The following is a 57501-nucleotide window of genomic DNA, read 5'->3' as shown; positions in this document are numbered from 1 at the left end:
TTGCTGTTCTGGGATATTAGCTAATCGAATGTAAACGAGCATATCCCCGTAAGCCGCTTCATTTTCCTCCGCCAATAATTTGCGTTTTTTATTATTCAGCTCAATTAAATCTTTCGCTTTCATCAATCTCACTCTCCCTGCAATAAATTATTTACCGTTGTCGAAACCATCCCCCAGCTCTTCTTAAACTCTTCTAGCTGTTCGAACCCTTTATCGGTTACATGATAATATTTTCGCTTTGGCCCAAGGCTAGAAGCTTTTAATGTACCAGCAATGAGTTTTTCTTTTTGCATTCGTAGCAAAAGGGGATAGATACTACCTTCACTTACGAATGTAAAGCCATGTTGGTTTAATTTCGTACTCAGTTCATATCCATACACTTCTTCTTGCGAAATGATATATAAAATACATCCTTCGAGCACACCTTTTAACATTTGACTATGCAATTACGTCACCGCCTTCAAGTAACTTGTTGTGCAAGGTAGTTGTTATCTGAATTATAACATTCGGTAACTTGCAACGCAAGTTACTGAAGTGGAAAATTTTAAACAGCGCTGTCAGCATGCGTTTGCTCATACTAAAATGAGGGAGGGAATCATATGAAGCCATTTATACCAAAGCTTGTTTATTTTGAACCGGGTACCACAACATTTGAGGATCGAATTGAAGCAGCCCGTAAAGTAGCGGGAGCAAATTTTCCACTTGGTTTTATTGTTGCTCCAATTTATATGCATGAAGGTTGGGAAGACGGGTATCGTGAATTATTTGAACGACTTTTTGATGCGTTAAAAGACTTAACCCTACTAAATTTATCATTCGAATTGATTCAACATCGCTTTACTAAGCCAGCGAAAAAGGTAATACAACAACGTTATCCCAATATGAAACTCGAAATGGATGAGGAGAAACGAAAATATAAATGAGGACGATATGGCATCGGAAAATATGTATATCAGAAAGATGATGCAGTGAGGTTAGAGGAAACGATAAGAAGATATATTTACGAATATTTTCCGAATGCTGAAATTCAATATTTCACATAAAAGAATCTGTATATACATGCAGATTCTTTTATGTTTCATAGCTTTTGGTCTGTTTCCACCCTTGTCATGATACCCTTTCTGGTGTATCATTTTATTGATTGCTTAGTGCGGAAAACACAAAATAAAATTGGATGGAGGAAGCCGATGCCTACCCCTAGTATGGAAGATTATATTGAACAAATTTATTTGTTAATTGATGAAAAGGGATATGCCCGCGTATCTGATATTGCTGAAGCGCTTAGTGTACATCCATCCTCTGTAACGAAAATGGTACAAAAGTTAGATAAAGATGAGTATCTAATTTATGAAAAATATAGAGGGCTTGTATTAACATCAAAAGGGAAAAAAATCGGGGAGCGTCTTGTATATCGTCATGAGTTACTAGAACAATTTATGCGTATCATCGGTGTGGATGAAAGTAAGATTTATAATGATGTAGAAGGAATTGAGCATCATTTAAGTTGGGAAGCTATTGACCGCATTGGTGATTTAGTACAATATTTTGAGCAAGATGAACTTCGAATTGAAACACTTCGCGGTGTTCAAAAAGCAAATGAAGAGCAGGGGAAGTAAAGGGAACGAGAGGCGTTTCCTTTTTTGTTTAGAAGAGGAATTTACTTTATTTAAGTTGAATGTATAGAGATGTGAAAAATTGTTTTGTAAAAGGCGGGATCGGAATGAAAGCAATTATTTTTGACTTTGATGGATTAATTGTAGATACAGAAACAATTTGGTTCCAAGCTTTTCAGGAAGTAATTCGCGAATATGGTGGAGATTTACCTCTAGAAGAGTTTGCAAAATGTATTGGAACAACAGATGAAGTGCTTTATACATATATTGAACAACAATTGAAAGAGCAATTTAATAAGAACTTGCTAAAAGAAAAAGTTTCGGCTTTACATCAAGAGAAAATGAAAATACCAGTAGCTCGTGATGGTGTGAAAGAATACTTAGAAGAAGCAAAAGGTCTTGGAGTAAAAATTGGTTTAGCTTCTAGTTCTTCAAGAGAATGGGTTATTGGGTTTTTAGAAGATTTAGGGATTCGGGAGTATTTTGAAGTAATTAAAACGAAAGAAGATGTGGAGAAAGTAAAACCAGATCCAGCACTGTATAAAGCGGCTATTGAAGAACTGAAAATTGATTCTTCAGAAGCTGTTGTGTTTGAGGATTCAGTAAATGGATTGAAAGCAGCGATTGCGGCAGGATTAAAATGTGTCGTTGTTCCAAATGAAGTTACAAAGGCTTTGCAGTTTGAAAATCACCATCTTCGCTTAGGAAGTATGAAAGAAAAAAGCTTAACAGAAGTACTTCAATATGTGAGGGAGCATAAATAAAAGAAAGACCGCATTTCCTAAAAGGAAGCGCGGTCTTTCTTTTTATTTTTTTTACCTTCAATCACGGTTAAATGAGATTGTTTTCGTTTCCTTTTTAACAATGATGAATTGCCTTTCTTAACTTTGTCATCAGAAGCATTTCGTTTTAATAAAGAATTGCTTAGGGGTGCTACGTTTTGTTTTCCGTATTTTCGGTTCGATTGTTTCGCAGCACGCTTATAAGAGTTTTGCGAATTGGCGGAACCGCTGGAACTTGTAAACATTTTATATAATAAATAAAAGACACCAACAACAAGTAACATGATGACAATGTTTTTAACCATTCCGTATGGATCTGTAATTGCAGATGATACGAGACCGAATGTTGCTAACCCAATAATAAGCACGAATAAAGCGAACGTAAACGAACGACCGTTCATAGGGAACACCTCCTAAATAACATATATTAAAATTAGTATATTAGCGACAAGGAAAGGAGTTGAGTACCATTTTTAAAAAATTATTAGTGTTTTTCTTCTAAACGTAATAATTCTTCAAAGGATGCAATTGCAACTTCAACTTGATCATCTTCTGGTTCTTTTGTTGTTAATAGTTGAAGCCATAACCCTGGGTATCCTAATGCGCGCAAGACCGGAATATCTCGTAATCGATTCGTAAATTGCAAGACTTCAAAAGAAATCCCTAGAACAACTGGAATTAATAAAATTCGATTTACCACTCTGACCCAAAGGGGATCAGTTGGAACAAGAAAGTAGACAAACATTCCGATAATGACTGTAAATATAATAAAACTACTACCGCAACGATAATGGAGACGAGTTTGTTTTTGTACATTTGCTACTGTCAGCGAAAGATTGTTTTCGTAAGCATTAATGACCTTATGTTCCGCACCGTGATATTGAAACACACGCTTAATGAGCGGAGTTAGTGACACAATATATATATAGCTCAGTAAAAGGATAAGCTTAATGATGCTTTCGACAATAATTTGCCCAGTGTGAGATGGGAAAATCGGTCGTGTCAATTCCGCTAAAAGTGCGGGGACTGCTGTGAAAATGACTTTGCCGAATATGAACGATAAGACTCCGACTGCGGCTACTCCTAATACCATCGTTAATTTTGACTGCTCTTCTTTCTTGTGTGTAAGTTGTTCATCGTCTTCAGGATGAACGTCAAATCGTTCCGAAGCAAAGTTTAAATGTTTTGCTCCATTGGCACTTGCGTCAACGATAGCGGCGATACCACGTAGAAATGGAACTTTCTTTAGCATAGATAATACTTTATTCCGCACGCGTGGTAATCGATAAAATTCGATTGATTTATCTTTGCGACGAACCGCTGTAACAGTATATTCTCTACCACCAAACATAACTCCTTCTATGACCGCTTGCCCACCGTATATTTGTTTTGTCTCCTCTGCCATGTTAACACCAACCTGTATTTGTTTCTCTCTTATGTAGAAAAGAGGCAATTGTCACACTTGGTTCTGTCATTGTGAGATTTGACAATCACCGAGTTTCCTTTATTTTATCGACAAACACAAGCTGCTGACAAGGAAAATTGTTACGGAAGCCAGACATTTCTTATTCTTTTTATAGACAAATTTCGCATGATTTAAACATGCTTCAAAATAGTTTCGGACATACTAGTAAGCGGAGGTGTCGATGTGAAGCAAGAACAATCAATAACAAAAAACATTGTACGGATTGGTTTATTTGGTGGTGTTTTTTGGGGATGTATATGGTATTTTCTTCATATTTTTTCATTTACAGAAGCCGGACCAAACTATTTGCTTTTACCATTTGCGTTTGGATCGTGGAAAGAAGGAGTTTGGGGAAATGTATTGGGTATTGTTTGTATAGGGCTTCTTTCTATTTTAGTGGCATTTCTCTATAGGGCTCTTTTCAAAAGATTTGAAGGGATACTACCGGGAATACTCTATGGACTGTTTTGGTGGGGCATTTTATTTTTCGGACTGGGTTCTATTGCACCTGTTATAAAAAATGCACTTCATTTACCGAAAGAAACAATTGTCACAACAATATGTATTTTTATTTTATACGGTGTGTTTATCACATATTCTGTTTCATTTGAAGCGAACAATGCGAATCAAGGGGAAGGGTTGGAGTAGACAAACTATTCAAATAAGTGGCTCCTGTGTTAGAATGTTGTATAGACATTTTTTATATTAAGGAGTTTAAAGTATATGAAAAAAGTACTCCTCGTTAACGGTCCTAACTTAAATCGTCTCGGTGTTCGAGAAGTGAATGTATACGGGAAAGGAACGTTGGCATCATTAGAAGAAGAGATGAAGCAAGAAGCAGCGAAATTGGGAGTGGAGTTAGAATGTTTTCAATCGAATCATGAAGGTGCTCTTATTGACATCATTCATGAGGCTGATGACATATATGAAGGAATCATTCTAAATCCAGGAGCATTTACGCATTATAGCTATGCGATTCGAGATGCGATAGCGAGCATTTCGATTCCAGTTATTGAGGTACATATTTCTAACATCCACCAGCGGGAATCGTTTCGTCATGAATCTGTGACTGCAACAGTCGCGGCGGGCCAAATTGTTGGGTTTGGTTTTTATGGCTATAAGTTAGCGTTATTTGCATTATTGGAGAAACTTAGGGAGGCATAAATTGATGGAAAAGATCACGAAGTTAAGAAATGCATTTGGTGAAGCTGGTATTGATGGTATTTTATTAACGAATGAATATAGCCGTAGATATATGACGAACTTTACAGGGACAGCTGGTGTTGTACTTATTTCTAATGATCGTGCTCTGTTTATTACAGATTTCCGCTATGTAGAGCAAGCTGGTAAACAAGCTGTTGGTTATGAAATTGTGCAACATACAGGACCAATTCTGGATGAAGTTGCGAAACAAGTGAAAGAATTAGGAATTCAAAAGCTTGGCTTTGAGCAAGATACTCTTACATATAGCTCTTATACAGCACATAAAGAAGCGGTAGAAGCGGAATTTGTTCCAACTTCTGGGCTTGTAGAAAAGTTACGCTTGATTAAGACGGATTCAGAGATTAAGATATTAAAGGAAGCTGCACAGATTGCAGATGCTGCCTTTGAACATATTCTATCATTCATTCGCCCAGGCGTATCTGAAATTGAAGTGTCAAATGAACTTGAATTTTTCATGAGAAAACAAGGAGCAACATCTTCTTCGTTTGATATTATCGTTGCTTCAGGACTTCGTTCAGCATTGCCGCATGGTGTGGCATCTGAAAAAGTGATAGAAAAAGGAGATTTCGTAACATTAGACTTCGGTGCTTATTATAAAGGATATTGCTCTGATATTACGCGTACGATTGCAGTCGGCGAACCATCTGATAAATTAAAAGAAATTTATAATGTCGTTTTAGAAGCACAGCTTCGTGGTGTGAACGGCATTAAAGCTGGTTTAACTGGTCGTGAAGCTGATGCATTAACACGTGACTACATAACGGAAAAAGGATACGGTGAATATTTCGGACATTCTACTGGTCATGGAGTGGGCCTTGAAATCCATGAAGCACCGGGCTTAGCATTCCGTTCTGAAACGGTACTTGAGCCAGGAATGGCTGTGACAGTAGAACCGGGCATTTATATTCCTGGTGTTGGCGGTGTGCGTATCGAGGACGATATTATTGTAACAAGTGAAGGTAATGAAGTAATCACGAAATCTCCAAAAGAACTTATTATTTTGTAATACACAGGAGGATTTTTTGCATGATTTCAGTAAATGATTTTCGTACAGGTTTAACAATTTCAGTGGACAATGCCCTTTGGCAAGTGCTTGATTTCCAACATGTAAAGCCAGGTAAAGGTGCTGCGTTCGTTCGCTCTAAATTACGTAACCTTCGCACAGGTTCTGTTCAAGAAAAAACATTCCGTGCTGGTGAAAAAGTAGAAAAAGCGCATATCGAAAACCGTCGTATGCAATACTTATACGCGAGCGGTGAGTCTCACGTATTTATGGATAACGGAACTTATGAGCAAATCGAACTTGGCGAAAACCAAATCGAGCGCGAACTTAAATTCCTAAAAGAAAACATGGAAGTAGCAATTATGACATACCAAGGCGAAGTACTTGGTGTTGAACTTCCAAACACAGTTGAGTTAAAAGTTGTAGAAACAGAGCCTGGTATTAAAGGTGACACAGCTTCTAACGTAACAAAACCAGCTACATTAGAAACTGGCCTTGTTGTACAAGTACCAATCTTCATTAACGAAGGCGAAATGCTTATCATCAACACAGGTGAAGGTAAATACGTTTCTCGTGCATAGTTATAAAAAGCACTCGTGATGATCACGAGTGCTTTTTATATGAAGTACGGTAGATAATAAATAATGCTTATAATAAGGCTAATCACTACAAGAATGGATGTTCCAAATGTGAAAGGATTCCAATTAATCTGAAATGGCTGTATTTCTCCTGTCTCCACGCCAGTTAATCCTTTATATACGGCGTGATCCATATTGGCATTACGATTCATATTTAAAGTAGTAATCCAAGAAATTCCAAATATGCTTAGACTACCTAGAAAGAATATCTCCATAAATGACCAATCTACTATTTTAGAAAATAAAAAAATACCAAGTAATTCTAATATTATTATGTAAAGAGCACGCATAAGGTTCACTCTAATCACCTCTCTATTTTTAAAAAGTAACTTCTCCATCAGCAACAATCATTTTGTTGTAACCACCTTAAAAAACTTTTTCGAGATACGGCATGTAGTACACAAGGAACTTTTGTTTCTTTTTCTAATAAAGCGTGTTCTTTTGGGAATTTCTCCTCCATATGTAATGAAATATAAGGTAACTTTTCTTGCGCTTTTAAAGAACGAACATTCGTCGTTTTTGCACCGGAAAATACATATATAAGATCTAATTCTTCAAATTCAATTTTAAATATTTCTTTTTTAGCAGCCTCATTGTAACCTTGCCCCCAATAAGGATAACCAAGCCAACTCCCCATATGGCAATGTTTTTGTTCATGATTGATATGTTTAAGAGTTGTGATGCCTATTAATTCTTGTTTTTCGTTGAAAATGGCTCTACTTAAAGATTCCTCTTTTTTCTTCTTCGATTGCGAAATAAATAAATCTCTTTGTGTCTTCGGTTGTTTCTGCTTTTAACTCTAAAGCATTTTTTACATGTGGCTTACTTGATAATTCAAAAATGGCGTGTGGATTGTAAATCAAGCTGTATTAATGTTACATCCTTCATAGAAAGCCCCCTTTCCTTATTAAATATAACATATTAAAGTTGTAATATTCAGAAATTTACGAAATTAGGGACAAAAAATTATATTTTTACTTCTGAAATAGACAACCTCTGCATATGGTTGTACAAATATATTCTTTTTGGAATAAGAGTTTTGTTAGTGAACTGAAAAGTAATTGGTAGGAGAGAAGGTGGGAGAATGAAACAATGGCTGGCGGCAATGGAAACATCCGTGCTTGTCATGGGATTGCTTCGGTTGTTTTCAGGTAGTGCGGAGATATTCGCCGCTTTGCTTATGCTTTATGTGAATGATGCAAAAAAAGCATTGTTTATAAATGGTATGTTGGCATTTGTTGGACCGACTGTATTAATTTTAACGATGTCAATCGGTATTGCGAGTGTTGCAAATGAAATTTCTTTTTTGAAGCTCTTTTTTCTAACTCTCGGAATTGGCTGTATTTTTATTGCAGTGTTGAAATAGTAAGTCAAGTATGGTGGGGAGAAGCAGATGAAAGAAGTATTAGAGGTTTTACCAAAAGCGATGAAACAGTTTATTGAAGGCTGTGAACAATATAGCGCGTTAGAAGAAATTAGGGTTCGGATAGGAAGGCCACTTGAATGTATTGCTCGTGGAGAAGTGTTCTTTTATGACTATGTCGTTACAGCAGAGGATGCAATCTACTTATTAAATAAGCTTAGTCAATATTCTATTTATACGATGGAAGAAGAGTTAAAGCGTGGGTATGTTACTTTGCGCGGTGGTCACAGGATTGGCTTAGCTGGAAAAGTAATTACAGAGAAAAGTGCAGTGAAGATGATTCGAGATGTGTCATCATTTAATATTCGAATTGCCCGTCAAAAAATTGGGATAGCTGAGCCACTCTTATCTTATTTGTACGACTCACGTTGGTTAAACACAATGGTAATTGGCCCTCCGCAAACAGGGAAAACAACACTTCTCAGGGATGTGGCACGTTGTATGAGTCAAGGGGTTCGTTCTCATGAAATTCCTTCTTGTAAAGTAGGGATTGTTGATGAACGCTCAGAAATCGCTGGATGTGTAAAAGGGATTCCGCAATATGAATTTGGCCCGCGTGTTGATGTGTTGGATGCATGTCCAAAAGCGGAAGGAATGATGATGATGATTCGTTCCATGAGTCCGGACGTATTAATTGTTGATGAAATTGGGCGTGTGGAAGATAGTGAAGCGATTATGGAGGCGGTACATGCGGGGGTTCAGCTTTTTATAAGTGCTCACGGATTTTCTTTTGATGATGTAATGAAACGACCATCTTTAAAGGCTGTGATGGAGCTTGGTGTGTTTGATCGCTTTATTGAACTATCAAAAGCAAAGGGACCTGGAACCGTTGTTCAAGTCAAGGATAGAGATGGAAAGCCTGTTCAAAGGCGAGGAAAGGTTCAAAGCGTATGGTGAAAATATTTGGTGCGGTGTTAATTGTAGCGGTGAGCACTTTCTTTGGTTTTTCGTATGCCAAAAGATATAGTGAACGCCCGCGTCAACTTAGGCTTTTAAAAGCAGCGCTGCAATCGTTAGAAGCTGAAATCATGTATGGGCATACGCCTTTATCAGAAGCAGCAGAGCGCTTAGTAAAACAAATGCCAAAGCCTTTAAACTGGATATTTCAAAGTTTTTCAAAGCGACTAGAAAGCGGCGAACAAACAGTTAGAGAGGCTTGGCTTGAAAGTTTACAAGAAAATTGGAAACTCACTGCATTTAAACAAACTGAATATGAGATTTTGCAGCAATTTGGTGAAACATTAGGGCAGCATGACCGTGAATCGCAGCAAAAGCATATTCGCTTATGTATTACGCACCTAGAAAGAGAAGAGGGTGAAGCGAAAGCACTTCAACTTCAATATGAAAAGATGATAAAGAGTTTGGGTGTACTAGCAGGACTACTTATCGTAATTTTACTGCTATAGGGGGGAGAAAGGCGATGTCCATCGATGTTGGATTAATATTTCAAATCGCCGGAATCGGCATTGTTTTAGCTTTCATTCATACAGTACTAAAAGAGTTAAAGCGGGAGGATATTGCAAACTGGGTTATTCTTGTCGGTTTTGTCGTTATTTTATTTCATGTTGCATTTTTGATTAATACTTTGTTTGACAAGATTAAAAGTGTCTTTCTCTTCCAGTAAAGGAGGCGGTTCGAATCGAGATTTTACAAATTGTCGGATTGGGCCTCGTCGCGACATTTTTAGCAGCTGTGCTAAATCAACATAAATCTAGTATCACTTCTTTGTTTATTGTGTTCATCGCGAGTGTCATGTTTCTGCTGCTAATCGATCAAATTCATTCTATTTTAAGAATGATTGAGCGAGTTGCCAGTGAGGCGAAAGTAAGCAATGTCTATGTAGAGACACTGCTGAAAATTATTGGAATTGCTTACATTGCTGAGTTTGGGGCACAAATTACAAAAGATGCTGGTCAAGGTGCAATTGCTTCAAAAATTGAATTAGCAGGGAAAATTTTAATTCTTGTTATGGCTATTCCTATTTTAACGGTTGTAATTGAAACAATTCTTGGTTTTTTACCTACGGGATAAGGGGGAGTGAATGTTGCAAAGGTTTGGAGCTAAGCTGCTGTTTGCTTGCTTCCTTTTCTTTTCTTTACCAATTGTCGTACAAGCTTCTCCTGTAGAAAAAAACGTCGTAGATCAACAATTGGATAAACTCGGAATCGAAGATGTGAAGCAGTTTTGGGACGGGCTTGTCACAAAATATGGAGGTTATTTACCAGAGAGTCAAAAGGGAAGTTTTATGGAATTTGTAAAGGGCGAAAAGGAATTTTCTATAAAAGAATGGATGATAGGGCTATTAAAATATTTATTTCATGAGCTTGTTGCAAATGGAAAGCTACTTGGAACGCTCATTATGCTCACAATTTTCAGTGCATTATTACAATCACTACAATCTGCCTTTTCGAAGAGTAGCATAAGTAAAATTGCAGATGCCGTTGTATATATGGTGTTAATTATTTTTGCTTTAAATAGTTTTTATGTGGTCATGACGTATGCACGAGAAACGATTCAAACGATGGTAGATTTTATATTAGCTTTGCTTCCTATTCTCCTAGCACTCATAGCGACCGGAGGCGGGGTTGTATCAGTATCCTTCTTCCATCCGATTATCATTTTTTTAATGAATACAAGTGGGCTGCTTATGAACTATATTGTTCTTCCGCTCTTATTACTTGCGACCATCTTAAGCATTGTAAGTACAATGAGTGATCAATATAAAGTTACGAAATTGTCCAAGCTCCTGCAAAATGTAAGTGTTGGGATTATTGGTATCTTTCTAACAGTTTTTCTAGGCGTATTATCTGTGCAAGGGACAGCAACAGCAGTTGCTGATGGTATAGCTGTTAAAACAGCGAAGTTTGTAACGGGAAATTTTATTCCTGTGGTAGGGCGGATGTTTACAGAAGCGGCGGATACTGTTATTAGCGCCTCTGGGTTATTAAAGAATACGGTCGGGATTATCGGGCTTGTTATCTTATGTTTAATCGTTGCTTTTCCAGCGATTCAAATCTTTTGTATCGCGTTTATTTATAAATTCGCAGCGGCAGTACTACAGCCAGTTGGCGGAGGAGCTATTATTAAATGTTTAGATATTATAGGAAGGAGTATCATTTATGTATTTGCCTGCTTAGCTATCGTATCCTTTATGTTCTTTTTAAGCATTACCATTATTATTGCCGCGGGGAACATTACCCTCATGATGCGATAGGAGGTGACGAGTATGCAATTTGTTACAGAGTGGATTAGAAATATTATCGTCTTTTTGCTCTTAGCGACGATGCTGCATCTTATCCTTCCTAATTCAAATTTACAAAAGTATGTCAAATTTGTTGTGAGTTTATTGTTAGTCGTTTTAATCTTAACGCCGCTATTTAAGTTATTACAAACGGATGTAAATGAAGTGATTGCGAATTTTAATCAGGAAAAATACGTAGCGGACGGATCGATAAAAAATTCAATTGATACAAAGAAAAAAGAAATACAAGCCCTAACACGTGCATATAGTTTAGAAGAGATGGCTGTCAAAATGAAAAAAGAAGTTGGAAAAGAATTTGAGAAAAAGTATGGCGTGACAGTGTCTGAAATAAAAATAATTGCAGCAGAAACTAAGGAAGAAGTAAAAGCGGCAAAAGATATTCAATCTGTTATTGTGACGCTAAAAGAAGCTGAAGTGAAGAAAAATGATGCAATTGAAACAGTAAAGCCAGTTGAAATTAATACGAGAGCGCCTCAGAAAACTTCGGAAGAAACAAATGTAGAAATGAAACAGTTCTTTTTAAGCAGGTGGCAGCTAGAGGATAAACAAATCCAAGTTCAAATGGAAGGGGGGACAGGTAGAGTAAATGGACAATAAAGATAAAAACTCGAAATTCTCATTTTTTCGCAACTTATTGAAAGGGGACGAAAAAGATGATAGGGAGAAAGGAAAAAAAGTAACACCTAAGTTTTTGCTTGTCCTACTCATACTTGGAATGTTGCTTATGTTTTTTAGTAATTTCTTTCAACCGAAAAAAGAAGAAGTGCCTGTGTTTAAAGAAAAGACAAATCAAGATTCAGAAAAAGATGTGCCGACTTTTGGACAAAAAAAGAGCGAGAACATGTCAGCTATAGAAAAATACGAAAAAGCATATGAACAAGAATTGAAAGCAGCATTAGAAGATATAACAGGGGTTAAAGATGTGTCTATTGAAGTGAATTTGGACTCATCAGAAGAAAAAATACTTGAAAAAAATATTGTGAAACGATCGCAAACAACAGGTGAAACAGATAAAACTGGAGGAAAAAGACAAGTTGAAGATGAATCAACTGATGAAAAAACGGTGATTATACGCGAAGGTGATAAAGAAACTCCGATTGTATTGCGAACAGAGAAACCAAAAGTGAGAGGTGTCCTTGTCGTAGCAAAAGGGGTGGATAATATACAAGTAAAAGCAATGGTAAAGGAAGCGGTGACACGTATGCTTGATGTACCATCACACCGCGTAGCAGTACTACCAAAAAAGGGTTAGGGAGGAAATAAAGTGTTGAAAAAACAAACAGTTTGGTTACTAACAATGCTAAGTTTAGTTGTTGTGTTATCTGTTTATTATGTAACAACGCCTGACAAAATGAATACTGCAACACCAACAGCGGGTGAAAAGGTTGGACAAGAAAAGCAAGGTGTTGAAAAAGAAGTGACAAAAGAAACGACAAAAGAAACATCTAATAAAGAAGCTACTCCAAAAGAAACAACGAAAGAAACATCGGGCAAAGAGACAGAGAAAAAAGATGATAGTAAAAAAGAGACAAGCAAAAAAGAAGGCAATGTAACAGTTCAATCAAGTGATGAAAACTTTACAGCACTTCGTTTGAAAATGGAAGATCAACGCAGTGCAGAGAAAGAAAAATTACAAGATGTTATGAAATCAACGAAATCTTCCGCTGAAGAAATAAGTAAAGCGAAAGATGAATTAAACGCAATCGATCAGATGGAAACAAAGGAAGGGTTGCTTGAAACAGTTATTAAATCACAAGGTGGCTATAAAGATGCGCTTGTAAGGGCTGATGGAACTGATATTAAAGTAACAGTAAAAGCTACGAAGCATTCTCAAAAAGAAGCAAATAAAATTATCCAACTTGTTCGTGCTGAGGCAGGATCCAAGGATGTAGGCGTCAAGTTTGATCCAGTAAAATAAATTTTAAATATGTATTACGAGCTATGATAAGATGGAGGATTACTATTCGCGAACAGCCGGATAGAAAAAAGCTATCGTTTTCGATAGCTTTTTTCTATTTCATCTTTTTGTGCTATTTCAATGTTTTCTCCTCGGAAAGGAGAAATGCGCTGAGAGTAAAAAATTAAAGGTTCGTGGTAATGGTGGTTGCTTTTTCCGTATTTTATATGAGTGAAGACAACGATGAGCCAGATTAATACAGCTGGTAAGAACAAGATGAGCCATATCATGTTTCTGCACCTCACTATTAAGATATTTTACTTTACTTTGAACATACTATTCGTATGTGAAGGAAGGATGAACGGCTTGTAAATAAAAAAATAATATTTTGTAAAATATGTTGTTGTACATAGTTAAAATAAGCTGAGAATAATAAATCAAGAGCTCTATATTTTAAATGGAAAAAGAGAAAAAACATGTTTTTTATGAAGTGGTCTTGCCAATTTTGAGTGAAACTTGGTATTATTACTAGGTAATAAATTATTTAGTGAAATAATATTTTTTACAGGAGTTTCGATTTATCGTAAAGAAATATAAATTGGAATGTTGAAAATATTTATCGTAAGATGAGAGTAGCAAAAGTTTCTATTAGTAAATGTTATAGGAATGATTTCTCTAGTAGAATGAATCGTATCTTTACAGACAACATAGTTTACTTTTATATGTTCAGTATCTGTAAGAACGGGACAAACAAGTGTATGGGAGTGGATTTTATATGTTTAAAATTCAAGAAGTTCGTGAATTAATTAAGTTAATTGATAGCTCTAACATTGATGAATTTGAATACAAAAAAGATGGTACGACAATTAAAATGAAAAAGCGTGGGAATGAAGTTGTGTCTGTACAGACAACGCCAGTAGTGAAACAAGCATTACAAACGCAAGCGGTAGAAATGGAAACAGCCGTAGCAGCGGCGCAGGTAGAAGTACCGAAGCAGGAAGAGAAGAAAGCTGTTCAAGATGAGAATTTACATACAATCACATCACCGATGGTTGGAACATTCTATGCATCTTCTTCACCAGATACACCTGCATATGTAAGTGTCGGGGATCGCGTTTCAGAAGGTACAGTCGTTTGCATCGTTGAAGCGATGAAGCTCTTTAATGAAATTGAAGCAGAAGTAAATGGAGAGATTGTTGAAATTCTTGTGAACAACGGACAACTTGTTGAGTATGGACAACCGCTATTTCTTGTAAAAGCGTAATAAGGGAGTCTTTGTGATGATAAAAAAAGTATTGATAGCCAATCGTGGGGAAATTGCTGTGCGAATTATTCGTGCTTGCAAAGAGATGAATATTGAAACAGTAGCTATTTATTCAGAAGCGGATAAAGAATCACTTCATGTGCAAATCGCAGATGAAGCGTATTGCGTTGGGCCAACAATGTCGAAAGAAAGCTATTTAAATTTGACGAATATTATAAGCGTTGCAAAATTAACAGGTTGTGATGCAATTCACCCTGGTTATGGATTTTTAGCCGAAAATGCTGATTTTGCAGAACTATGTCGTGAATGTAACTTGATTTTTATCGGACCTAGCCCAGAAGCAATTTCAAAAATGGGTACAAAAGACGTTGCGCGTGATACAATGAAAGAAGCAGGGGTTCCGATTGTACCAGGTTCACAAGGGATTATAAAAAACACAGAAGAAGCGATGGAACTTGCAAATCAAATTGGATATCCCGTTATTATTAAAGCAACTGCAGGTGGCGGCGGAAAAGGTATTCGTGTTGCACGTCATGAAGAGGAGCTTATAAAGGGAATTCAAATTACACAGCAAGAAGCTAGTACCGCTTTTGGAAACCCTGGTGTATACTTAGAAAAGTACGTTGAAGATTTCCGCCATGTTGAGATTCAGATAATGGCAGATGCACATGGCAATGCGATTCATTTAGGAGAGCGTGATTGTACAATTCAGCGCCGTTTGCAAAAACTATTAGAAGAAAGTCCTTCTCCTGCTCTTGATGCAAATATTCGTGAGAAAATGGGTGAAGCGGCAGTAAAAGCAGCGGTAGCGGTTGATTATACAGGTGCTGGTACGGTTGAGTTTATTTATGAATATAAAACGGAAAGCTTTTACTTTATGGAAATGAACACGCGAATTCAAGTAGAACACCCGGTTACAGAGATGGTAACAGGGATGGACTTAATTAAAGAGCAAATTCGTGTTGCTTCAGGAGAAAAGCTATCGCTACAGCAAGAAGAAGTACAATTTAAAGGTTGGGCAATCGAATGTCGAATTAATGCGGAAAACCCTGCCAAAAACTTTATGCCATCTCCAGGGAAAGTGGAAATGTACTTACCACCAGGAGGATTTGGTATTCGCGTCGATTCAGCTGTTTATCCTGGTTATTCAATTCCACCTTTTTATGATTCGATGATTGCGAAATTAATTGTTCACGGAAAAACACGTGAAGAAGCAATTGCAAAAATGAAGCGAGCACTTAGTGAATTTGTCATTGAAGGCGTACATACGACAATCCCGTTCCATTTACAATTGCTAGATCATCCTGATTTTATAAAAGGGGAATTTAATACTAAATTTTTGGAAGAGCATGAACTTGTGACGCAGTGATACATTTAAAGGAGGTTTTTTTCATGGCTGAACATATGTTAGATATGGGTCAAGATACAACCCTTGGAAAAGTAGAAATTGCACCAGAAGTAATTGAGGTAATTGCAGGTATCGCAACTGCTGAAGTAGATGGCGTAGCGGCAATGCGCGGCAACTTTGCTACAGATGTTGTTGAGAAGTTAGGAAAGAAAAATCACGGTAAAGGCGTGAAGGTTGAATTAGTAAACGACGATATTATCGTTGACGTTTATGTTGTCATGTATTTTGGTGTAGCAATACCAGTTGTTGCACAAAAAATTCAAGATAATATTCGCCAAGCACTCTTTACAATGACGGGTCTTGAGCCGAAAGAAGTAAATATTCACATCGTTGGCGTAACATTCGAAACGCAAAAAACAGAAATCGAGCCAGTATAAGAATGAGAAGGTGCCTTGTCAAATAGGCACCTTTTTTCTCGTTTCATCTCTTCATGCACGAAACCTTTAAATTATTATACTATTTTAAAAATACAAAATATAAAAAGGGAATGATTCGTTTTTTCAAAAAACGTACATTGTGATAGGGTATGGAACTTGAAGTTAATCTTTTTATTATTTTTCAGCCTTGTAACTCGTGTATGAAACGATAAATTGTGTTATTATCATTGTATTATAAGGTTGAAAAATCAATGAAAACTGTAAGAGTAAGTAAATTGACGGCTTATAAATTATAATAATATAACAAAACATAAGGAAAGACTTGAAGTATAAAGGAGAGTTACAATGAAACGTAGGACGGCTAGAGAAAGAGCCATGCAAGCATTATACCAAATGGATATTACTGGAGAATTAGAGCCGGAAGTAGCGGTGGAAAATACGCTAGAAGAAGGCGAAGAAACAAATGAGTTTTTAGAATCACTTGTTGTTGGTTGTGTAGAACATAAAGAAGCAATTGATGAAGCAATTCGTCAAAATTTAAAGAAGTGGAAATTAGAACGTATTAGTATTGTAGATCGCAGTATTTTACGTCTAGCTGTGTATGAAATGAAGTACATGGAAGAAATTCCACACAATGTAACAATTAACGAAGCAATTGAAATTGCAAAAACATTTGGGGATGAGGAATCTCGTCGTTTTATAAACGGCGTTTTATCTAATATAAAAGACACACTGTAATTTCTTTAAGGGGGAATCTTAAATGGTAGCAGTAATCATCAAAGGAAATGAAGTTGCGGAGAAAAAACGAGCACAATTGAAAGAAGAAGTTGTGAAGTTGAAAGAGCAAGGGATTGTACCAGGATTAGCCGTTATTTTAGTTGGAGAAGACCCAGCATCTCGTTCTTATGTAAAAGGAAAAGAAAAGGGCTGTGAACAAGTTGGAATTTATTCAGAGTTAATTGAGTTTCCAGATACAATTACAGAAGAACGTTTGTTAGCTGAAATTGATCGCTTAAATGAAGATGACCGTATTAATGGTATATTAGTACAATTGCCTTTACCGAAACATATTGAAGAGAAAGCTATCATTGAAAGAATTTCACCTGAAAAGGATGTAGATGGGTTCCATCCAATCAGCGTTGGCCGTATGATGACAGGTCAAGATACATTTCTTCCATGTACACCACATGGCATTGTAGAATTAGTAAAAGAAACAAATCTTGATATTTCAGGAAAACACGTTGTTGTAATCGGAAGAAGTAATATCGTTGGAAAACCAGTGGGACAGCTGTTTTTAAATGAAAATGCGACTGTAACATATTGCCATTCCAAAACGGAAAATATAAAAGAATTATCAAAGTTAGCTGATATTTTAATTGTAGCTGTTGGAAGACCAAAAATGGTAACAGCTGACTATATAAAAGAAGGTGCAGTTGTAATTGATGTTGGTGTCAACCGTTTAGAGACAGGTAAGCTGTGCGGTGATGTTGACTTTGAAAATGTACTTGATATTGCGGGTTACATTACACCAGTACCAAAAGGTGTCGGCCCAATGACAATTACAATGCTCCTTCATAATACAGTAGAATCTGCAAAACGCGCAGGAGTTGTTTGTAAATAATTTGAATCGGCTATGAGGAGAGAAAGATGGAAAAGCAATATTTAACCGTTACAGCATTAACACGCTATATAAAAACAAAAATAGAGTATGACCCGCATTTGCAGTCTGTTTGGTTAAAAGGAGAAATTTCAAACTTTAAATGTCATAGCCGTGGCCATATGTATTTCACATTAAAGGATGAAAATGCAAGAATAGCAGCGGTTATGTTTGCGGGTCATAATCGCAATATAAAATTCAGACCAGAAGATGGAATGAAAGTACTTGTAAAAGGGAAAATCTCTGTTTATGAAGCAAGTGGTTCATACCAAATTTATGTTCATGATATGCAGCCTGATGGAATTGGTAATCTTCATTTAGCTTATGAGCAATTAAAGGTTCGATTAGAGGAAGAAGGGCTGTTTTCTCAAGTTTATAAACAGCCAATCCCTGCCTATGCGAAAACAATTGGTGTCATTACATCTCCAACAGGAGCTGCGATTCGGGATATTATAGCGACGATTAAACGTCGTTATCCAATTGGGAATGTGATTGTATTTCCGGTACTTGTACAAGGGGAGTCTGCGGCTCCCTCAATTGTACAAGCGATTCAAACAGCGAATGAGATGAAGGATATAGATGCTTTGATTGTCGGTCGTGGGGGCGGTTCCATTGAAGAGCTATGGGCCTTTAATGAAGAAATGGTTGCACGGGCGATTTTTGCAAGTGAAATTCCAATCATCTCGGCAGTTGGACATGAAACAGACTTTACAATTGCTGATTTTGTAGCAGATTTACGTGCACCAACTCCAACGGCAGCAGCAGAACTTGCAGCACCAAATATAATTGAATTACAAGAGAAAGTGTTACAACGAACCCTTCGCCTGCAAAGGACAATGCGAGAGATGTTACATAAAAAGCAAGAACAACTGCAAACACTTCAAAAATCGTATGCGTTTCGTTATCCAAAGCAAGTGTATGAGCAAAAAGAAGAACAGTTAGATCGTACTCTTGAACAGCTTATTTTGGTGAAAGAACGCTATGTAGAGAAAAAGGTAAATCAGTTAAAACAGCTCTCATTTTATTTGGAGAAGCATCATCCCTCTCAAAAGATTGTACAAACAAAAACAAGGGTAGAAACGTTGCAAAAGCAATTGCAACGTGAAATGCAAACATTACTGCAAACGAAAGAGTTTGCGTTTATGAGGGCGGCTCAAAAATTAGAGGCACTAAGTCCACTTAAAGTAATGATGAGAGGATATGGGCTCGTATATAGTGAAAAAAAGCAAGTGTTAAAAAGTGTGAAAGATGTCGACCTTGGTGATGTTGTTTCAGTACAATTACAAGATGGAGTGTTAGATTGTAACGTATCGGGCATAGAGGAGCGTGAATTGAACAATGGAAAATAAATTAAGCTTTGAAGAAGCAATTTCTCAGCTTGAACATCTTGTTTCTAAGCTCGAACAAGGCGATGTTCCTTTAGAAGAGGCGATTTCATATTTTAAAGAAGGTATGGAGTTGTCTAAGCTATGTGATGAGAAATTGAAAGATGTACAAGAACAAATGGCAGTTATCCTTGGAGAAGATGGAGAACTTAAACCATTTACTGCTGTAGGAGATGAAGCATAGTGGCATATGTAGCTTTTGATGCTTTTGTGAAAGAGAGTAAAACTTTCGTCGAGGAGCAGCTTGCACGCTATGCAAATCAATTACAATGTCCAAAGGTACTTCGCGAAGCGATGACATATTCATTGGAAGCAGGCGGAAAGCGTCTCCGTCCGTTACTTTTATTTGCAACGTTGCAAGCGTTTGAAAAGGAAAGAGAACTGGGCATAGGAGCAGCTTGTGCTCTTGAAATGATTCATACCTATTCGTTAATTCATGATGATTTACCATGTATGGATGACGATGATTTAAGACGGGGAAAACCAACAAACCATAAAGTGTTTGGTGAAGCGATGGCCGTTTTAGCGGGAGATGGCTTGTTAACACATGCTTTCCAAGTAGTGACAGCGTATCATCATCAAGACATTTCTACAGAAACAAAGCTAAGACTTGCGCTTGAACTTGCAAAAGCAGCTGGACCAGAAGGAATGGTTGCTGGACAGGTAGCGGATATGGAAGCGGAAGGAAAGCGGCTTGAGCTTAGTGAATTAGAATATATTCATAAGCATAAAACAGGGCGGTTATTAGAATATGCCGTGCTTGCAGGAGCGGTACTTGCAGGAGCAACACCAGAACAAGAGAAGAAACTACTTGCATTTGCAAAATATATTGGTCTGGCTTTCCAGATTCGAGATGATATTTTAGATGTAGAAGGTACGGAAGAAGAAATTGGAAAACCAATTGGTAGTGATGCTTCCAATGAAAAAAGTACATATACGACGTTATTTACTATAGATGAGGCAAAATGTATCTTAGAAGAAACAATTGTTAAAGCGAAAGATGCGATAGCATCTTTACAATTACAAGATGAGTATTTATTATCTATTTGTGATTTAATCGCAAAGCGTAATAACTAATGTAAGAACGTTTTCATTTGTTGAGTCATTTATTATTTTGTGGTATAAATGTAGAAAAAGGTTTTTCTTTTCTTGTTATTGGCAAAAATATATCTAGATTACGTTGCCGTTATCACTTTGTGTTAGCGGCTCTTTTTTCATCGGATAGAGGAGCTATGATTCATGTAGGCTTCTTACTTGAAAGGGATACTTCGTTTTCTAAGAATGTAGAGAAAGATGACGAATTGTCTGCTCAAGCAGGATAGAAAATAGGAATGATATTGAAGAATTTCTTGTGTTGTGCAAATGTTTTTTTGTAATATTTGCCATATTGACAGATTATGAAACGAAAGTGAGTGATCCATGTGGATCTAACGCAAATTCAAAACCCTAGTTTTTTGAAAGATATGTCTATCAGCGAACTAGAGGCATTGAGTGAGGATATTCGGAAGTTTTTAATTGAAGAGCTCTCTCAAACAGGTGGACATATTGCTCCTAACTTAGGTGTAGTAGAACTCACAATTGCTCTGCATAAATTATTTGACAGTCCAAAAGATAAATTTTTATGGGATGTAGGACATCAATCCTATGTGCATAAGATTTTAACAGGGCGTGCAAAAGAGTTTGGCACATTAAGACAATATAAAGGTCTATGTGGTTTCCCAAAACGTTGCGAGAGTGAGCATGATGTATGGGAAACAGGTCATAGTTCGACTTCATTATCTGCTGCAATGGGAATGGCTTTAGCACGTGATTTAAAGAAAACGAAAGAGTGTATTATACCAATTATTGGGGATGGTGCTTTGACTGGTGGAATGGCTTTAGAAGCATTAAACCATATCGGGCATGAAAAAACAGATATGATTGTTATCTTAAATGATAATGAAATGTCAATTGCTCCGAATGTTGGAGCTCTTCATAACGTTCTTGGTCGCCTGCGTACAGCTGGAAAATATCAATGGGTGAAGGATGAACTAGAGTATTTACTCAAGAAAATTCCAGCAGTTGGCGGGAAAGTTGCAGCAACCGCAGAAAAAGTAAAAGATAGCTTAAAATATTTACTTGTATCAGGTGTCTTCTTTGAAGAGTTAGGGTTTACATATTTAGGTCCTGTTGATGGGCATAGTTATGAAAACTTATTTGAAACGCTTCAATATGCAAAGAAAACAAAAGGCCCGGTACTTGTTCATGTGATTACGAAAAAAGGAAAAGGCTATAAACCAGCAGAGAGCGATGTGATTGGAACTTGGCATGGAACAGGACCATATAAAATCGAATCTGGTGATTTTGTAAAGCCAAAAGAAGTTGCACCGGCGTGGAGTGCGGTTGTAAGTGAAACAGTTCGTAAGCTTGCAAGAACTGATGAGCGTATCGTTGCGATTACACCAGCAATGCCAGTTGGTTCTAAGCTTGAAAAGTTTCATCAAGAATTTCCAGATCGTATGATTGATGTGGGAATTGCTGAGCAACATGCCACAACGATGGCCGCTGGGATGGCAACGCAAGGAATGAAGCCGTTCTTAGCGATTTATTCAACATTCTTACAACGTGCATATGACCAAGTTGTTCATGATATATGCCGTCAAAATTTAAATGTCTTCATTGGAATTGACCGTGCTGGATTGGTTGGAGCAGATGGTGAAACGCATCAAGGTGTATTTGATATCGCGTTTTTACGCCACTTGCCAAATATGGTGCTCATGATGCCGAAAGATGAAAATGAAGGGCAGCATTTAGTATATACGGCAATGCAATATGAAGATGGTCCAATTGCTCTGCGTTATGCGCGCGGAAATGGACTTGGAGTTAAAATGGATGAAGAACTCAAAGCTATTCCAATTGGTACATGGGAAACCTTAAAAGAAGGTACGCAAGCAGCAATCTTGACATTTGGTACAACGATTCCGATGGCGCTGGAAGCGGCGGAGCGTCTCGAAAAAGCTGGAGTTTCAGTGAAAGTCGTGAATGCTCGTTTTATTAAGCCGATGGATGAATCATATTTACATGAACTCCTAGGTAAGAATATGCCGATTTTAACAATTGAAGAAGCTTGTTTAATCGGTGGATTTGGTACAGGTGTAGTAGAATTTGCTACTGAGCATGGGTATCATAGTGCTTTAATCGAACGAATGGGAATTCCAGATCATTTCATTGAACACGGTAGTGTTACAAAGTTGTTAGAAGAAATTGGTTTAACGACAGATGCTGTTGTGGACCGTATTCATACAATGATTCCATCAAAACAAAAAAGGGCGTAACAAATGAGTGTAAAAAAAGAAAGAGTAGATGTACTATTAGTAGAACGAGGACTTATAGAAACGCGTGAAAAGGCAAAACGCGCTGTTATGGCGGGTCTTGTATATGCAAATGAAATGAGACTCGATAAACCAGGGGAAAAAATTCCACAAGATACACCGATTACGGTAAAAGGACAAGTTATGCCATATGTGAGCCGTGGCGGTTATAAGTTAGAGAAGGCATTAGAGACTTTTCATCTTGATTTACAAGATAAAATTATGTTAGATATTGGTTCATCAACTGGTGGCTTTACAGATTGTGCGCTGCAAAATGGTGCGAAGTTATCTTACGCTTTAGATGTAGGGTACAATCAACTTGCTTGGAAGCTTCGTCAAGATGAGCGCGTTGTTGTTATGGAACGGACGAATTTTCGTTATGTAACACCGGCTGATTTAGAGCGTGGCTTGCCGCAGTTTGCTAGCATTGATGTTTCGTTTATATCGTTAAAATTAATTCTTCCAGTCTTAAAAACGATATTGACTCCAAATGGTGATGTTGCGGCTTTAATTAAACCACAATTTGAAGCTGGAAGAGAGCAGGTCGGGAAGAAGGGCATCGTTCGTGATCGTAAAGTTCATGAAGCTGTCGTAGAAATGATTGTTGATTTCGCAATAAAAGAAGGGTATGATGTTGAAAACTTAACATTTTCTCCAATTACAGGTGGGGACGGAAATATTGAGTTTTTAGTTCATTTAAAGTGGCATGGTGAACGTGAGATTGGCGAAAAGCATTCTCTGGTTTCTGTAGAGCAAGTTGTAACAGAAGCTCATGAGGTCTTAAAACAAAAAGGGAAAGAGGAATAACGGTTGTTGTTCCTCTTTTTGTTGGAATTGTATAATGATTGTAAAAACAATTATGTACAAGTAAACGATTATAAGTTAACATAAATAAGTGAAGTATACCAATGTTTAAACTATGGTAAGAGATAGTGTGAGGTGCAAATGTATGAATAAGGGTCAGCGCCATATTAAAATCAGAGAAATTATCGCGAATAAAGAAATTGAAACGCAAGATGAACTAGTTGATATTTTACGTAATGAAGGCTTTAATGTAACGCAAGCAACTGTATCGCGTGACATTAAAGAGTTGCACTTAGTAAAAGTGCCATTGCATGATGGTCGCTATAAATATAGCTTACCAGCAGATCAACGATTTAACCCGTTGCAAAAATTAAAACGTAATCTAGTCGATTCGTTTGTAAAGTTAGACACAGCAGGACATATGCTTGTGTTAAAAACATTACCTGGTAACGCGCACGCGCTTGGAGCACTTATTGATCATTTAGAATGGGATCAGATTATTGGAACCATTTGTGGTGATGATACTTGCTTAATTATTTGCCGTACGCCTGAGGATACAGGTGTTGTATCAGATCGTTTCTTAAATATGTTGTAACAAAAGAATCTTGTTTACTCTTTTGCTAAAAGCAGAAAGTAAACAAGATATTTTTTATTCTAGGAAAAATAGATGAATGTGAAGTGAAATATGGTGTTTTTCTAGAATGAAGTTAGGAAATCGATGGATTGACCCGTAAAACGAATGTTTGGTACAATGGAGCGGGCTAGAAGAGTAATTTATACATACAATATATATGATAAACGCAGAGTGAAAAGCGCTTAGCGAAAGCCCTTTTTAGGGGATTAGTTTATAACGAGGTGAATGGGGCATTGTTATCGGAATTATCGATTAGAAACTTTGCTATTATTGAGTCATTAAATATTTCTTTTCAAAAAGGTTTAACAGTTTTAAGTGGTGAAACAGGTGCCGGAAAATCAATTATTATTGATGCAATCAGCTTACTTGTTGGTGGCCGCGGTTCAGCAGAATTTGTTAGATATGGAACAGAAAAAGCTGAAATTGAAGGTTTATTTTATATAGAGGATGATAAACATCCATGTATTACGAAAGCTGAAGAGCTGGATATTGAAATTGAAGATGGGATGATCATTTTAAAACGTGACATCGCTGCGAATGGAAAAAGTGTATGTCGTGTAAATGGTAAACTTGTTACATTGAGTATATTAAAAGAAATTGGGAAAACACTTGTTGATATTCATGGACAACATGAAACGCAAGATTTGATGAATGAGGAACGCCATTTGTTTATGCTCGATCATTTTGATGGAGATCGTATCGTGAACCAATTAGAAATATATCAGGGCGTATACGGTGAGTATGAGCAGTTAAAAAAACAACTGAAATCCTTAACAGAGAATGAACAGCAGATGGCACATCGCTTAGATTTAATTCAATTCCAGCACGAAGAAATTCGTAAAGCGGATTTGAAAGTCGATGAAGAAAATGAATTGACGGAAGAGAGATTAAAAATCTCTAATTTCGAAAAGATTTATAAAGCGCTTGGTGATGCATACCGTTCGTTAAGCGAAGATGGTAGTGGACTTGATCATGTGCGAAATGCGATGGGACAAATGGAGAGTATTACACACCTAGATGAGGCGTATCAAGAGAACCATGATTCGATTGCAAATAGCTACTACTTATTAGAAGAGGTTGCCTATCAGCTCCGTGAAAGATTAGATATAATGGAATATGATCCGAATCGTTTAGATGAAATTGAAACGCGTTTAAATGAAATTCGTATGCTAAAGAGAAAGTATGGAAATACTGTAGAAGAGATTTTAGCGTATGCTGATAAAATAGAGCAAGAAATTTTTACAATCGAAAATAAAGATGTACATATTGAAACGACGAAAAAGAAATTAAAAGAATTAGAAAGTGTAATTTTGAAGGAAGCAACAATATTGAGCAATATGCGTCATCAACTTGCAGATCGTCTTACGAACGCAATCCACCAAGAATTAAAAGAATTGTATATGGAAAAAACGAAATTTGAAGTGAGGATTAAGAAAAGAGAAGGAAGCCATGATGATCCATTCCTAGAAGGGACACCAGTGAAACTTACGGCAGATGGATACGATCATGTGGAATTTTATATTTCAACAAATCCAGGTGAACCATTAAAACAACTTTCAAAAGTAGCTTCTGGTGGAGAGTTATCTCGTATTATTTTAGCTCTGAAAAGTATCTTTTCTAAGCATCAAGGTGTTGCATCGGTCATTTTTGATGAAGTAGATACGGGAGTGAGTGGCCGAGTGGCACAAGCGATTGCGGAAAAAATTTATCGTGTATCTGTAAACTCACAAGTACTTTGTATTACGCACTTACCTCAAGTAGCATCAATGGCGGATTCACATTTATTTATCCGTAAACAAGTTGCGAATGATCGGACGATTACATCAGTTACTGTATTAAGTACAGAGGATAAGGTAACGGAGATTGCTCGAATGATTTCTGGCGTGGAAATTACCGATTTAACGACGGAACATGCGAAAGAGTTACTTACGCAAGCACATCGTTTTAAACAGACAGCAGAGGCTATCCAATAATGGATAGCTTTTTTGCTCAAATGACGATTTCTTGATTCTTCCGGTTATAAACAAAGCGTTGCAAGGAGAAATTAAAAGATGAAGTCGTTAGGCTGAATGTGGGGTAGGAGCGAGGAGAGTGAATGAATTGAAATTAGAGCAATTCCGAAAAATAATAGGTCTTTGCCTCCTTGTTTCATTAATTTTTATTGGATGTTTTAAACCGCTTCGTACGTTTATTTCATCCCCAAAGCAACTCGTTATTTTTGAGGGTCAACAATCCGAAATAGCATCATTTCCAGTTTTCCAGGCTTCATCGACAAATCATCATGTTTTTACAGTGAGTTCAAATAAAGAACAGAAATCTGGACTTGTAGTAAATTCGCATCAAAATGGTGAAGCGGATATGGTTTTTCAACTTGCTGGATTTCCAGTAAAAAAGGTAAATGTGAAAGTATTAAAAGATTTTAAAGTGATTCCAGGTGGACAATCAATTGGAGTGAAATTGAATACAAAAGGTGTACTTGTTGTTGGACATCATTTAATTCAAACAGAGAGAGGGAAAGTATCGCCTGGAGAAGTGGCTGGTGTACAAGTTGGGGATATGATTACCGAAATTAATGGAAAAACAATTGAAAGAATGAGCGATGTGGCACCTTTTATTCATGATAGCGGAAAAACAGGTGAACCGCTTAACCTCGTCTTATTACGAGATGGTAAGTATATTCATACGAAACTAACACCAGAAAAAGATAATGGTGAATCGTCTTATCGGATTGGCTTATATATTCGTGATTCAGCTGCTGGTATTGGAACGATGACTTTTGTTCATCCGGATTCGATGAAATATGGAGCGCTTGGTCATGTTATTTCTGATAATGATACGAAAAAACCAATTCAAGTAGAAGATGGACAGATTGTTCGTTCGACAGTTACTTCTATCGAACGCGGTAGTCATGGAAATCCAGGAGAAAAATTAGCAAGATTTTCACCGGATCGTGAAGTGATTGGTAATATTACAACAAATAGTCCTTTTGGTATTTTTGGTAAATTAAATACAGGTATAAAAAATGGCATAATGGATGAAGCAATGCCGATTGCATTATCTCATCAAGTGAAAGAAGGGCCAGCGAAAATATTAACAGTTATCGATCAAGATAAAGTAGAGGCATTTGATATTGAAATCGTAAGCACGGTACCACAAAAGTTCCCAGCTACAAAAGGAATGGTTGTAAAAGTTACAGACAAACGTTTGTTGGCTAAAACAGGTGGTATTGTTCAAGGGATGAGTGGTAGTCCGATTGTTCAAAATGGAAAAATGATTGGTGCTGTTACACATGTATTTGTGAATGACCCAACTTCAGGGTATGGTGTCCATATTGAATGGATGTTACATGAAGCTGGAATTAATATTTATGAGCAAGAGAAAAAAGCAAGCTGATTAACATCGGCTTGCTTTTTTTCTTGAGAAATTCGTTGAAATTTTGTAAAAGTTCCGCAAGAGCTGTTTTTTGTTGTAAAATAAAAGAAAAGAGTGAACGTTTCGTTGTAAACCTATGATGGAATGTGTAAAGAAAGAAAATAAATGAACGATAAACATATTTTTTTGTGATTTTATCGGAAATTAAGAAACTTTAAAAGGGAAATTTCACACAATTGTCGAACAATTCATGTAGCCTAGAAGCTTACACATGTCGGGAGAATCGATTCGGTAAGGGAGGAAAAGCTGTGGAGAAAATTAAAGTGTGTCTTGTGGATGATAATAAGGAACTAGTATCAATGTTAGAAAGTTATGTTGCTGCTCAAGATGATATGGAAGTAATCGGAATTGCTTATAATGGTCAAGAGTGTTTGAATTTACTGAAGGAGAAACAACCTGATGTACTTGTTTTAGATATTATTATGCCACATTTAGATGGTTTAGCGGTGCTGGAAAAAATGCGTCATATTGAACGACTAAGACAGCCGAATGTGATTATGTTAACGGCATTTGGACAAGAAGATGTGACGAAAAAAGCAGTTGATTTAGGTGCTTCTTATTTCATTTTAAAGCCATTTGATATGGAAAATTTAACGGGTCATATTCGTCAAGTAAGCGGTAAAACGAATACTACAATTAAACGTCCACTACCATCTTTCCGATCTGCAACAACAGTAGATGGAAAACCGAAGAATCTAGATGCGAGTATTACAAGCATTATTCACGAAATTGGTGTACCAGCTCATATTAAAGGATATATGTATTTGCGAGAGGCAATTTCTATGGTATATAACGATATCGAGCTTCTTGGCTCTATTACGAAAGTCTTATACCCGGATATTGCGAAAAAATATAATACGACAGCAAGCCGTGTGGAACGCGCAATCCGTCATGCGATTGAAGTAGCGTGGAGTCGTGGGAATATTGATTCAATCTCGTCCTTATTTGGTTATACTGTATCGATGTCAAAAGCAAAACCTACGAATTCCGAATTCATCGCAATGGTTGCAGATAAGTTGAGGCTTGAACATAAGGCGAGTTAATCGTTGATATAGTAATGATTTTGAATGTTTAGTGGTAATGTAAAGTTACCAACAAACTTCTTTTTGTACCAACAAATAACGTTAATAGAGTTTAACAAGCACCGTCTTTTATTGGTTTGTAAATCAAACTAATGGAAGGCGGTGTTTTTTGTTTTGACTGAATTTGAATTACAGATAGAAAATTTTATGCTGTATTGTTCAAGCAAAAACTTGTCCACTAAAACATTGAAAAGTTATGACCAGACGCTAAATTTATTTTTATTGTACATGAGAGAGACGTATCAAGTGGAGGAAGCAGGAAAGGTAAAGCCTATACATATTCGGCAGTATATTAAGTATCTACGAGAACGTGGGAAGTATACTGTTGCTTCTTCTACGATGGCTAATGAGATTAATCGTCCTCATAATCGAACTGACTATAAAAAGCCAATTAGCGATACGACAATTGCTAATTATTTACGGAATATTAAAGTGTTTTTTAATTTTCTATTTGAAGTGGAAAGGGAAATCAAAACGAATCCTGTTGAAAGTATTCAAAACATTAAACCAATACGTAAGCAAAAACCTTTGTTAACAGAAGATGAAATTATAAGGGTATTACGAGTTTTCGATATTACAACATTTCATGGTTATCGCAATTGGATTGTTACTCGATTGCTATTGGATACAGGAATGAGGATATCAGAGTGTTTAGAGTTACTTCCTGAAAAAATTGATTTTAAGCATAAAGCGATATTAATCGAGAATCCCAAAAACAAACAACAAAGATACGTCTATTTTTCATTTAAGATGGCAAATGATTTAAAACGTTGGTTGCTGTACCGTGACCGTTATTCAGATAGTGATTATATGTTTCCTACAATTCGAGGAACACAATTGGAAGTCCGTAACTTTGAAAAATCTTTACGTGAAGCAGGTAAAAAAGTAGGAGTATCAATTCACCCACATCAATTACGTAATAACTTTGCAAAATATTATCTGTTAAACGGTGGGGATTGGGTGTCTTTATCACGTATTTTAGGGCATTCAAGCGTAGAGGTAACACAAAAAGCTTATTTAGATTTTACAGATTCAGAAATAGGTAAGAAGTATCAAAAACATTCACCATTAAATCACTTGAAAGTTTAAAGCAAAGAGAAAAGCCGCCTATTGCAGTAGGCGACCAAAAGTTAAGTTTAAATTCAAATTCAAAACTAAATAACGGATATTCCGTACATTCAAAAACAATTAAATAACGGACAATCTTGTCATTCAGTACCTTCATTTTATCGAAAAAATTCGAGGAATGCAAGGCTTCTTAAGTGCTGCCATTTTTAGGTGCTGAGTTACAGGATTTCCGAAGGTGGAATTGCCTGTAAACCACGTTAAAAACTGATTGGCTTGCTATCGGTCGTGCGGAAAGTACTTAGTATGCTTTTACAAGGATAGCACCTCTCACTGGATTCCTATTCATTCGGTGAGAGTAGGTGAGAACTTACCTAGAGACGATTCTCTGAAAGGTTCGGGTGGTTATCGTTAGCATTACGGTGCTAGGGAATACATTCAGTTTGTCATTGTGGGACGATATGCAAGGGACAAGCCATTGTTAAAGGGTGTATATGATGAAAGTCATTGAGTGAATAGGGCTACGCATACGGACACTGCATAACGCAAGCCATGTATAGTACTTATCCTTTCTAGCTTTCTTAGTTATTTTTAACTTTGAAAACTAGGGGATAACTATGCTATCAGCCGTTTCTACAATCCCCGCTTCACCATGTCAAAGGGCGTTTAAAACGGTCAAGAGATTTAAAAGATTTAAAAGAATTTCTACCACTAGCGACGGATAGAGGAAAATTAAAGTAACTACAACTAACCACGGTTAGAGGAAAGAAGGACATACACGAAACATAGAGTAAGAACTATATATGATGTTTGGATAAGTTATAGATAGGAAGTGGACAATATGGCTAAGAAGAAAAAAGAAACACGTAAAGAGAGGGAAAAGAGGGCTATGAGGTTGGCAAGGGAGAAGCAAGAAAGAGGGGAATTGCTGACAGAAGAAGAGTTGAAATTAATAAAGAAATCAGATGGGATTGTTAAAGCACTTTTAAAGAATGATGGTATTTATTCGAAAGCAGAACAACAAAGAATGGGAAGAGTAAATAAAAGATATAACGATAGAGTTTGGAAAGGGTGGAGAGAAACAGATGGGGTAACTTATCCTGTCACTGGTTCAGGAGGAAAGAAGAAAACTGAAAAGGAAAAGTAGGACTGTACAAGGTGATTAGTGGTACAACTATACGTATAAACAAGGTTAATCGCCTAGAAATCGCAATCTCGGTGACTTGCTTTACTGTTTTTATAAGGGAAACCACTTGACGAAGAAGTGCTTAAGCACCCTTGCAATATGTAGTGTGATATGAGAAATTATTCTAAAATATACCTGTAAATGACATGTGTTTCGTACACATTAATATAGGGAACTTATTAGACCGCATACTTTATTGTGTGTGGTTTTTTGTTTCCTCTTAAACTCATTCTCCTTTAAGTTGTGCTTTTGGTAAGTAGCCCTTATGTCATTTGATGTAGGGGTTATTTTTTGTACTAGCAGAAGGAAGAAAGAAACTAATGAATAAAAGGGGGATTTAATAATGATTGGAAACGACTATTCAAACTTACCATACAAGCCCGAAATTAAGCCGCAGATGCTTAGATATGTTCGATTAAGTAGAAACCTTACTCAAACTTCTGTAGCTGAAAAGCTTGGTGTCAGTCAAAAGATGATTAGTGATTATGAAAACGGCAAAGTCGAGGACTTCAGTCCCAACGTATACGCCCGTGTACGTGAATTGGTTAGGGCATATCGTATAGACCGTTACGAGATTGAATCTTATAAAAAACTTATGGAAATTAAGGCTAGACGTGGTTATAAAGTATGACAAAGAAAGTAGAAAAACTATGTGCAGCTATTTTAATTAAGGGCTATAACGCTAAAGAATTGGACAGTAAAGCAAATGCCCTGTTAGATAAGCTATTTCATTTACGGACTATTGAAATGGAAACAGCCATTAGCATAAAAGAAACGAAAGTAGCTATACAAGCTGTAAAGCTTGCTAAGAAACAGCAGGCACAAATGAAGGGGGATAATATAAATGTTATTTAAGATTAATCGTGAAGAATTAGATAAAGTAATTGCAGGTTACAAACCGCATCGTCATACAAAGAAAGCTATTCAAGCGTTTCAGAAAGATATGGCTGATATTGAAAAGTATGCTGCTAGTATTGAGGAACAGAAGGCAGAAAAACAGTTACAACTAACAAAAGTACTTGTTGATATGGAAGCAACTTTTGATTTAGGTGAACGTATTTATCTCCAAAATGAACAGGCACATTTATCAAAAGAGTTACAAGGATTAGATTTCTTTTTAGAAGAAACTAAGGAACGTAAAACACAAGCACGTTTAAAACATGCCCCAGTAGTTGCACAAGCTATTGATAAAGACCGTAATGAATTAAGTAACACTTTTAAAGAAGGAATGAATGCCGCTGTACGTGTAGCACTGTCTGACGTAATGGACTGCGTTGCTGATGTTAGTAAAATGCTTGAAGCAGAACAAAAAGAATTTGAACATGACGTGTATAATTGCCTAGCTGGTGATAGTGCGGTCACTGAAGCTTACAACTTCCGAAATAAAACAATTAACATGGAAACACCGTTAGAAATTGGATATCTTCAGATTATGCCTTCACATTTTGGTGAAGCTAGAAATGGGCATAACACTGTTAAGAGTAATAGCTTTATTGTACGTAACTACTGTAAAGAAGAAGGGGGTAATGAGTAATGCAATACAGCAAAGAAATATTAGATAAAATAAAACAAGGTGATGCTAGTATTTTGCAAGGACTACCACCATTTGCCCTACTTTCATTAGGACTACAGTTAGAACAAGAAGCAAAAGACAAAGCTGAAGGTAAAACAAAATAAATATATGAAATAGTAAAGGCAGCCATTGCGGCTTGCCTTCTTTTTTTTATTAATCACATACATACGTGTCCTATTTTCAGGTTAATTCGGTACTTCATATGTATATGCCTATAAAGGCACACACAAAAGGAGGAACTAATATGACAACAATTCGAGGAACACAGAAACTAGCAAAGGGGAACATTGAGGGGAATTTTGAACACTTCCCAAAAGATTTACACGCCTATTTACAGCTGGGACTGATTAAGCATAGTGACGTTGTAATGTACATGACTTTACTGGCATACCACAATACAGAAATGGGATACGCATACCCAACTAATGTGCAGTTAGAAGTTACAACGGGATTGAGTAAAGGGACTGTGGTTACGTCTTTACAACGATTGGAAAAAGCAGACCTAATAAGCAGGAAGCGTGCAAAATACTTTTTAAACAAGAAAATTTTCTACGTATTCAAGCCACTAGTACGAGAGGAATTGTACAAGCAGTTACCAGAAGAAGCAGAGGCCTATGAGAAAGAGAAGGCAAAGAAATTAGAGGAAGCGGAACAACATAAAGCGGAGTTCCTAGCCTACAAGGAAATGCAAAAGCACAACTTACCAACCAGTTAGGGACAGGTATTAATAGTGTGATTAATAGTTTTGTTAAAACGTTCATATGACAGTATTTAGAAAGTTTATTAATCACACACATTATGTAAGTCACATGACGTATGTATGTATAAAAATTATAACGGGGTAAGTACAATTTTAATGAAAATGAAGTCCAAAATGTATACCCTATAAATACTTACATACAAAGACTTACAATATTAAGACTTATATTTGAGGGCAAGCCCTCTACTATCATAAGAACTAAAGAAATAATAATTAAAAGAATACTATGGATAAGTAATAAAGAAAAAAGATAAGACAAGATTACGCCGCCGCACCTTCATTGTGGGGGCTGTTTGGTGTGCAGTAAATAGGGGGACTAATATGTATACAGAAGTAGAAAAACAAATTAACAGTTACAAAGTAGATAGCTTTAAAACAATTGATAAAGAGGAATACCAGCAGTTATTTGATGATAAATATGAGGGTTTTATTACAATTAAGGAACGTCCTATAAATGTAATAGTAGCAGTGAAACATGAATGTCGCATTTGTGGGAAAGTGTTTTACAATCGTGCGGTAAATATGCTAGGAGAGGTAGAAGAGTTGCAGCACCATTGTTTTGTTACCATGGTAGTGGAAAGCGATAAGATACGTAAAAGAAGGTTAGCAGATATTGAGAAGATAAAAAACAAGTTACGAAAAGAAGTGTCCCCTACTGGTTAACGGTGGGGGTTATTTACTTCTAAGTGGGCATGTTGTCCCTTTAGCCTGACAATCTAATTTGCACACTATCTACCACACTTGACGATAATTTACATTGTAGTAGCTGAAATAGGTGAAATAACACCGCTTGCCTGTGTGAAATATTGTGAATTTGAAAAATCTTTTTTGGGTGATAGGTGGAAGTTCAGCCCATGCTACACATGTGTTTAGAGACGTTTTTTATCCCGTTTAGTTTAGCAAGAAACCACAAGTATTATCCCCATGCCTTTAAACAGCTTAATTTTAAGCCTGTTCTAAAATATACGTGATACATTACTGTTACTGATAGGGTTTACTCATACAGTAACGAATGGAAGGAATTTGAAAAACCAGTAGTAGCAAGGGTTACAGCTTACTTAAAACGTTACCATTTGACTGTTACCGAAATTAAATGTATACTAACAGTAACGATTACATAAAAGGGGACGGTAACATGAGAAAGATTGCATACATTCGAGTGAGTAGCGAAGGGCAAAATACAGCAAGGCAAAAAAAGGCATTAAAAGAAGCTGGGTGTACGATTGGTTATGAAGAAAAGGTTTCAGGGGCTACGATGGAACGCCCACAGCTAAAACAGTTATTAGAAGACTTGCAGGAGGGTGACACGGTTTATGTACATGAAATAAGCCGCCTATCACGTTCTACAAAAGATTTACTAGAAATCATTGAACAAATTAAAAATAAAGGTGCTGGTTTAAAGTCCATAAATGAAACATGGTTAGATACTTCCAGCGATAATCCTATGAATGAGTTTCTTTTAACAATATTTTCAGGATTGGTACAGTTTGAAAGAGGAATGATTAAGCAGCGGCAAAAAGAGGGCATTGCTATTGCAAAGGCTGAAGGAAAATTTAAAGGGCGTAAGGCTGAATTAGTGGAAGGTGGCAAGGAAGAAAGACGCTTGCAGGAAATTGTTAAAGCGTATAAGGAAGGTAAGTCTATCAGGCATATCAGGGAAGTTTATAAAGTGGGCACTGGTACTTTATATAAAATCTTAGAACGAGAAGGGCTGAAATAATGCCTTTCTTTTTTTATGGACTTTTTTATAGGGGATTTAATACATTCGTTTTAAGGCGTCTATCAGCCTTGTACGGCGTTTGTGAAATAACCCTTTCTATTCGGTTAATGGACGCTATAACGCCCTGTATACAGCCGTCTGTACGGTGTCCTGTGTGCCCCGTGTGTAGTAGGCGTATGTGTAGTATATGTACCAGTACCACGCCTACCCAGTACGCTGCACCCCCAAAGCACAGTAGTACCTACCACACCCAGCCCACACCTACCTAGTGCGAGGACACAGCGAGGAAGACGGGCACGGCAAGGAAGACACAGGCATACGCAGTACAGTACATAGGCATAGTCACACGGTAATACATACACCAACGCATCGCACAAGGCAACATACAAACATGATAATAAGAATAAGTAAACATGAAGTCATAATGAAGACGCTATATGAAGGTGTTAGGTGCGTTAGGTGGTACGCTGGATTGATAGGTAGTTAACATATCTTTTTTGACAAGGGTAAGCCCTACCCACAGGGGGACACGTGCTAGGTGGCTATGTTCTGACGTCTTGAACATTTCTACATCACTTTTCTAAACTCGGACTAGTGAATATTTAAGAAAATGATTATACTGAAAGTAGCTACTTCTTTTAGCAGGGTCAACATGTTATGACCCCATACCGTTAAATCTAAAACAGTCCTAGCGGTATAATGAACGACAACACACTGGTAGGTGGATTACTAGTGTGTTTTTTCATGCCATTTTACGGGGGAAGGGTGGTTCAAGTTTCTTCCCTTTGTAAATAGCCATGTCGTTCAAAAAAATTTTACGGCGGGGTTGGGAAACCTCGGGGTGTCATATGTCTTCGTAATGGCTTTACTGTACCGTTCTCAACTGTCTTCCTTTACATATATGTGTAAACTGTATAATGCGTTGTAACAATATTAAGCAAGCCTTTACCAGCTTCCCTAAAGTTTTTACCAAAATCCAGCAAAGAACAGCACACCTCTACATTATTTGTAAAATAACAACAAGGGGTATTCATGAAATTTCAGTTTGTATTTCGGAAAAACCTCTTCAAAAAATTACACCAAACTTTTCATAACTTTTTGTAACAATTATTACCATTTGTAACCGTGGCTATCTATAAGTATTATGAAAGTACATTAACAATGTGGTAATTTATTTGACGTGTTTCTTATGGGGGGTCTCTTATAGGGAACACCTTTTTTATTTTAGCTTTTATTGAAAATAACGAGGCAATAACAGCCAGCCTAGCCGTGGCTGATGGTTTTGGTAAGTAGTATGAATATGTTTAATGTGTCTTGCTATAATACGGATTCTAATTTTGCAACACCCCTAGCGAGAGAAAAAAGAAAGAACCGCAATCAAGTAATCCAATTTACGGTTCTTTTATATATTAAATATCTCTAGCGTGTTCTACGTTGTTTACAGCTGAAATGTTATTATTCTCAACAGGTGTTGTTTGGGTGACAGTTACATGTTCTTCAGGTTTTTTTGTATGCTTCACAAAAACCTTTGATGAAAAATCACATACATAAAAAACCTCATCGGGTTTTATACCTTCTACAAAACAAACCGTTCGTTTTTCATCAAGTGCGTAACCGTGGATTAAACTTTCTAATTTTTCTTCGGCTACGATATTAATAATATATTGTGAAGGTTTCTTATTTCTTGTTAGGTTATTCATTATGGTTTGTATACATGTGAAAATTAAAATAAGAAGTATTATGGAAGGTATCATCTCATAATTCCACTTCCTAAAAATTTGATTAGTAATGAGATAGGAAAAAATAATTACACTACTTGCAGTTTGAAGGAAAATTAAAACTTTAAGAATAATATTAAACTTCTTGTTTTTATGCAGAGAAAACAAAAATAGCAAATACAGTACAAGTAATAGAATAACACTAATAATTACAGTTCCTCCGATGTACCAAACTTTTTCGCTGTTACTCCAAGTTTTATTAAGGTTATCATATACTCCAAAGTTAAAAAACACAGCAGCAAATAGATATAAAAAAGCACCTAACAGTGTAGATAAAACCACATTCCAAAAATTCAATTTTACTTGTGTGGCTTTATTTAAATATAATTTATCAATTTCCTTAGTTGTTGCTGCTATTACAAGTTGATTAGCACTATATAATACAGCTGGTATAAGTAGACCTATAAGGGTAGTTATAATGGTTGTCAACGCAGGTGGCAGTTTACTAATTGTATCAATTGTTAATTCATCAAACATTCTCTCTGTTCAGTCCTTTCATGATTAAATTCCGATAAAAAAGAACGTCACCTTTATAAAAGGGCGTTCTTTTTTATTAATTAAATTCTTGTTTCAATATGCTTATTCATAGGTACAGGGGGCGTCCGTGGTTATATGCAGGAGAACCAGTATCTCCATGTGCGTGAGATGGAGACCAAGTGTCACCACGGTTTTCAGCAGGTGAACCTCCACAGTCACCTTTGTTATCGGCAGGTGCAGGTGTATCACCTATATTTAATGCTAAATCAGGTCTTTGAGGTGCAGGTGTGTCGGCGTGACCTGCTTGATATGTGAATGAACTATGTAAGCCAACGGATACAATACCGATAACGGATAAACCTAAAACAACAGAACCAATCTTTTTAATTTTCTTAAACATTATTTTAATGCCCCTTTCTCAAATGTTTTCTCCCTAGCTTCCAATCCTTTATTAAAGTATTGGCTTGCTTTAATATGGTTAGATTCTTTAAAGAACTTTGTTGCCAATTTCTCCGCATATTCTTGAGTGTAGTTATATAAGGTTTCTTTATCGAAATAGGTAATTCCTTCAAGAATAATCTTTTCTAATTCTTCTGCTGGGGCGTTGTTATTCAGTGCTTTTAAAATTGTAAAATGATGTGTATATTCTGTATTTCCTATTTCAGTGCAAATTATTAAACCTTTTTCAATTAACTCTGAAGCAATATTTATTTCACCTAGTTTATGATGTTCCCTAGCTTGTAAGAAAATAGCTTTAAAGTGAGATGGTTTTTTCTCTGTTACTTCTGATAAATGACGAATAGCTAAAGTAGATAGATTTTGACTAGCATACAACCAACCTAAGTTATTACGAACGCTTAAAACCAGTTCTTTTTCATTGAACTTTTGGAAAGTGTCTATTGCTGAATTGTACTTTTCTTCCGCCTGTTCAAATTGTTTTAAATAAACACATGAAGCACCTAACATGTTATCGCATAATCCAATTCGTAATTCATAGCCCTCATTATTAGTGAAAATTTCTTTTGCTTTTGTTGCATATTGAATTGATTCTATTGGTTGGTAGAAATGATAAAGGAAAATACAAAAACGATAATAAAATTCAGCTTTTTCAAGTTCGTCAGGCACATACATTAAGAGTTTTTCAGCTTTCTCAAAATGTTCATTAGCTTCAGTATAGTTTGTAGTTAATGTGGCATGAATTGCTTTGAAGAAGTGATAATAATAGGATAGAAAGCTGTTATTGGGTACATCAAAGGAGTTAATTTCATTAAAGCTATCTTTTGTAATGCTTAAACCATCAGTCAGTACCTTGTACCTAAAATCTAGCAAGGAGTAATATAATGATAGACTTTCTTCTTTCTTTATATCGGAAAGCTTATCCTCAATTTCTTGTTTTAAATTTGTTGCCTTTGAAACATGTTGCTGTAACATGGTTTGATACCATTCATGAAGTAGCTTTGTAATTAGTTCATTCCCTTTCATTTGAACGTTCATGAAATCCCCTCTCCTTTTTTTGAATATTCTTATAAACAATGATAGCAAGAATAGAATTTAATGGAAATGAAATTTAAATATTTCTCAACATTTGTTTAACAATTTTATTTTCAAGTATATAACGAATCGTATTCATTCTACCTGTTAGTAATTTCAAATATTTGGAACAGTAGAATGATTTAACATGGTATAATTTTCTTGATGAATACGGAACTAGAAAGGATTTAAGCGATGGGAAAATTTCAAAGTAATGTTCAAGTGGCACAACAAATCGCTACTCAAATGAGGAATGCTTCGGATACAATCCAAAGTGCGACAAGTCGTTCTATAAAAAAGGCGACGCGTACAACACTATCTGTTAACTCCCAAGCACAAGAAGCGAATCAACAAGTTTTAGATTTAACAAGACAATTTTCTGCTGCTTTTCAACAAGCGGCTAATAATATTCATTTGGTAGCTAACGAGTTTGAGAGAATGGATAAAGAACTTCAAAATACGTTTCGCTAATGTAATAACCTACATAAAGTAAAAAGATAGGGGGAAAAAGATGAGTCAAGATATTGAAAAACAAATTAATCAATTAAATCAAAAATTACGAAGTGTATTTGAAGAACCGAATCGAAATCAATCTGCGATTCAAACACAGGAACAAGCAGAAGAAGATTTTCATGTATGGAAAAATCAAAATAATCGTTTGTTTGACCGTATTTTAGGCACTTGGCATAGAGATAGAGAAATGTCATTGTTTTTTATGAATATGCGTCAAGATGCACAACAAATGGAACGAAAACTCACATTTGAATTGGAAAATCAAAAAGAAACGTTGCTTAAGGAAAAACGAGACCTTAGTGACTTAGAAAATGACCTTTCCTATCAGCAACAACGATTAGCAAGGGAGGTCAATGCATGAGTTTAAATATGTATTTAGGAGAAGTACAAAGCCAAACTCAAAGCATGAACGCTGTATGTAACGCTATCATTCAAGGTATGGAACAAGCAATTCAGTCGATTGAAGCTTTTGCAGGGGCAAACTTATGATAGTGCAAAAACCTACTTTGCACAGACATTTCGTCCTTTAGCACAAGGAATCATTTACCTATGTGAAGAATTAATTCGTCAGAATGATGCTTTTCCAAGTCAATTTCAATCCAAGGTGGCTTCAACCGATGTAATCGAACAAGAAATATTAGAACAAATCCAAGGGATTGAACGAACGAAAGCTGGTATTGAAGGGATTAGTACTGTCCTCCCAGGTATGCAAGCGATGATGGGTATTTTTGATATGATGAAAAGGAAACTGCAAGAGAAATTGGAACATCTACATGAATTCAATTATACTTCTAGTAGTAATTATGATACTGCACTCCAACTGGCTGCTAGCATTGCGACAGGTTTAGCAGAGGTACAAAGTGGTAAAGGTTTTAGTCCTGCAAGTGGTACATTTAGTACGCAAGGGTTGAATATGGAATGGGCAACGTCTATTCAAACGATAGAAGAAGAGAGGGCACGTAAAGCGGATAATTCAATTGAAGAAGGGGCAATGTGTGGAAAACTTCCGCCGAAATCCGATTTGGAGAGAGAATGGGATAATTTCAAAAAAGATTTAGGAGACGCATGGACTGGCATTTCTACTGGTTTTGTAGATGGTGCTGAAGATGCATGGGAAGGGTTCGTAGCTTTAGGCGATAAAGAAACCTGGTTGAATATGCGGGATGCGATTGTAAACTACGATGAAACTCTTCCTGCAATGTGGAATACTTTTTCAGATTCGTTTATAAATAATTTTTGGAATGGGGATATGGAAAGCAGAATGCATTACGCTGCCTATGGTATAACATCATTAGGAGTGGGCTTACTTGGTGATAAAGGTCTTAGTAAAGCAGGACAAGTAGGGAAAGTAGCAGTCGTTACAGGCTTTACAAAAGGAAAGTCGCTGATAACTAATTCCGCAACATATAGAAATACATTAAATTCATTAAATAATTTTAACTTTAATTTTGGAAATCAATTTTCATTTGCAGGTATTGGTGGAAGTTCTTTAAAATCTAGCTTTGTTGATACTTATCAAACAGCTAAGGATAAACTATCGCCTTATCAATATACTAAAAGTACTACGGACGGTGACGTTTTTGTTGGCAAATTATACGGCAAAGATGTACCTCTTAAAGACGTCAGAGTTGATGAAATTACTTATACTAAGAGACCTAGAGAAGAATTTGAACAACTTAGGAAAGCTTTTGATAGCAGGGTAAGACAAGAGTTTCTTAAATCCTTGGTAAATGACCCTGTTAAGCTTACTGAACTTAAGAAAGCGGGAATAACAGATGGTAATATAGAATTAATGAAACAAGGAAGACCTCCAGTAGGGTGGCAAGTACATCATAATCTTCCTTTAGATGACGGAGGAACAAACGCATTTGAAAATTTAACTTTAATACAAAATCATCCATATCATAAAGCTATAACTAATACACAACGTACATTAACTAGACACTTACAAGATGGAGATAGTGCAGACATAAGCTGGCCTATACCAAAATATAATATCTACCCTAAAGGAGAATAAATACACTTAGAAAGAGGTTTTTATATGTGGAAAAATCTAGTTTTAGAAATTGGAGATATACTGAAAAGTGTTAACTTTAATTTGAACACACCAGCAACAGATACTGAAGTTCATAGATTAAGAGAACACGTGAAAGAGAAATTTAATGTTGATTTACCTATTGAATTTGAGGAGTTTCTTAAAAACGTAAATGGTTTAGATTTTGGTGGACTAGTTATTTATGGAGTTGACCCTTCTTTACTAGAAACAGAAAGAAACGAACCGATTTGTGGATTTATAGACACGAATGAGATTTGGTATGAAAATGAATTTCAAAAAGAGTATCTTTTCTTTGGAGATTCAAATATTGCGTGGTTTTGTAAAAACTTATCTGAGGGTACTTATCTAGAACTTGATAAACCATCTGGCACAGTGATGAAAACATATAATGATTTCAATACAATGCTTGAAGAAGCATTGAAAACAGCCCTTCTTTAGCGTGGGACATTAAAATGAATCATATTACATGGTTTGATGTAAGAAAAAAGAAAATTACAGATGAACAAATTCAGAAATTAGAACAGTATTTGGGTATTAAATTTCCTAACGACTTTATTGAATGTGTGAAACAATATGATGGAGGATACCCGCACCCAAAAGTATTTGATATACAGGGACAAGATGGAAGTTCATTTAGTTATCTATTAACTTTAGATTCAGAAAGCAAGTACTCCATTCTTCGGGTATATGAAGGCATAAAAGACAGATTCGTAGATAAAGTGTACCCGTTTGCCACAGACCCGTATGGAAACTTCTTATGCTTCGATTACCGAAATGACCTACAATCACCAACAGTCGTATTTTGGGAACATGAGGAAGAAGAGATGGAAAAAGCAATCTATCCTGTTTGTTCATCTTTTACAGAATTACTTAATAGTTTACGTGATTTTGAAGACGAGGACGAATGATTAATTAAGAGTAACAAAAGTGAGACTTATGTGAATTACGCATAAGTCTTTTTAATATATAAACCCACAGTTAAGAGGAGGTTTTCATTGTTTTTATAGTAATTAATATGTACTATATGGAATGTAAGGCATCATTAGTATGAGTGTTAAATGACAGAACAAGGGAAGAGGATTACGGTTGGAATTATTTAAACGCAATAACTTAGATAAGACAGAACTATTGCTACTATATATTATGAAAGAATTAGAAGCGGATAAAGCACCCGTGAAGTTATCGTATAACCAGTTACAGGATTATTTACGTGCTAATCGTAATACAACTTCAAAGGCAATAAAAGGGCTGAAAGAACAGGGGCTATTGTCTGTTACAGTAGGACAAGGGAAAGCTTCGAATACTTACCAACTTAGACTATAGGAACAAGGGTACAGTGGTAAATTATGAAGTTGAATAGAGAGTAACGTGAAACAGTACATGGATATCATTTAATTCTATTGACGTTTGTCCCTGTGAATATGTATTATATTCTTATACATATTAATAATGTAATGTTACCAATGAATTAAGAAAAACTAAACCAATAAAGGGCGTGAAATTTAACGTATTTATTGGACGAAAAGAAAACTTCAGAAATACTTACATATCAACGTTTAATGCCTTTGGTTATACTGTATCGATGTCAAAAGCAAAACCTACGAATTCCGAATTCATCGCAATGGTTGCAGATAAGTTGAGGCTTGAACATAAGGCTTCATAAACGTTATTGTATTGAGAGTTTCATAATGTAAAGTTATCAACAAGTGAAGTTAATATATTTCGATCAACACCGTCTTTCATTCGTTTGTAAATCAAACGAATGAAAAACGGTGTTTTTGTTTTGAATGAGTTTTACAGATAGGATAAAAAGAAAAAAATTTAGTGTTGTCGTTAAATTAAAATATGTCGCTGGACAGTATATTTCAATCTGGAAATTTTAGGAGTTTATGTAGATGTCTTTTAAAAATGTAGCAGGCCGATTTTATACAACATTGGTCTTAACAACTTTCTTTATTATCTTTTCAATTATAGCGATTGAATTCTTTATTCCGAAAACTATATGGATGGCGTGGGAGTTCTCATATCCAACGGAGTATTATACATCTAAAAAGGTGTTTAGTGTTATAGTATCGACGTTGATCCTTTTTAGTATGTTTTTTATGTATTATAAATTTGTTATCAGTAAATTAAATTTAGTATTTACAAATGTAGCGATTATCGGCTATGTATGTATCGTATTAGCATCGGAATTAAAAAAATTATAGTGCAGCGATTAAAAGACTTTGGGGTTGCCGGGTATACTAGCCATTTAAATGAAAAGGTTGAAAGAGAATGGGTATCGAGTCAATTTTCGATGTATCGCATTGGAGAATGGTTTGAGCAAAAAAATGATAAGATCACAAATATAGTATCAAACTATAAAACAACATCTTATAAAGTGTTTGCTTTGTACTCATATGTAATAAAGCTATTTATTTTGTTAGCCTTTTTATTTTAAAGCATTGTATTTGACATTTCAATTTGAAATGTCAAGGGAATATTGACAAGCTTATTGGGCTACTGTATCATTTGGTGTAACTTTGTTATTGCAGATTTTGGAAGGGTGTGAAGGTAGAGTTTTATATAAGAAATTATTGGTTTTCATTTTTTGTTTTGAATTTTCCGATGATTAGAAAAATTAAAAACAATCAGTGGGTATTGCATGGTTGTTTGGTAAAAGTCATAGTAATAGAATTTGCATCTGACAATAAGGGGACGCACAGTTAGCCGCATAAATGAAGGAGAATAAAAATGCAGAAAAAATAGTTGGGCTGGGAGGTTGTCGCAGTGATTACTGCGACGATTTTAATGGTGTTTTTATTATTTATTAAACCAATTATCGGCTTAGCTGATAACGGGGATTTTGAACGTATTATGGTTCAAATCGGCTTGGTCTATGCAGGTTCGAACGAAGCGAGGGCAGACAGATATTTTTCGTTTATTCATCATCTATATGCCCGTGTCAATCCTGCTTCGGGTGACTACGTTTCGTCGCAATTAATTCTTATGATGCCTGCTTTATGGCTTGGGCGGTTACTACCTGGTCCGGGGTTTGATATACGTGTTCTTGCGTTGGAATATATTTAGCCCTATACGTAATTGTGAAATTGAACAAAACAAATAATAAGGTTATTAATGGACTGCTTGTTGCTTTGGTGATAATCGTTTTTGTTGATGTTGGCTATATAGTGTATTTTAATTCTATGTATGGTGAAGCGGTTGCGTACATATTTCTTTTTTTAACAATGGCGTTTGGAATTCAGCTTGCGCGTCAGAAATATTCTTCTGTGTGGTTAGTTATATTATTTTATGTTTTGGCAATCATGCTTGCTCTAAAACTCAGTATACACCAGCTGGTTTTATAGTAGCATTACTTGCAATTAGGCTGTGGTTTATGCGTAAGGGTGCAGTATGGAGGAGTTTGATTGTATCAGGAACGGCGTTACTTTTGACTTTATCGTTCATTTGTTATAAAAGTTCACCTGCATGGATTGATAAAATCAATATCTATCAAACTATATTTTATGGAATTCTCAAAGACTCTCCACACCCGGAGCGGGATTTGCGCAATCTTGATGTAGATCCAACACTTGCTGTGAATGCGGGTACACATTTTTGGTCTGATGCTGTGATACCGCAAGAAGACCCGAGACTATACAAGGAGCTTTACGGTAAGATTAAATTTCCTGACATTGCTAAATATTATTTGACTCATCCAGAACGACTTTGGAGTAAACTGGAGGGAACTGCTTTCCTTGGTAATTACGAAAAACAGGACAATCCAACACCGGCGGCACAGGCGGAGGTGTTTTCGCTTTGGAGTAGCCTGAAAGAAAAGTATCATCCCGATGGTTTTTTATAGATTGTACTCTTATATGTTTTATATGGAGGGGGATTTCTACTAGAATATCGCCGGGGACAGACCTTATTCTTTTTTGATGTAATGCTACTATAGTTCAACCTATTTGTTCTAAAATTCAGATTGAATATTAAATTGGGTCTAATAGAACGGCTTAAAAATTTTCAATATTCAGTATTGGGAGGGTTTAGGTCTGTTAGGAGGATAAATATGGAATTTTTGAATAGTAAAGTAGTTACGGTTTTATTAGGTGTATTTTTTGTGATTACTTTGTATGTTAACATTAATACCATATATTATGTGATTTTATCTCTTTTTGGCTTCGGTAGAGCAAAGCGGGACTATGAATTAGTTGAAGACAAGACAAAGTTTTTAATTTTAGTGGCAGCGCATAATGAAGAGAAGGTAATTGGCTCTACTATTGATAATTTGAACAAAATTCAATATCGAGATGATTTATACGATATTTATATTGTAAATGATAATAGTACTGACAGAACTGGGGATATTTGTGAAGAAAAGGGAATGAAATATGTAAATACAAGTGAACAATTATTTCCGCGTGAGGGAGTCGGTAAACCAGCAGGATTGCAATATGCATTACGTTATTTAGGATTTGAAGAGTTGATCAAAAAATATGACTGTTTAATGATTCTAGATGCTGATAATCATGTTGATTCTAATGTTTTACAAGAGTTGAATTCTCAATATATTGCAAAAGAAAAGCCAGAAGCGATTCAAATTTATTTAGATTCCAAAAATTCGGCGACTAATTTGTCTCTTGGTTATGCTATGAGCTATTACTTAACAAATCGTTTCTTTCAGTTGGCGAAATATCGTGTCGGGTTACCGAATGCTATTGGTGGAACTGGATTTATTGTTAAAATGGAGTACCTGATGAAACATGGGGGGTTTTGTTTTGTTTCTTTAACAGAGGATCTAGAGTTAGAAATGGAAATTGTTAAAGATAACGGAAGGGTATTATGGAATCACTTTGTTCGTGTGTATGATGAAAAACCGGATAACTTTAAAGTAAGTATTAAGCAACGGACACGTTGGTCACAGGGGCATTGGTATGTAGCCTTTACTAATTTTAAGCCGATGATGAAAAAGTTATTTACTGAAAAAGGTAAGTTGAAAATTATTGACCAGTTGTTTTATTTATTTGGTATGACACGTGCAGTTCAAATGACTATAACTTTAATAGGTATTTTAATTGCCTTTGGTTATGTTGTTGTTACGAAATCATATCAGGATATTCCGAGCATAGGGAAGCGGCTAGTGGCAATGATTTTGGGGGCTAGTATTATTTCATTGATACTGTTTACTTATCAATTTGTTGTTTGTATGTATTATGCAGTTAAGATAGATACAAATCGGAAATATCAATTAGTTCAGATGAGTTTCTCGATTTTCTATTATGCATACACGTTTATATATGCTCAAATTGTGGGGTTAATCAAATGGAAGCAGCAACATACATGGGTGAAAACGGAACATAACAAAACATCCATAAATCATAAAAAAGACAAATAGTAACTGCGCGGCTTATTATAAATAAAGGAATAAACAAGGAGGAGAGGTACTGGTGGTATCTCTTCTCTTTGTTTTGGTTAGTGAACTCCTCACGACAAGAGGTAAGGAGATTAAAAGGTTACTTTATTAAAAACTATTTCTGTTATAAAGTGAAACTTTAATTAGTGAGGGTTTTCTTCATCCTCACTGATTATTAGCCCTCACCAATCGAGCTTTTACGGGCGGCCGGTCCTCCATCTAACTTCTTTGCTTTCACTAAATTTTGAGGTGGGGGTCTTACTGCCTGTGAATAGCGGGATAAATATGTTTCTGAAGTTTATGTAAGAATCTGCTTATGATATTATGATATATATGGGTGGAAATATGGTGAATAGAGAAAATAAACAGTCCTGCAAAACAGGACTGGATTATTCTTCATCTTTATTTTGTTTTTCTAGCTCAACTAACTTTTGAACTAAAATGTGCTGCGGCATATGCATAATTTGCTCAAGTGGAACACCTAGAGCTTTTGATAAACGAATTGCAGTATCCGGAGAAATTTGTAATGGTTTCATAGAAGTACCTCCTTTTTCGTATAGTATAGCATAAGATTGGGGGAGTGAGGATGACTCTTATATTCGCGCACCGCGGTGCGGCGGGGGCGTATCCAGAAAATACAATGATTTCATTTAAAGCTGCGGAATCGTTTCAGGCAGACGGGATAGAATTAGATGTTCAATTTACGAAGGATAAAAAAGTTGTTGTGATTCATGATGAAACTGTCAATCGTACAACGAATGGAAAAGGTGCCGTTCGTAATTACTTATATGAAGATTTGCGAAAATTGAATGCGAGTCACCAGTTTTCGGAAAAGATAGGTTTTTGCAAAATTCCTTTATTAGAAGAAGTGCTAGAATGGCTAAACTCGAATTGTTTGTTGCTCAATATTGAATTTAAAAATAATAAAATTCCATATTGTGGTTTAGAAGAAGAAGTTATAACACTTATACGAAAGTTTGGCCTAGAAGATCGAGTTATTTTTTCTTCTTTTAATCATTACAGTATGAAAAGATGTCATATGATGGCTCCGGATATTCAAACGGCCATTTTGTATCGAGAAGGTTTACATAGCCCGTGGGCGTATGCGCGAAAAATGGGGGCTACTGCGATTCATCCGAACTATCGTTACCTTCAGGATGCAATAGCTGAATTAACAATGGAGAGCGGAGTTGAAGTGCGGCCTTATACAATTAATGATGAAACGGTTATGCGTAAGTATTTTGATATGAACATATCGGCGATTATTACTGATTATCCAGAAGCAGCGAGAGTGTTATTACAAGCGAAAAAATGAGACCTTTCATTAGAAGGGTCTCATTTTTATGTTCTTTTATCTTCTGAAACGAGCTTGTACTTTGTTTCGTTTACGATCACGATGTACAACAAAGCCTCCAAAGATATAAAAACCGATTGCAAAGCAGAATACACCTATTAAAAATTGTAACCATAATACAGGGATTGGAGATAAAAGAATACCAAATACAGTATCTCTCATCAATTTTATACCTAGCACTGCTAATGAGATGGGGATGAGTGCTAATAGAAGAGCAAGGTAACGCTGCATAGATAACGCTCCTTTTCAGATAATTTTGTATATATCAAATGATGTTATATAGAAAGGGGATTTGTCAAGTGATTGCTGAACGAGTAAGATAAAGGTGTGAAAAATCTTGCAGAGATACTTCGAGAGGAAGTGGGATGTGTGAAACAAAAAGTATTAATTATTGGAGCGGGCGAAGGCGGAAGTACGATTCTTGGTTTGCTGCAAAATTCGAATATATTTAAAGTCGTTGGGGTTATCGATATAAATCCGAATGCAAAAGGATTACAGATTGCGCAAGAACAAGGTATTGCAGTTGGAGAAGATTTAGATTCTTTTCTTACAGTGGATGTGGATGTAATTTTTGATATGAGTGGTGATTACCATTTACATAAGGTTTTATTCGCAAAAAAGCAAGAAAATACACTCCTTATACCAGGGGATGTTGCGAAGATCGTTACGAAGTTGGCACATGAGAAAGAGAATTTAATTGAAAAACTGAAAGGCCAAACGCAGCAAGGAAATTTGATTTTAAATTCTACTCATGATGGAATGATTGTCATTGATTCAGAAGGTTATGTGAAATTATTTAACAAAAGTGCAGAACGTATAACGGGTTATAAAGCGAAAGAAGCGACTGGGAAATATATTTTAGAAGTAATTCCGACTAGTAAGTTACTTCGTATTATACGAACGAAACAAATAGAAGTAAATCATGAATTGACGTTAGGAAATGAAAAGAAGATTATTACAACACGTATTCCTATTTTAAAAGAAGATGGAGAGGTGCAAGGGGCATTTGCAATTTTTAAAGATATTACAGAAGTTGTAGATTTAGCGGAAGAAGTTACAGATTTAAAAGAAATTCAAACCTTATTGGAAGCGATTATTTATTCATCTGAGGAAGCGATTTCTGTTGTAGATGAGAAAGGAAGAGGTCTTGTCATCAACCCTGCTTATACAAAGTTAACAGGCCTTACAGAGGATGACATAATTGGAAAACCTGCAACGACTGATATTGTAGAGGGGGAAAGTATGCATATGAAAGTACTTCGGACGCGTAGGGCGGTACGAGGGATTCATATGAAAATTGGTCAGAAAAAACGAGATGTCATTGTAAATGTCGCACCGGTTATTGTTGATGGTATATTGAAAGGTAGCGTTGGTGTTATTCGTGACGTATCCGAAATTCAAAAATTAACGCATGAATTAAACCGGGCAAGACAAATTATTCGGACGCTAGAAGCGAAATATTCTTTTGAGGATATTGTAGGAACGTCTGATGAAACGATGGCTGCAATAGAGCAAGCAAAGCTGGGAGCAAACACACCAGCAACCGTATTACTTCGCGGGGAGTCAGGGACTGGTAAAGAGTTATTTGCGCACGCTATTCATAACGGGAGTAATCGGAAATACAATAAGTTTGTTCGTGTAAACTGTGCTGCTATCTCGGAAACTTTATTGGAAAGTGAATTATTTGGTTACGAAGAAGGAGCTTTTTCTGGTGCGAAAAGAGGTGGTAAAAGAGGTTTCTTTGAAGAAGCAAATAATGGGAGTGTTTTTTTAGATGAGATTGGGGAACTATCTGCGAATACGCAAGCGAAATTATTGCGCGTTTTGCAGGAAAAAGAAATTGTAAAAGTTGGAGGAACAAAACCAATTCCTATTAATGTTCGGGTGATTGCAGCGACGCATGTAAATTTAGAAAAAGCAATTTTGGAAGGTGCATTCAGAGAAGATTTATATTATCGACTAAATAAAATTCCAATTCAAATTCCGTCTCTTCGTCAGCGAAAGGCAGATATTCCAGCTATATCAGAACGATTGATTCAAAAAATTAATCAAGATTATGGCCGGAATGTAGAAGGGTTAACAGAATCGGCTATTGAATATTTGCGATCGTATGATTGGCCGGGGAATGTCAGGGAGCTTGAGAATATTTTGGGACGGGCGATTATTTTTATGAACTATAATGAGATGTATATTGATGTACATCATTTGCCTTCTTTGCATAAGGAAGATCAAGTGGAATTAAAAGGAAATAATTTATTGCCAGAATTAGAAGAAAAGCCCCTTGAACATTTGGTTACGGAGTTTGAAGGGAACATCATACATGAATATTTAGAGAAGTTTGGTGGGAATAAAACAAAGACAGCGAAAGTGTTAGGAATCTCAGTTCGAAATTTATATTACAAGTTAGAAAAGTATGACCATGCAAAAAATAGCATGCAATAAATTGCGTACCATGCAATTTATTGCATGGTACGCAAAAAACAACAATTTAAGACAGAATATTATGTAATTTTCCAAAGTACTGATTTCACTGTATTTTGTATGCGTTTTCATAATTGGTATGACCAATTTGGAAAGTTGGCACGATATTTGCTTATTAAATAGACGAGGGACGACGGAAAGGGTTGATTACAAGATATGAAGTTAAAACACTTAATTGATCAAGCAGCAGGGCAGCCTAAAAAAACTGTGGCTGTAGCAGTGGCTGAAGATCATGAAGTAATTGAAGCAGTAGCTAAGGCAATTCAATTACAGTTAGCTCAATTTCGTCTATATGGAAATCAAGAAAAAATTATGGGTATGCTACAAGAGCATGACTTACAAGTTTCAGAACACGTTCAAGTGATTGCGGCATCATCAAGTGCTGAGGCCTCAGAACTTTCTGTTAAAGCTGTAAGAAATGGTGAAGCAGACGTACTTATGAAGGGGAACATCCCAACAGCAAGTATTTTAAAAGCAGTATTAAATAAAGAGTGGGGACTTCGCAAGGGTAGTGTGTTATCACATGTTGCAGCGTTTGAAGTTCCAAATTACGATCGCTTTATCTTTGTTACAGATGCAGCGATGAACATTGCACCTGATGTAGGGCAAAAAGCTGCTATTATACAAAATACTGTTGAAGTTGCCCGGGCAATAGGAATCGAATTGCCAAAAGTGGCTCCGATTGCAGCGGTGGAAGTTATTAATCCAGCGATGCAGGCGACAATCGATGCAGCGATGTTAACCCAAATGAATCGTCGTGGACAAATTAAAGATTGTATCGTTGATGGACCGCTTGCTTTAGATAATGCTGTATCACAAATTGCAGCAGAGCACAAAGGCATAGTAAGTGATGTAGCAGGTAAGGCAGACATTTTACTCGTCCCAACGATTGAAGCTGGAAACGTGCTATATAAATCGCTTGTCTATTTTGCAAATGCAAATGTAGGAGCGATGATTGCTGGCGCAAAAGCACCGATTGTTTTAACATCTCGTGCAGATTCAGCAGAAACAAAAGTATATTCATTAGCTTTAGCAGTTGCGACTGCTTCTAAATAAACCAAAAGGGTAAAACAATTAGGGGGAAATGACAATGACATTAGAAATCTTCGAATACTTAGAAAAATATGATTATGAGCAAGTAGTATTTTGTCAAGATAAAGAATCTGGATTAAAAGCAATCATTGCAATTCATGATACAACACTTGGACCAGCCCTTGGTGGAACAAGAATGTGGACATATGATTCTGAAGAAGCGGCGATTGAAGATGCATTGCGTCTTGCAAAAGGGATGACATATAAAAACGCAGCAGCTGGTTTAAACCTAGGTGGTGCAAAAACAGTTATCATCGGCGATCCACGTAAAGATAAAAGTGAAGCAATGTTCCGTGCATTAGGACGTTACATCCAAGGTTTAAACGGGCGTTATATTACTGCAGAAGATGTTGGTACAACTGTTGATGATATGGATATTATCCACGAAGAAACTGATTTTGTGACAGGTATTTCACCTTCATTTGGTTCTTCTGGTAACCCATCTCCAGTAACTGCTTATGGTGTTTACCGTGGTATGAAAGCAGCAGCGAAAGAGGCATTTGGTACAGACAGCCTAGAAGGTAAAGTAATTGCTGTTCAAGGTGTTGGTAACGTAGCATATCACCTATGCAAACATTTACACGCTGAAGGTGCACAACTAATCGTTACAGATATTAATAAAGAAGCGGTACAACGTGCAGTAGAAGAATTTGGTGCAACAGCAGTTGAACCAAATGAAATTTACGGTGTAGAATGTGACATTTATGCACCATGCGCATTAGGTGCAACAGTAAATGACGAAACAATTCCACAACTTAAAGCAAAAGTAATTGCAGGTTCTGCAAATAACCAATTAAAAGAAGATCGTCACGGTGACGCAATCCATGAAATGGGAATTGTATATGCACCAGACTATGTAATTAATGCAGGCGGTGTAATTAACGTAGCAGATGAATTATATGGATACAATAGAGAACGTGCATTAAAACGTGTAGAGTCTATTTATGACACAATTGCAAAAGTAATTGAGATTTCAAAACGTGATGGTGTACCAACTTATGTTGCAGCAGATCGTCTAGCTGAAGAGCGTATTGCAAGCTTGAAAAATACTCGTAGCACGTTCTTACGCAACGGCCATGACATTATTAGCCGTCGCTAATCTATCATATACAACTTCTACAAAAGCTGTGGTTACCTCTTACGAGGTTTCCACTTCCTTTTGAATTTATAGGTGGAGGTAGCAACATTGTCCTTAAATCGAATCCTTGTTATTAATCCGGGTAGTACATCCACAAAAATAGGTGTTTTTGATAATGAAAGACCCGTTCTCGAAGAAACCATTCGTCATGATGTGGATAAAATCGGTAAATATAAACGAATTATTGATCAATATGAATTTCGAAAAGAAACAATTTTAGAGGTTTTACATTCTCACGGTATTAATATTTCGAAATTAAACGCTGTTTGCGGCCGCGGGGGATTACTTCGTCCCATTGAAGGTGGTACGTATACAGTGAACGAAGCAATGTTAGAAGATTTGAAAAATGGATATAGCGGTCATCACGCTTCAAATCTTGGAGGTATTTTGGCGTATGAAATCGCTTCAGGATTAAATATTCCAGCATTTATTGTCGATCCAGTTGTTGTTGATGAAATGGATCCAATTGCTCGTATTAGTGGTATTTCTGGCATGGAGCGAAAAAGTATTTTTCATGCGTTAAACCAAAAAGCTGTGGCGCGTAAAGTTGCAGAGGAACTTGGTCGTAAATATGAAGATTTAAACCTATTAATTGCGCACATGGGTGGCGGGATAACGGTTGGTGCTCATAAGCAAGGAAAAGTTATTGATGTAAATAATGGTTTGAATGGTGAAGGTCCATTTAGTCCAGAACGTGCTGGAACAGTGCCGGTTGGACAGTTAATAGAAATGTGTTTCTCAGGTGAGTATTACCGCGATGAAATGATGAAAAAGATTGTTGGACAAGGCGGATTAGTAAGCCTTATTGGTACAAACGATGCAATTAAAGTTGAGAACATGGTTGAGAAAGGTGATCCTGAGGCAACACTTATTTATAAAGCGATGGCATATCAAGTTGCAAAAGAAATCGGCGGAGCTAGCACAGTTCTTCATGGGAAAATAGATGCAATCGTTTTAACAGGAGGACTCGCATATAGCAAAATTCTTGTTGATGAGATCAAGGAGCGCGTTCATTGGATTGCTGATGTGATTGTGCATCCAGGTGAAGATGAATTACAAGCATTAGCGGAAGGGGCACTTCGTGTATTACGTGAGGAAGAAGCTTCAAAAGAGTATGTTGTACGAGAAAAAGAAACGGTAGCTAGGGGTTGAGATAATGGCAAAAGAATATGATTTAGTCATCGTTGGCGGCGGTACTGGCGGATATGTTGCTGCTATTCGTGCATCACAATTAGGGCTAAAAACAGCGCTTGTTGAAAAAGATAATCTTGGTGGCACTTGTTTACACAAAGGTTGTATTCCTAGTAAAGCATTGCTGCGCAGTGCTGAAGTATATGCAACGGCGAAAAAGAGTGAAGAGTTTGGCGTTGTAACGAGCAATGTAGAGTTGAACTTTGCTAAAGTGCAAGAGCGTAAAGAAAAGATTGTAACGCAGCTTCATAAAGGCGTTCAGCATTTAATGAAGCAAGGTAAAATTGATGTGTTTGAAGGTATCGGCCGCATTCTTGGACCTTCTATCTTCTCTCCAATGCCGGGAACAATTTCGGTTGAATTTGCAAGTGGAGAAGAGAATGAAATGTTGATTCCTAAAAATGTGCTTATTGCAACAGGTTCTCGTCCAAACTCTTTACCAGGGTTAGAACTAGATGGAGAATACGTAATGTCATCGGATCATGCCCTAAAAATGGAAACGCTTCCGGAATCAGTTATCATTGTTGGTGGTGGCGTAATTGGAATTGAATGGGCATCTATGCTTGCTGATTTCGGTGTTGAAGTTACCGTATTAGAATATGCAAAACATGTCTTACCGCTTGAAGATCAAGATGTTTCGAAAGAAATGCAACGTCTCTTGAAGAAAAAGGGAATTAAAGTGGTAACAGGTGCAAAAGTATTACCAGAAACATTGGTAAAAGATAATGGAGTAGCAATTCAAGCCGAACACAATGGTGAAAATAAAGAATTCAAGGCAGAAAAAATGCTTGTATCTGTAGGAAGACAAGCCAATACGCAAAATATCGGCTTAGAGAATACAGATATCATTGTGGAAAAAGGATACATTCAAACAAATGAGTTTTATCAAACGAAAGAATCACATATTTATGCAATTGGTGATGTAATTGGCGGTTTACAACTTGCACACGTTGCTTCTCATGAAGGTATTGTTGCTGTAGAACATATTGCTGATAAAGAAGTTATGCCAATCGATTACTCTATGGTATCGAAATGTGTATACAGTAGTCCAGAAGTAGCTTCTGTTGGTTTAACAGAACAGGAAGCAAAAGAAAAAGGCTATAAGTTAAAAGTAGGTAAGTTCTCATTCCGTGCAATCGGAAAAGCACTTGTATATGGAGAATCAGATGGCTTTGTGAAACTTGTAGTTGATGAAGAAACAAATGATATTCTCGGTGTTCATATGATTGGCCCACATGTAACGGATATGATTTCTGAAGCGGGTCTTGCAAGAGTACTTGATGCAACACCTTGGGAAGTTGCACATACAATTCATCCGCATCCATCATTATCAGAAGCAATTGGTGAAGCTGCATTAGCAGTAGATGGAAAAGCGTTACACGCATAAAAATGTGGATTTAGGAGGTTATGAAAATGGCAGAAGTAAAAGAAAAGCGCCATGAAGAGCTTGGCTTAAGTGATGAGCAAGTAGTAGAAATGTATCGTACGATGTTGCTTGCACGTAAAATTGACGAACGTATGTGGTTGTTAAACCGTGCAGGGAAAATTCCATTCGTAATTTCTTGTCAAGGACAGGAAGCTGCACAAGTAGGCGCAGCATTTGCACTTGATCGTGAAAAAGATTATGCATTACCATACTACCGTGATATGGGTGTAGTACTAGCGTTTGGTATGACAGCAAAAGAGCTTATGTTGTCTGGCTTTGCAAAAGCAGGAGATCCAAACTCTGGTGGCCGTCAAATGCCTGGTCACTTCGGTCAGAAGAAAAACCGTATTGTGACAGGTTCATCACCAGTTACAACACAAGTGCCTCATGCAGTAGGCATTGCACTAGCAGGAAAGATGGAAAAGAAAGATTTAGTAACGTTTGTTACCTTCGGTGAAGGTTCTTCTAACCAAGGTGACTTCCACGAAGGTGCTAACTTTGCTGGCGTACACAAATTGCCTGTTATTTTCATGTGTGAGAATAACAAATATGCAATTTCTATCCCTGTTGAAAAGCAATTAGCATGTAAAAATGTATCAGATCGTGCAATTGGTTACGGTATGCCAGGATACACAGTGGACGGAAATGACCCACTTGCAGTATATAAAGCTGTAAAAGAAGCAGCGGATCGTGGCCGCCGCGGCGAAGGTCCAACTTTAATTGAAACAGTATCATATCGTTTAACAGCACACTCTAGTGATGACGATGATCGTGTATATCGTGATAAAGAAGAAGTAGAAGAAGCGAAGAAAAAAGATTCCATCTTTACATTTGCTGCTTACTTAAAAGAGGTTGGCGTGTTAACAGAGGAATCTGAAAAACAAATGTTAGATGAAATTATGCATATCGTAAACGAAGCAACAGAATATGCAGAAAATGCTCCGTATGCAGCACCTGAAGATGCATTGAAGCACGTATACGCAGAATAGGGGGGAACGTTTCATGGCTGTAATGTCTTATATTGACGCGATTACATTAGCAATGCGCGAGGAAATGGAACGCGATGAGAAAGTATTTGTATTAGGAGAAGACGTTGGTAAAAAAGGTGGCGTATTTAAAGCGACAAATGGATTATATGATCAATTTGGTGAAGATCGTGCGCTTGATACACCGCTTGCAGAATCTGCAATTGCAGGGGTAGCAATCGGGGCAGCGATGTACGGAATGCGTCCAATTGCTGAAATGCAATTCGCTGATTTTATTATGCCAGCAGTAAACCAAATTGTTTCTGAGGCAGCAAAAATTCGTTACCGTTCTAATAATGACTGGACTTGTCCGATCACTGTGCGTGCACCGTTTGGTGGCGGCGTTCACGGTGCATTGTATCACTCACAGTCTGTAGAAGCAATGTTTGCAAACCAACCAGGTTTAAAAATTGTTATTCCTTCTACACCATATGATGCAAAAGGATTATTAAAAGCGGCAATTCGTGATGAAGATCCAGTACTATTCTTTGAACATAAACGTGCATATCGTTTAATTAAAGGCGAAGTACCAGAAGATGATTATGTATTACCAATCGGAAAAGCAGATGTAAAACGTGAAGGTGATGATATTACTGTCATCACATATGGATTATGTGTTCACTTTGCTCTTCAAGCTGCTGAAAAATTAGCGAAAGATGGCATTTCTGCTCACATTCTTGATTTACGTACTGTATATCCATTAGATAAAGAAGCGATTATTGAAGCAGCTTCTAAAACAGGTAAAGTTCTTCTTGTAACGGAAGATAACAAAGAAGGAAGCATTATAAGTGAAGTAGCAGCAATTATTGCAGAAAATTGCTTATTTGACCTTGATGCACCAATTGCACGTCTTGCAGGTCCAGACGTTCCAGCAATGCCATATGCACCAACAATGGAAAAATTCTTTATGGTAAATCCAGATAAAGTTGAAAAAGCAATGCGTGAACTTGCGGAATTTTAATCGGGGGGACTATACATGGCTGTAGAAAATATCACAATGCCTCAGCTTGGGGAAAGTGTAACGGAAGGTACAATTAGTAA

The 57501-nt window shown here is 36.5% G+C and carries 66 protein-coding genes and 6 pseudogenes (2 of these 72 cut by a window edge); 60 read left to right on the top strand and 12 right to left on the bottom strand.

What is annotated here, in order from left to right; genetic code table 11:
• Nucleotides 1-123: the 5' end (the start) of a DUF1129 family protein gene (locus C564_RS0117460; protein ID WP_003208478.1), read on the bottom strand. It extends 549 nt beyond the left edge of the window; only the first 123 of its 672 coding nucleotides appear in the window; it begins with the start codon at nt 121-123; its stop codon lies beyond the left edge, outside the window.
• A gap of 5 nt (nt 124-128) precedes the next feature.
• Nucleotides 129-446, bottom strand: coding sequence for a PadR family transcriptional regulator (locus C564_RS0117455; RefSeq protein ID WP_016132003.1), 318 nt, complete (start codon nt 444-446; stop codon nt 129-131).
• Between the two features lie 183 nt (nt 447-629).
• Between C564_RS0117455 and C564_RS33560 the strand changes: the two are divergent.
• The 3 genes and pseudogenes from C564_RS33560 to C564_RS0117440 form a co-directional block, all read left to right on the top strand.
• Nucleotides 630-1043 (top strand): annotated as a pseudogene (locus C564_RS33560) (spore photoproduct lyase family protein); the annotation flags it as partial.
• Between the two features lie 144 nt (nt 1044-1187).
• The gene (gene mntR / locus C564_RS0117445) at nt 1188-1616 is read left to right on the top strand and encodes a transcriptional regulator MntR (RefSeq protein ID WP_016116280.1); all 429 of its coding nucleotides are present in this window, start codon (nt 1188-1190) and stop codon (nt 1614-1616) included.
• 104 nt (nt 1617-1720) lie between these two features.
• A complete protein-coding gene (locus tag C564_RS0117440) occupies nt 1721-2377 on the top strand; it encodes an HAD family hydrolase (protein WP_026008605.1) in 657 nt (218 codons plus the stop codon).
• Nucleotides 2378-2394: 17 nt separating this feature from the next.
• Here the strand turns inward: C564_RS0117440 and C564_RS0117435 are convergent, their stop codons facing one another.
• Both C564_RS0117435 and C564_RS0117430 read right to left on the bottom strand, forming a co-directional pair.
• The gene (locus C564_RS0117435; RefSeq protein WP_018766183.1) at nt 2395-2796 is read right to left on the bottom strand and encodes an SA1362 family protein; all 402 of its coding nucleotides are present in this window, start codon (nt 2794-2796) and stop codon (nt 2395-2397) included.
• Between the two features lie 83 nt (nt 2797-2879).
• The gene (locus C564_RS0117430) at nt 2880-3800 is read right to left on the bottom strand and encodes a DUF1385 domain-containing protein (RefSeq protein WP_018766182.1); all 921 of its coding nucleotides are present in this window, start codon (nt 3798-3800) and stop codon (nt 2880-2882) included.
• A 243-nt stretch (nt 3801-4043) separates the two neighbouring features.
• Between C564_RS0117430 and C564_RS0117425 the strand changes: the two genes are divergently transcribed.
• From C564_RS0117425 to efp, 4 genes are all read left to right on the top strand, one after another.
• Complete coding sequence (locus C564_RS0117425; protein ID WP_018766181.1) at nt 4044-4508, top strand: YqhR family membrane protein; 465 nt, start codon at nt 4044-4046, stop codon at nt 4506-4508.
• Nucleotides 4509-4583: 75 nt separating this feature from the next.
• The gene (gene aroQ / locus C564_RS0117420; protein ID WP_003200324.1) at nt 4584-5024 is read left to right on the top strand and encodes a type II 3-dehydroquinate dehydratase; all 441 of its coding nucleotides are present in this window, start codon (nt 4584-4586) and stop codon (nt 5022-5024) included.
• A gap of 4 nt (nt 5025-5028) precedes the next feature.
• Nucleotides 5029-6090 carry a Xaa-Pro dipeptidase gene (pepQ, locus tag C564_RS0117415; protein ID WP_003200325.1) on the top strand — a complete coding sequence of 354 codons (1062 nt, stop codon included), beginning with the start codon at nt 5029-5031 and terminating at the stop codon, nt 6088-6090.
• Between the two features lie 20 nt (nt 6091-6110).
• The gene (gene efp / locus C564_RS0117410; RefSeq protein ID WP_016116273.1) at nt 6111-6668 is read left to right on the top strand and encodes an elongation factor P; all 558 of its coding nucleotides are present in this window, start codon (nt 6111-6113) and stop codon (nt 6666-6668) included.
• 35 nt (nt 6669-6703) lie between these two features.
• Here efp and C564_RS0117405 read toward each other — a convergent pair whose 3' ends face one another.
• Together C564_RS0117405 and C564_RS34935 are read right to left on the bottom strand one after the other, a co-directional pair.
• Nucleotides 6704-7015 (bottom strand): hypothetical protein, encoded by a 312-nt coding sequence (locus C564_RS0117405; protein WP_026008604.1) that lies wholly within the window; start codon nt 7013-7015, stop codon nt 6704-6706.
• A 47-nt stretch (nt 7016-7062) separates the two neighbouring features.
• A pseudogene (locus C564_RS34935) lies at nt 7063-7613 on the bottom strand (GNAT family N-acetyltransferase).
• A 196-nt stretch (nt 7614-7809) separates the two neighbouring features.
• Between C564_RS34935 and C564_RS0117395 the strand changes: the two are divergent.
• Genes C564_RS0117395 through C564_RS0117355 form a run of 9 tightly spaced genes read left to right on the top strand, consistent with a single transcriptional unit; the run spans nt 7810 to nt 13328 of the window.
• Nucleotides 7810-8091: a YqhV family protein gene (locus tag C564_RS0117395; RefSeq protein ID WP_003200251.1), complete on the top strand. Its 282-nt coding sequence runs from the start codon at nt 7810-7812 to the stop codon at nt 8089-8091.
• A gap of 27 nt (nt 8092-8118) precedes the next feature.
• Entirely contained in the window at nt 8119-9045 is a 927-nt protein-coding gene (spoIIIAA, locus tag C564_RS0117390) for a stage III sporulation protein AA (protein WP_003200253.1), read from the top strand.
• Nucleotides 9039-9554 carry a stage III sporulation protein SpoIIIAB gene (gene spoIIIAB / locus C564_RS0117385; RefSeq protein WP_016131997.1) on the top strand — a complete coding sequence of 172 codons (516 nt, stop codon included), beginning with the start codon at nt 9039-9041 and terminating at the stop codon, nt 9552-9554. Before spoIIIAA ends, spoIIIAB begins: the two co-directional genes overlap by 7 nt.
• Before the next feature lie 14 nt (nt 9555-9568).
• Nucleotides 9569-9772, top strand: a complete 204-nt coding sequence (gene spoIIIAC, locus C564_RS0117380; protein ID WP_000020914.1) for a stage III sporulation protein AC — start codon at nt 9569-9571, stop codon at nt 9770-9772.
• 20 nt (nt 9773-9792) lie between these two features.
• A complete protein-coding gene (gene spoIIIAD / locus C564_RS0117375; RefSeq protein ID WP_077293892.1) occupies nt 9793-10179 on the top strand; it encodes a stage III sporulation protein AD in 387 nt (128 codons plus the stop codon).
• A gap of 10 nt (nt 10180-10189) precedes the next feature.
• Nucleotides 10190-11362: a stage III sporulation protein AE gene (gene spoIIIAE / locus C564_RS0117370; protein ID WP_003208467.1), complete on the top strand. Its 1173-nt coding sequence runs from the start codon at nt 10190-10192 to the stop codon at nt 11360-11362.
• 12 nt (nt 11363-11374) lie between these two features.
• The gene (gene spoIIIAF / locus C564_RS0117365) at nt 11375-12007 is read left to right on the top strand and encodes a stage III sporulation protein AF (RefSeq protein ID WP_018766179.1); all 633 of its coding nucleotides are present in this window, start codon (nt 11375-11377) and stop codon (nt 12005-12007) included.
• Nucleotides 11997-12662 (top strand): stage III sporulation protein AG, encoded by a 666-nt coding sequence (gene spoIIIAG / locus C564_RS0117360; RefSeq protein WP_018766178.1) that lies wholly within the window; start codon nt 11997-11999, stop codon nt 12660-12662. Before spoIIIAF ends, spoIIIAG begins: the two co-directional genes overlap by 11 nt.
• Before the next feature lie 12 nt (nt 12663-12674).
• The gene (locus C564_RS0117355) at nt 12675-13328 is read left to right on the top strand and encodes a SpoIIIAH-like family protein (RefSeq protein WP_016116264.1); all 654 of its coding nucleotides are present in this window, start codon (nt 12675-12677) and stop codon (nt 13326-13328) included.
• Between the two features lie 71 nt (nt 13329-13399).
• Here C564_RS0117355 and C564_RS36800 read toward each other — a convergent pair whose 3' ends face one another.
• Nucleotides 13400-13597 carry a hypothetical protein gene (locus tag C564_RS36800; protein ID WP_016116263.1) on the bottom strand — a complete coding sequence of 66 codons (198 nt, stop codon included), beginning with the start codon at nt 13595-13597 and terminating at the stop codon, nt 13400-13402.
• A gap of 485 nt (nt 13598-14082) precedes the next feature.
• On the opposite strand from C564_RS36800, the gene accB reads away from it, so the two are divergent.
• The 24 genes from accB (at nt 14083) to C564_RS0117230 (ending at nt 35004) form a co-directional block, all read left to right on the top strand.
• Nucleotides 14083-14571, top strand: a complete 489-nt coding sequence (gene accB, locus C564_RS0117350) for an acetyl-CoA carboxylase biotin carboxyl carrier protein (RefSeq protein ID WP_018766177.1) — start codon at nt 14083-14085, stop codon at nt 14569-14571.
• Between the two features lie 16 nt (nt 14572-14587).
• Nucleotides 14588-15940 carry an acetyl-CoA carboxylase biotin carboxylase subunit gene (accC, locus tag C564_RS0117345; RefSeq protein ID WP_018766176.1) on the top strand — a complete coding sequence of 451 codons (1353 nt, stop codon included), beginning with the start codon at nt 14588-14590 and terminating at the stop codon, nt 15938-15940.
• Nucleotides 15941-15963: 23 nt separating this feature from the next.
• The gene (locus C564_RS0117340; RefSeq protein ID WP_003208459.1) at nt 15964-16356 is read left to right on the top strand and encodes an Asp23/Gls24 family envelope stress response protein; all 393 of its coding nucleotides are present in this window, start codon (nt 15964-15966) and stop codon (nt 16354-16356) included.
• Between the two features lie 345 nt (nt 16357-16701).
• Nucleotides 16702-17094, top strand: coding sequence for a N utilization substance protein NusB (gene nusB / locus C564_RS0117335; RefSeq protein WP_018766175.1), 393 nt, complete (start codon nt 16702-16704; stop codon nt 17092-17094).
• Between the two features lie 22 nt (nt 17095-17116).
• On the top strand, nt 17117-17977 hold the full coding sequence (gene folD / locus C564_RS0117330; RefSeq protein WP_018766174.1) for a bifunctional methylenetetrahydrofolate dehydrogenase/methenyltetrahydrofolate cyclohydrolase FolD: 861 nt from the start codon (nt 17117-17119) through the stop codon (nt 17975-17977).
• A 26-nt stretch (nt 17978-18003) separates the two neighbouring features.
• Nucleotides 18004-19362 (top strand): exodeoxyribonuclease VII large subunit, encoded by a 1359-nt coding sequence (gene xseA, locus C564_RS0117325; protein WP_003208458.1) that lies wholly within the window; start codon nt 18004-18006, stop codon nt 19360-19362.
• Nucleotides 19352-19582, top strand: coding sequence for an exodeoxyribonuclease VII small subunit (gene xseB / locus C564_RS0117320; protein WP_016116257.1), 231 nt, complete (start codon nt 19352-19354; stop codon nt 19580-19582). The genes xseA and xseB overlap by 11 nt, the downstream gene beginning before the upstream one ends.
• Nucleotides 19582-20475: a polyprenyl synthetase family protein gene (locus C564_RS0117315; protein WP_018766173.1), complete on the top strand. Its 894-nt coding sequence runs from the start codon at nt 19582-19584 to the stop codon at nt 20473-20475. Before xseB ends, C564_RS0117315 begins: the two co-directional genes overlap by 1 nt.
• Nucleotides 20476-20492: 17 nt before the next feature.
• On the top strand, nt 20493-20720 hold the full coding sequence (locus C564_RS32175; RefSeq protein ID WP_018766172.1) for a hypothetical protein: 228 nt from the start codon (nt 20493-20495) through the stop codon (nt 20718-20720).
• A gap of 99 nt (nt 20721-20819) precedes the next feature.
• Nucleotides 20820-22712: a 1-deoxy-D-xylulose-5-phosphate synthase gene (dxs, locus tag C564_RS0117300; protein ID WP_006095948.1), complete on the top strand. Its 1893-nt coding sequence runs from the start codon at nt 20820-20822 to the stop codon at nt 22710-22712.
• Between the two features lie 3 nt (nt 22713-22715).
• Nucleotides 22716-23555: a TlyA family RNA methyltransferase gene (locus C564_RS0117295; protein ID WP_018766171.1), complete on the top strand. Its 840-nt coding sequence runs from the start codon at nt 22716-22718 to the stop codon at nt 23553-23555.
• 142 nt (nt 23556-23697) lie between these two features.
• Nucleotides 23698-24147 (top strand): arginine repressor ArgR, encoded by a 450-nt coding sequence (argR, locus tag C564_RS0117290; protein WP_018766170.1) that lies wholly within the window; start codon nt 23698-23700, stop codon nt 24145-24147.
• Between the two features lie 272 nt (nt 24148-24419).
• Entirely contained in the window at nt 24420-26159 is a 1740-nt protein-coding gene (gene recN, locus C564_RS0117285) for a DNA repair protein RecN (protein ID WP_018766169.1), read from the top strand.
• A 118-nt stretch (nt 26160-26277) separates the two neighbouring features.
• Nucleotides 26278-27579 (top strand): SpoIVB peptidase, encoded by a 1302-nt coding sequence (gene spoIVB / locus C564_RS0117280; protein WP_003208450.1) that lies wholly within the window; start codon nt 26278-26280, stop codon nt 27577-27579.
• 287 nt (nt 27580-27866) lie between these two features.
• On the top strand, nt 27867-28661 hold the full coding sequence (spo0A, locus tag C564_RS0117275; RefSeq protein WP_003208448.1) for a sporulation transcription factor Spo0A: 795 nt from the start codon (nt 27867-27869) through the stop codon (nt 28659-28661).
• A gap of 153 nt (nt 28662-28814) precedes the next feature.
• A complete protein-coding gene (locus tag C564_RS0117270; protein WP_026008603.1) occupies nt 28815-29789 on the top strand; it encodes a tyrosine-type recombinase/integrase in 975 nt (324 codons plus the stop codon).
• Nucleotides 29790-30606: 817 nt separating this feature from the next.
• A complete protein-coding gene (locus C564_RS0117265; protein WP_018766167.1) occupies nt 30607-30912 on the top strand; it encodes a hypothetical protein in 306 nt (101 codons plus the stop codon).
• 382 nt (nt 30913-31294) lie between these two features.
• Entirely contained in the window at nt 31295-31582 is a 288-nt protein-coding gene (locus tag C564_RS0117260; RefSeq protein ID WP_018766166.1) for a helix-turn-helix domain-containing protein, read from the top strand.
• Nucleotides 31579-31806 (top strand): hypothetical protein, encoded by a 228-nt coding sequence (locus tag C564_RS0117255; RefSeq protein WP_018766165.1) that lies wholly within the window; start codon nt 31579-31581, stop codon nt 31804-31806. The genes C564_RS0117260 and C564_RS0117255 overlap by 4 nt, the downstream gene beginning before the upstream one ends.
• Entirely contained in the window at nt 31796-32485 is a 690-nt protein-coding gene (locus C564_RS0117250; RefSeq protein ID WP_018766164.1) for a hypothetical protein, read from the top strand. The genes C564_RS0117255 and C564_RS0117250 overlap by 11 nt, the downstream gene beginning before the upstream one ends.
• On the top strand, nt 32485-32628 hold the full coding sequence (locus tag C564_RS36795) for a hypothetical protein (RefSeq protein WP_001200133.1): 144 nt from the start codon (nt 32485-32487) through the stop codon (nt 32626-32628). Before C564_RS0117250 ends, C564_RS36795 begins: the two co-directional genes overlap by 1 nt.
• Before the next feature lie 140 nt (nt 32629-32768).
• Nucleotides 32769-33239 carry a helix-turn-helix domain-containing protein gene (locus tag C564_RS32170; RefSeq protein ID WP_018766163.1) on the top strand — a complete coding sequence of 157 codons (471 nt, stop codon included), beginning with the start codon at nt 32769-32771 and terminating at the stop codon, nt 33237-33239.
• Between the two features lie 366 nt (nt 33240-33605).
• Nucleotides 33606-33947 (top strand): hypothetical protein, encoded by a 342-nt coding sequence (locus tag C564_RS0117235; RefSeq protein ID WP_018766162.1) that lies wholly within the window; start codon nt 33606-33608, stop codon nt 33945-33947.
• 472 nt (nt 33948-34419) lie between these two features.
• A complete protein-coding gene (locus tag C564_RS0117230; RefSeq protein WP_018766161.1) occupies nt 34420-35004 on the top strand; it encodes a recombinase family protein in 585 nt (194 codons plus the stop codon).
• A gap of 1409 nt (nt 35005-36413) precedes the next feature.
• Here the strand turns inward: C564_RS0117230 and C564_RS32165 are convergent.
• The 3 genes from C564_RS32165 to C564_RS0117215 form a co-directional block, all read right to left on the bottom strand.
• Nucleotides 36414-37259: a hypothetical protein gene (locus C564_RS32165; RefSeq protein ID WP_018766160.1), complete on the bottom strand. Its 846-nt coding sequence runs from the start codon at nt 37257-37259 to the stop codon at nt 36414-36416.
• A 106-nt stretch (nt 37260-37365) separates the two neighbouring features.
• Complete coding sequence (locus tag C564_RS0117220) at nt 37366-37659, bottom strand: Phr family secreted Rap phosphatase inhibitor (protein WP_018766159.1); 294 nt, start codon at nt 37657-37659, stop codon at nt 37366-37368.
• On the bottom strand, nt 37659-38753 hold the full coding sequence (locus tag C564_RS0117215) for a response regulator aspartate phosphatase (RefSeq protein ID WP_018766158.1): 1095 nt from the start codon (nt 38751-38753) through the stop codon (nt 37659-37661). Before C564_RS0117215 ends, C564_RS0117220 begins: the two co-directional genes overlap by 1 nt.
• A 231-nt stretch (nt 38754-38984) precedes the next feature.
• On the opposite strand from C564_RS0117215, the gene C564_RS0117210 reads away from it, so the two are divergent.
• The 11 genes and pseudogenes from C564_RS0117210 (at nt 38985) to C564_RS0117160 (ending at nt 46735) form a co-directional block, all read left to right on the top strand.
• Complete coding sequence (locus C564_RS0117210) at nt 38985-39260, top strand: TIGR04197 family type VII secretion effector (protein ID WP_018766157.1); 276 nt, start codon at nt 38985-38987, stop codon at nt 39258-39260.
• A 40-nt stretch (nt 39261-39300) separates the two neighbouring features.
• Complete coding sequence (locus C564_RS0117205) at nt 39301-39663, top strand: DUF3958 family protein (protein WP_018766156.1); 363 nt, start codon at nt 39301-39303, stop codon at nt 39661-39663.
• Nucleotides 39660-41319 (top strand): annotated as a pseudogene (locus C564_RS0117195) (T7SS effector LXG polymorphic toxin). Before C564_RS0117205 ends, C564_RS0117195 begins: the two are co-directional and overlap by 4 nt.
• Nucleotides 41320-41343: 24 nt before the next feature.
• Complete coding sequence (locus C564_RS0117190) at nt 41344-41796, top strand: YrhA family protein (RefSeq protein ID WP_018766153.1); 453 nt, start codon at nt 41344-41346, stop codon at nt 41794-41796.
• Nucleotides 41797-41810: 14 nt separating this feature from the next.
• Nucleotides 41811-42266: an SMI1/KNR4 family protein gene (locus tag C564_RS0117185; RefSeq protein WP_018766152.1), complete on the top strand. Its 456-nt coding sequence runs from the start codon at nt 41811-41813 to the stop codon at nt 42264-42266.
• Nucleotides 42267-42444: 178 nt separating this feature from the next.
• Nucleotides 42445-42681 (top strand): helix-turn-helix domain-containing protein, encoded by a 237-nt coding sequence (locus tag C564_RS0117180; protein WP_018766151.1) that lies wholly within the window; start codon nt 42445-42447, stop codon nt 42679-42681.
• Between the two features lie 235 nt (nt 42682-42916).
• Nucleotides 42917-43021, top strand: a pseudogene (locus C564_RS37505) (sporulation initiation factor Spo0A C-terminal domain-containing protein); the annotation flags it as partial.
• 232 nt (nt 43022-43253) lie between these two features.
• On the top strand, nt 43254-43565 hold the full coding sequence (locus tag C564_RS0117175; protein ID WP_026008601.1) for a hypothetical protein: 312 nt from the start codon (nt 43254-43256) through the stop codon (nt 43563-43565).
• A pseudogene (locus C564_RS38435) lies at nt 43553-43792 on the top strand (hypothetical protein); the annotation flags it as partial. The gene C564_RS0117175 and the pseudogene C564_RS38435, both read left to right, overlap by 13 nt.
• A 356-nt stretch (nt 43793-44148) precedes the next feature.
• A pseudogene (gene wsfD, locus C564_RS38215) lies at nt 44149-45265 on the top strand (glycan biosynthesis hexose transferase WsfD); the annotation flags it as partial.
• A gap of 144 nt (nt 45266-45409) precedes the next feature.
• Complete coding sequence (locus tag C564_RS0117160) at nt 45410-46735, top strand: glycosyltransferase family 2 protein (protein WP_018766150.1); 1326 nt, start codon at nt 45410-45412, stop codon at nt 46733-46735.
• 407 nt (nt 46736-47142) lie between these two features.
• On the opposite strand, the gene C564_RS34915 is transcribed toward C564_RS0117160, so the two are convergent.
• A complete protein-coding gene (locus tag C564_RS34915; protein ID WP_003200201.1) occupies nt 47143-47289 on the bottom strand; it encodes a YycC family protein in 147 nt (48 codons plus the stop codon).
• 50 nt (nt 47290-47339) lie between these two features.
• Here C564_RS34915 and C564_RS0117150 point away from each other — a divergent pair, with 50 nt between their 5' ends.
• The gene (locus C564_RS0117150) at nt 47340-48068 is read left to right on the top strand and encodes a glycerophosphodiester phosphodiesterase (RefSeq protein WP_018766149.1); all 729 of its coding nucleotides are present in this window, start codon (nt 47340-47342) and stop codon (nt 48066-48068) included.
• A 36-nt stretch (nt 48069-48104) separates the two neighbouring features.
• Here the strand turns inward: C564_RS0117150 and C564_RS0117145 are convergent, their stop codons facing one another.
• Entirely contained in the window at nt 48105-48338 is a 234-nt protein-coding gene (locus tag C564_RS0117145; protein ID WP_003200204.1) for a DUF2627 domain-containing protein, read from the bottom strand.
• A gap of 138 nt (nt 48339-48476) precedes the next feature.
• On the opposite strand from C564_RS0117145, the gene C564_RS0117140 reads away from it, so the two are divergent.
• The 8 genes from C564_RS0117140 to C564_RS0117105 all read left to right on the top strand — a co-directional run.
• Complete coding sequence (locus C564_RS0117140) at nt 48477-50549, top strand: sigma-54 interaction domain-containing protein (protein WP_018766148.1); 2073 nt, start codon at nt 48477-48479, stop codon at nt 50547-50549.
• A 195-nt stretch (nt 50550-50744) separates the two neighbouring features.
• On the top strand, nt 50745-51644 hold the full coding sequence (gene yqiS, locus C564_RS0117135; RefSeq protein WP_018766147.1) for a phosphate butyryltransferase: 900 nt from the start codon (nt 50745-50747) through the stop codon (nt 51642-51644).
• 34 nt (nt 51645-51678) lie between these two features.
• Nucleotides 51679-52779 carry a leucine dehydrogenase gene (locus C564_RS0117130; RefSeq protein WP_018766146.1) on the top strand — a complete coding sequence of 367 codons (1101 nt, stop codon included), beginning with the start codon at nt 51679-51681 and terminating at the stop codon, nt 52777-52779.
• A gap of 87 nt (nt 52780-52866) precedes the next feature.
• Nucleotides 52867-53970, top strand: a complete 1104-nt coding sequence (buk, locus tag C564_RS0117125) for a butyrate kinase (RefSeq protein WP_018766145.1) — start codon at nt 52867-52869, stop codon at nt 53968-53970.
• Nucleotides 53971-53974: 4 nt separating this feature from the next.
• On the top strand, nt 53975-55396 hold the full coding sequence (gene lpdA / locus C564_RS0117120; protein WP_018766144.1) for a dihydrolipoyl dehydrogenase: 1422 nt from the start codon (nt 53975-53977) through the stop codon (nt 55394-55396).
• Nucleotides 55397-55422: 26 nt separating this feature from the next.
• Complete coding sequence (gene bfmBAA, locus C564_RS0117115; RefSeq protein ID WP_018766143.1) at nt 55423-56424, top strand: 3-methyl-2-oxobutanoate dehydrogenase subunit alpha; 1002 nt, start codon at nt 55423-55425, stop codon at nt 56422-56424.
• A gap of 13 nt (nt 56425-56437) precedes the next feature.
• On the top strand, nt 56438-57421 hold the full coding sequence (gene bfmBAB / locus C564_RS0117110) for a 3-methyl-2-oxobutanoate dehydrogenase subunit beta (protein WP_003200187.1): 984 nt from the start codon (nt 56438-56440) through the stop codon (nt 57419-57421).
• A 15-nt stretch (nt 57422-57436) separates the two neighbouring features.
• Nucleotides 57437-57501, top strand: the start of a protein-coding gene (locus C564_RS0117105; RefSeq protein ID WP_003208433.1) for a dihydrolipoamide acetyltransferase family protein. The gene runs 1252 nt beyond the window's last position; 65 of the gene's 1317 nt are visible here — the first part of the coding sequence; the start codon lies at nt 57437-57439; its stop codon lies off the right edge, out of view.

The organism is Bacillus sp. 105MF, assembly GCF_000374885.1.
Lineage (GTDB): Bacteria > Bacillota > Bacilli > Bacillales > Bacillaceae_G > Bacillus_A > Bacillus_A pseudomycoides.
The sequence above is the reverse complement of the archived record's forward strand: the minus strand, read 5'-3'. Positions and strand labels throughout refer to the sequence as shown.

Coding starts and splice junctions, on each gene's coding strand:
- mntR (WP_016116280.1), top strand. CDS start 1,188: ATGCCTACCCCTAGTATGGAAGATTATATTGAACAAATTTATTTGTTA.
- C564_RS0117440 (WP_026008605.1), top strand. CDS start 1,721: ATGAAAGCAATTATTTTTGACTTTGATGGATTAATTGTAGATACAGAA.
- C564_RS0117435 (WP_018766183.1), bottom strand. CDS start 2,796: ATGAACGGTCGTTCGTTTACGTTCGCTTTATTCGTGCTTATTATTGGG.
- C564_RS0117430 (WP_018766182.1), bottom strand. CDS start 3,800: ATGGCAGAGGAGACAAAACAAATATACGGTGGGCAAGCGGTCATAGAA.
- aroQ (WP_003200324.1), top strand. CDS start 4,584: ATGAAAAAAGTACTCCTCGTTAACGGTCCTAACTTAAATCGTCTCGGT.
- pepQ (WP_003200325.1), top strand. CDS start 5,029: ATGGAAAAGATCACGAAGTTAAGAAATGCATTTGGTGAAGCTGGTATT.
- efp (WP_016116273.1), top strand. CDS start 6,111: ATGATTTCAGTAAATGATTTTCGTACAGGTTTAACAATTTCAGTGGAC.
- C564_RS0117405 (WP_026008604.1), bottom strand. CDS start 7,015: ATGCGTGCTCTTTACATAATAATATTAGAATTACTTGGTATTTTTTTA.
- C564_RS0117395 (WP_003200251.1), top strand. CDS start 7,810: ATGAAACAATGGCTGGCGGCAATGGAAACATCCGTGCTTGTCATGGGA.
- spoIIIAA (WP_003200253.1), top strand. CDS start 8,119: ATGAAAGAAGTATTAGAGGTTTTACCAAAAGCGATGAAACAGTTTATT.
- spoIIIAB (WP_016131997.1), top strand. CDS start 9,039: ATGGTGAAAATATTTGGTGCGGTGTTAATTGTAGCGGTGAGCACTTTC.
- spoIIIAC (WP_000020914.1), top strand. CDS start 9,569: ATGTCCATCGATGTTGGATTAATATTTCAAATCGCCGGAATCGGCATT.
- spoIIIAE (WP_003208467.1), top strand. CDS start 10,190: ATGTTGCAAAGGTTTGGAGCTAAGCTGCTGTTTGCTTGCTTCCTTTTC.
- spoIIIAF (WP_018766179.1), top strand. CDS start 11,375: ATGCAATTTGTTACAGAGTGGATTAGAAATATTATCGTCTTTTTGCTC.
- spoIIIAG (WP_018766178.1), top strand. CDS start 11,997: ATGGACAATAAAGATAAAAACTCGAAATTCTCATTTTTTCGCAACTTA.
- C564_RS36800 (WP_016116263.1), bottom strand. CDS start 13,597: ATGATATGGCTCATCTTGTTCTTACCAGCTGTATTAATCTGGCTCATC.
- accB (WP_018766177.1), top strand. CDS start 14,083: ATGTTTAAAATTCAAGAAGTTCGTGAATTAATTAAGTTAATTGATAGC.
- accC (WP_018766176.1), top strand. CDS start 14,588: ATGATAAAAAAAGTATTGATAGCCAATCGTGGGGAAATTGCTGTGCGA.
- C564_RS0117340 (WP_003208459.1), top strand. CDS start 15,964: ATGGCTGAACATATGTTAGATATGGGTCAAGATACAACCCTTGGAAAA.
- nusB (WP_018766175.1), top strand. CDS start 16,702: ATGAAACGTAGGACGGCTAGAGAAAGAGCCATGCAAGCATTATACCAA.
- folD (WP_018766174.1), top strand. CDS start 17,117: ATGGTAGCAGTAATCATCAAAGGAAATGAAGTTGCGGAGAAAAAACGA.
- xseA (WP_003208458.1), top strand. CDS start 18,004: ATGGAAAAGCAATATTTAACCGTTACAGCATTAACACGCTATATAAAA.
- xseB (WP_016116257.1), top strand. CDS start 19,352: ATGGAAAATAAATTAAGCTTTGAAGAAGCAATTTCTCAGCTTGAACAT.
- C564_RS0117295 (WP_018766171.1), top strand. CDS start 22,716: ATGAGTGTAAAAAAAGAAAGAGTAGATGTACTATTAGTAGAACGAGGA.
- argR (WP_018766170.1), top strand. CDS start 23,698: ATGAATAAGGGTCAGCGCCATATTAAAATCAGAGAAATTATCGCGAAT.
- C564_RS0117265 (WP_018766167.1), top strand. CDS start 30,607: ATGGCTAAGAAGAAAAAAGAAACACGTAAAGAGAGGGAAAAGAGGGCT.
- C564_RS0117260 (WP_018766166.1), top strand. CDS start 31,295: ATGATTGGAAACGACTATTCAAACTTACCATACAAGCCCGAAATTAAG.
- C564_RS0117255 (WP_018766165.1), top strand. CDS start 31,579: ATGACAAAGAAAGTAGAAAAACTATGTGCAGCTATTTTAATTAAGGGC.
- C564_RS0117250 (WP_018766164.1), top strand. CDS start 31,796: ATGTTATTTAAGATTAATCGTGAAGAATTAGATAAAGTAATTGCAGGT.
- C564_RS36795 (WP_001200133.1), top strand. CDS start 32,485: ATGCAATACAGCAAAGAAATATTAGATAAAATAAAACAAGGTGATGCT.
- C564_RS32170 (WP_018766163.1), top strand. CDS start 32,769: ATGACAACAATTCGAGGAACACAGAAACTAGCAAAGGGGAACATTGAG.
- C564_RS0117235 (WP_018766162.1), top strand. CDS start 33,606: ATGTATACAGAAGTAGAAAAACAAATTAACAGTTACAAAGTAGATAGC.
- C564_RS0117230 (WP_018766161.1), top strand. CDS start 34,420: ATGAGAAAGATTGCATACATTCGAGTGAGTAGCGAAGGGCAAAATACA.
- C564_RS32165 (WP_018766160.1), bottom strand. CDS start 37,259: ATGTTTGATGAATTAACAATTGATACAATTAGTAAACTGCCACCTGCG.
- C564_RS0117220 (WP_018766159.1), bottom strand. CDS start 37,659: ATGTTTAAGAAAATTAAAAAGATTGGTTCTGTTGTTTTAGGTTTATCC.
- C564_RS0117215 (WP_018766158.1), bottom strand. CDS start 38,753: ATGAACGTTCAAATGAAAGGGAATGAACTAATTACAAAGCTACTTCAT.
- C564_RS0117210 (WP_018766157.1), top strand. CDS start 38,985: ATGGGAAAATTTCAAAGTAATGTTCAAGTGGCACAACAAATCGCTACT.
- C564_RS0117205 (WP_018766156.1), top strand. CDS start 39,301: ATGAGTCAAGATATTGAAAAACAAATTAATCAATTAAATCAAAAATTA.
- C564_RS0117190 (WP_018766153.1), top strand. CDS start 41,344: ATGTGGAAAAATCTAGTTTTAGAAATTGGAGATATACTGAAAAGTGTT.
- C564_RS0117185 (WP_018766152.1), top strand. CDS start 41,811: ATGAATCATATTACATGGTTTGATGTAAGAAAAAAGAAAATTACAGAT.
- C564_RS0117175 (WP_026008601.1), top strand. CDS start 43,254: ATGTCTTTTAAAAATGTAGCAGGCCGATTTTATACAACATTGGTCTTA.
- C564_RS0117160 (WP_018766150.1), top strand. CDS start 45,410: ATGGAATTTTTGAATAGTAAAGTAGTTACGGTTTTATTAGGTGTATTT.
- C564_RS34915 (WP_003200201.1), bottom strand. CDS start 47,289: ATGAAACCATTACAAATTTCTCCGGATACTGCAATTCGTTTATCAAAA.
- C564_RS0117150 (WP_018766149.1), top strand. CDS start 47,340: ATGACTCTTATATTCGCGCACCGCGGTGCGGCGGGGGCGTATCCAGAA.
- C564_RS0117145 (WP_003200204.1), bottom strand. CDS start 48,338: ATGCAGCGTTACCTTGCTCTTCTATTAGCACTCATCCCCATCTCATTA.
- yqiS (WP_018766147.1), top strand. CDS start 50,745: ATGAAGTTAAAACACTTAATTGATCAAGCAGCAGGGCAGCCTAAAAAA.
- C564_RS0117130 (WP_018766146.1), top strand. CDS start 51,679: ATGACATTAGAAATCTTCGAATACTTAGAAAAATATGATTATGAGCAA.
- lpdA (WP_018766144.1), top strand. CDS start 53,975: ATGGCAAAAGAATATGATTTAGTCATCGTTGGCGGCGGTACTGGCGGA.
- bfmBAA (WP_018766143.1), top strand. CDS start 55,423: ATGGCAGAAGTAAAAGAAAAGCGCCATGAAGAGCTTGGCTTAAGTGAT.
- bfmBAB (WP_003200187.1), top strand. CDS start 56,438: ATGGCTGTAATGTCTTATATTGACGCGATTACATTAGCAATGCGCGAG.